The following is a 52,397-nucleotide window of genomic DNA, read 5'->3' as shown; positions in this document are numbered from 1 at the left end:
GTGGACCCGGGGGCGGTGGGGCCGTGGGGCGTGGTGGACGTCTCGGAAGTGAGGCCAGGAGCCGGGGTGGCTGGGCCGGTCGGGCCGGTCGGCGTGGACCCGGACCGGGACGGCTGCGCGGCCCGGCTCGGCGACGGCGAGTTCGCCGGGCCGGAGGCCGCCGCCCGGCGTTGGACGGGGGGCTGCGCACCGGCCGGGGCGGCGGGGCCGCCGGGGGCGGCGGAACGGCTCGGGCCGGTGGAGGGGCCGTTCGCCGCGGGCGAGGGCGTCGAGGGCGAGGGCGCGGCGGAGCGGGAGGCTCCCGTGTGACCGCCGTTGCCGACCGGTCGTGCGGCGGGGCGTGTCGGCTCGCCGCCGGGCGCGGAGGCCGGGGTGACGCGGGCCACGGCTCGCTGGACGGGCGGGGGCGGGGCGGTGCCCGCGTCGGGCTGCCCGGAGACGGGTGCCGAGCGGTCGGGCTGCGGTACCGCTCGCTGGACCGGCGGCACGGACGCGGGCGGGGTGGCGCCGGACGACGAGGCCGGGGCCGACGAGGACAGGGCCGACGAGGAGGGGGTCGACGAGGACGGGGTCGGAGACGGGGACGGCGTGGAGGACGCCGGGCGGTCGGTGGGCCGGGAGTCGGTGCCGGAGGCCGTCCTGGGCGTCGATCGCTGGACCGGCAGGTCGTTCGCGGCGCCGTCGGCCGGGTTGGGCGTGGGGGCCGACGGGGGCGTGGCGGCGCCGCCGGGGCGTGGCGCGGCGGAGGCAGTGCGCGGTGAACGGGAGGCGGCGGGTCCGGACTCGGTCCGCTGGACCGGCGGTTGGCCCGTCGTACCGCTCTGGGCGGGGCCGGGCTGCGGCACGGCTCGCTGCACGGGCGCGCCGGACGCGGGGCCGCCGCCGGACGCGGGCGCGGGCCGGTTGAGGGCGGGGCCGAGTCCCGGCTTGGGGCGCGCGGTCGCCGCCCGCTGGACCGGCAGACCGGAGGCGTCCGGCGGGGTGGCGGGGCGCGGGGCGGGCGTGGCGGAGGAGTCGCCCCGCGCGGGGGCCGGGCCGCTGCCGGAGTCGCCGGTGGCCGGCCGGGCGGGCGTACCGCCGTTCCGGGCGGGCGGGTTGGTGGTCCGTGCCGGGGTGCCGGGCGTGGCGGCGTCGGCCGGTGCGGGCGTCGCGCCGGTGCCGGAGTCGCGGGTGGCCCGCTGGACGGGAGCACCGGACGAGCCGGCGCCGTCCTGCGCGGGCACGTTGCTGCGCCGGGCCGGGGTGCCGGGTGCGGCGGTGCCGCCCGATGCGGGGGTGCCGGAGTCGCGCGGGGCCCGCTGGACGGGAGTACCGGACGAGGTGCCGCCGTCCCCTGCGGGCGCGGCGGCTCGCGGGGCCGGGCGGGACGGCGGTACGGCGGAGCGCTGCACCGGGGGCGTGGCCGCCTGGCCGTCGCCGCTCACACGCGGGGCGCGCTGTACCGGCGTACCGGACGGCGTACCGCGCGACCCGGCGTCCGGCGCCGCTCCGGGGCGGGTTGCGGCGCGCTGCACGGGCGGGCCGGCCGGGGAGCCGGTGGCGGCCGGGGGGCGCTGCTGCGGGCGCACGGCGCGCTGCGCCGGGGCGTCGGGCGCCGCCGCGGGCCGCGTCGAGGGGGCCGAGGGGGTGCTGCCGGAACGGCCGGCCGGGGAAGGGCTCTCGGCCGGTGCCGCGCCGGGGTCCGCTCGGTCGCCGTCCGCCGACGAGGACGCCGTACCGGACGAGGCGGTGCCGGACGAAGCGGTGCCGGACGAAGCCGTGCCGGACGTGTCCGGTGCGGGGTTGCCGGTCCGGCGGCTCGCGGGCAGGGCCCGGCGCTGGACGGCGGGCGTCCCGGACGGAGCCTTGGTCAGGGCCTGCCGCGGACTGGGCGCGGCGGGCGGCACGGGCGTCACCTGCACCCCGCGGGCGGCCCGGACCGGCGGGCTCGCCGGCGCCGAGGACGACGCCGACCCGGCGGAGCGCGCCCGCTGGACGGGCGCGGCCGGGGCCGCCGCCGACGCGGCGGCAGAAGACGGCGTGGGAGCAGAAGTCGGCGTGGCCGGCGCGGGAGCCGGTGCCGGAGCGCCGGACGCACCACCCCGCGCGCCGGCACCGCGAGAGGCACCGGCGGCACCGGAAGTGCGCGTGGCGGAAGGAGAGACGGAGGGGGTGGAGGGAGAGGCGGCGGAGGGCGAGGGCCGCGCCCCGGGGGCCGGCCCCGTGGGCGCGGTCGGTGCCGGGGCGTCCGCGGGTATCGCCCGCAGCGGCGCGACCGGCATCCGCTGCACCGGTGCCGTGCCCGCTCCGGGCGCGAGCGGCGTGGACGGGTTCCGGCGCGCCGCCGGGTCGAACGCGCCCGACAGCAGGCTGTCGCCCGCCGCCGGGTTCAGTACCGCGGGGGACGGTGCCCCCGTGAACGACGGGTTCTGCCACGTCGGAAGGCGGCCGCCGAAACCGGCGTCCGCCACTCCCGCACGGGCCCCGCCCGTCGCCCGCTGGATCGGCGGCAGACCCGTCCAGGCGGCGACGGCCACGGGCGCGGGCCCGGTCGAAGCCGCCGTACCCCCGCCCGTGTCCGGAGCCGCACCCGTTTCCGGGCCGGAGCCCGCGTCCGGGAGCGGACGCGCGGGAGCCGCGGACGCCGCGGCGGCCTCGCCCCCGCTCCCGTCCGCGCCGTCCCGCCGTCCCCGCAGCCGGTCCAGGAATCCCACCGATCAGCCCTCCGCCGTGCCTCGCGTCACGAGGGACGCGATCTGGTCCGTGTACCGGCGGCGGTCCTGATGCTCCAGGTCCAGGATCGCCTCCAGGTCCCAGTGGAAGTGGTAGGCCACGTACGCGATCTCCTCATGCAGCCGGTCGGTCGCGTACGTCACGATTCCCCCAGGCGGCTCCCGCCGAGTTCCACCTCGAAGGGCTCCGAGCAGTGCGGGCACTCGACGGCCGCGCGGGTGTGCCCCTCCGCGTTGATCTGGCGGTAGAAGTCCTGGAGGAACGCCAGGTCGGAGGCGAACATATTCTCCACGACGCCGTCGTGCACCATCGCCAGCGTGCCCAGCCGGGTGATGACCCGGCCGAGCAGTACCACCGACAGGTAGGCCGGGTTCTCCTGCACCCGCACGTCGCGCAGCGGGATCAGCTCGTCCCGTGCCGTCGACAGGCGCATCACACCGTCCCGGTGCACCGTGCCCGAGTCGTCGACGTACCCGCGCGGCAGCTCGAACGGGAACTCGGTCCGCAGCTGCTGCCGCGGAGCCGCGTCGACAGGGGGCCCGGCGGGAGGGCCGGCCGGAGAACCGGCCGGCGCCTCCGCCGGCGCGGCGGCGGGAGCAGAACGGGGGAAGTCCGCTCCCGCCGCCGCGGTCTGTGCCGCGGCGGGTGCCTTGGCAGGCGTACGCCGCATTACTCGATGACCAGTTCTTCGAACACGATGGTGACGGTCTCGGTCAGCGCGGAGGCCTCGCCCGCCTTCACCGTGCTCGTGTCGATCTTGCTGCACCAGGCGTTGCGCAGGTTGTACCGCTTCACCGGGTTGTCCTCGAAGTCCATCATGATGATCGAGGCGTTCTTGCGCGCGGTGGCCATGCGACCGTTGATCGAGTCGTTGATCCACTGGGTGAACGACGCCGACTGGGTCATACCGCGGATGACGGTGCACTGACCGTCCTTCTGGGTGCCCGGCAGCAGCGCGATCTCGTTCTTGCCCGTCGCGCCGTTGTTCTGCGGGTACTTGATGACGTCCTGCTCAAGGGTGAGGCCACTGACCTCGGCGAGGTACTCGACCATCACACCGTCGATCTGCAGACCGAAATTGTGTGAAGTAAGGGAGTCACCCGGGTTCAGACTCATGTGTTCGCTGTCCTTCTGGAGCTTTCGAAGCCTCTGCGGCTTCTTGACGAGGGTGTACGGGGGCGGCGCCAGAGGCGCCGCCCGAGGTCACGCAGGCGTACGGCGCCTACTCCTCCAGCTCGCCGCTGCCGCTGGAGAACTGGGCCAGCCGGAAGATCACGAACTCGGCGGGCTTGACCGGCGCGATGCCGATCTCGCACACGACCCGGCCGAGGTCGACCGACTCCGGCGGGTTGGTCTCCTCGTCGCACTTGACGTAGTACGCCTCGGTCGGGCTCTGGCCGAACAGGGCGCCGCTGCGCCACTCGTTGACCAGGAACGCCGAGACGTTGCGGCGGATGCGGGCCCAGAGGTTGTGGTCGTTCGGCTCGAAGACCACCCACTGGGTGCCGATCAGGATCGACTCCTCCAGGTAGTTGAAGTACCGGCGGATGTTCAGGTAGCGCCACGCCGGGTCGGAGGAGAGGGTGCGGGCGCCCCAGACGCGGATGCCGCGGCCCGGGAAGGAGCGGATGCAGTTGACGCCGATCGGGTTGAGCAGGTCCTGCTCACCGCGGGTGATCTGCAGCTCCAGGTCCACGGCGCCGCGGACGACCTCGTTGGCGGGGGCCTTGTGCACACCGCGCTCGGAGTCGTTGCGGGCCCAGATGCCGGCGACGTGGCCGCTCGGCGGGACCAGGCGCGACTGGCCGGTGGCCGGGTCGAAGGACTTGATCCAGGGGTAGTACAGGGCTGCGTACTTGGAGTCGTAGCCGGCCGTCTCCTGGCGCCAGACGCGGATCTGGCGGGCGTTCTGGCTGGGCGGCGGGTCGATGATGGCGACGCGGTCGCCCATCAGCTCGCAGTGGGCTATGAGACCGAGCTGGACGGCCTTGACGGCCTCCAGGTCGATCGCACCGCGCTGGTAGGCGGCCATCAGGTCCGGCACCGCGACCATGGAGATCTCGTCGATCGCCTCCAGGCCGCCGAAGCCGGTGCGGTCCGAGGAGTCGCCGAGGTACTGGGCCGGGCCGGGGTGCGCGACCTCGTCCTGCGCGGCCGGAACGGCGGGGGCGGCGGACGGCGGCGCGGGCAGCGTCACGCTCTGGTTCTCCGGCCGGACCAGCTGCGCGGACGGCGCGGCCTCGGTCACGGTGATGAGCTTGGAGCGCTCCTTGACCTGGGTGACCACGTAGGCGCGGTTGCCCTTCTTGGCGCTCACGTCGAAGGTCTCGACCGGCTTGTCGCCGTCCTTGACGATCAGCTTGAAGCGCTCGGCGGGGCCCTCGCCCTCGGGGTCCGCGACCTCGACGGTCAGCGGGCCGCTCTGGCCGGTGGTGTTGGCCGTCACGGCGAACGTGCCGAGCTGCTTGGGCTCGGCGGCGGTCAGCGCCTTCGCGCTGCTGCCGGTGACGGCGGCGGGCGAGGCGGTGCCGTCGACGGCACCGCCGGCGGCGTCCTCGGCGGAACCGCCGACCCGGACGACGTAGGCGGCCGAACCGCCGTTGTTGAAGAACCCGTAGACGGAGTGCGCGAGGTAGTACCCACCGGTGAAGTCACCGAAGGCCGCGACGTACTGCGTCCAGTTGGTCACCAGCGTGGGCTCGTTCAGCGGGCCGGTCGGAGCGAGTCCGACGAAGGCCGCCACCGAGGTGCCCACCCCCTCGATCGGGCGCGAGCCGCTGGCCACCTCCTCGACGTAGACGCCGGGCGACAGGTAGGACGGCATGCTCTGCTCTCCTCGGGGGTACGAGACAAGACGTTTCTCAGCGTCACGCGCGCGTTGCCGCCGCCGAAACGTCCGTGGGTGCCGGGCCGGGGGCACGGTCATTGCCCCTGCCAGTGCCCGTTGGGGCAGACTCCTGGAGATTCCCGCGCATTTCCCTCCCGGGACCCTGGCGGACACCCGGTGATTCTGATTCAACATCATCTGTCGACTGTCAGTTCGCCAGGATGTCATCTTGCGATCAAGCCCCGTTCCCGGGGCGCGCATCGCCCCGCCCGCACCGGGGCGCTGCCCCCGCGCGGGCGGGGACGGTGACGGGTGTCAGGAGGGTTTGTCCGTGTCGGACCGCTTGCAGGAAACGCAGAGACACCGCCCGGCCGGCGTGGCGCCCACCCGCCACCGCCCGCCGGGACACCAACCACCCCTGGCCGCCCTGCAGGCGAAGGCGGGGAACCGGGCCGTCGCCTCGGTGATCCAGCGCGCGACCGGCACGGGTCAGCTCCTCGCACCCCCGGACCCGCAGCAGAGCACCGCCCCGGTGGAGGACGACCTCGCGATCACGCCGGTGGTGGAGCCCGCACAGCAGGAGCGGTCGAAACAGCCGGCGACCGGCCCCAAGGGCAAGCAGCCGGCGACCGGCCCCAAGGGCAAGCAGCCGGCGGACGACGCGCAGGCCAAGCAGGACGCGCAGGCCAAGCAGCAGGCGGCCGAGGACGAGGCCCGGCAGCACAAGGAGCGGGCCGCGGAAGCGGCGGTGAACCGGGCGGGCGCCACGGAGAAGGCGTGGAACGCGTCCGGGCTGGCGCTCGGTGCGCGCGAGAAGGCGGACGCGGCCCGGGGCGACGTGCGCACGTTCACTCGGCAGGCCGAGGCCGCGGATCGGGCGCAGAACCAGTCGTTGGAGGACGAGCAGGGGCACTTGGCGGCCGCCGGGCGAGCGACACGGCAGAAGGAGCAGGCCGAGGAGACCGCGGCGACGCGGGAGGCGGACGAGGGAACGGCGCGCGAGAAGGCGACCGCCGCCGAGAACGCCGTGAAGGAGTTCACGCAGCAGGCCGAGAAGGCGGAGGCCGAGCAGAAGGCCGCCGAGGGCGACGTCGAGAAGTACACGGCGGACATCGCGGACGCCGAGGCCAAGCAGAAGGCCGCTCAGGAGGCGGCCGAGAAGTTCAAGGCCGAGGCCCGTGCGGCCGAGCAGCTGGTGAAGGAGGCCCAGGAGGCGGCGGAGCGGAAGGCGGCGGCCGAGGACGAGGCGCAGCAGCAGGCGGCGAAGGCCGAAGCCGAGGCGGCGGAGCGGGCCGAGACCGAGAAGAAGGTGCAGCAGTGGGCCAAGGAGGCGGCTGACGCGCTGAAACACGCGGCGGACGCCGAGGCCAAGGCGGGGGAGCACGGGGAGGCCGCCGGCGACGCGAAGAAGGCGCTGTCGGACGCCGAGCGCCAGGTCAAGGAGTGCGAGGACACCGCGAAGCAGGCACGGGCCGAGGCCGAGAGGTTCGAGGCGGAGCGGAAGCTGCGGTCGGACGAGGCCGACGCCGCGGCCGCGGACACCGCCGAGGCCAAGCGGGCGGCGTCACGCTACGCGGGTGAGGCATTGAAGGCGGCCGAGGACGCGGGCAAGGCACAGGACGAGGCGAAGAACCACCAGGCGGCCGCGGCGGATGCGCGGATGAGGGTGCAGACGGCCTCGGACACGCTGCGGAACCAGTCGGCGGCGGCAGGTCTGGCGCGGGACCGGGTGGCGAGCGCGGCGGGGGCGCGGGCGCAGGCGGGGACGACCGAGGCCGAGGCGAAGACGGCCTCGGCCCAGGCGAAGACGGCCGCGGACGAGGCCAGGAAGGCGGCGGAGGAATCCGCCTCCGGAGTGGAGAAGGCGGGCAAGTCGACGCGGGAGCGGCTCAAGAAGCCCTTCAGTGCGACGAGGGCCAAGCAGCGCATCGACGGGCCCGACACGGTGATCCTGCGCGGCAGCGCGCCCGTCGGAGGGCCCCTCCGCGGGGAGGCGGCGAAGCACGGGAACGACGAGCTGCTGCGCGACACCGCGCAACAGGGCCAGGTGGAGACCGGGGTCAACGTCGTCAACAGCGGCCTCGGAATCTTCAACGACGCACGTGACGTCAAGGCCGGCTTCGAGGGGCGCAAGGGTACGGGCATCAAGTCCCGCCAGGACCGGAAGAAGCTGAATTCGAAGTCCGCCGGCCTGACGCAGAACGCCCTGATGGGCGTCAACGACGGCACGAAGATCGGCGACAACCTGGTGCGGAACGTCGACAACGTGTCCGGAGTGGCCCCACTCGGGGCCACCGGCGGCATCCTCACCATGGCGTTCTCCGTGCTGATCGCCATCCGCGACGGCCTGGTCATCAAGGACACCTACGACAAGCGCAAGAAGCTCAAGGAGCATTTCGCGGGCGTCGCCGCGGCCCGGACCCGGAGGCTCCAGGAGGTCCTCGACGACCTGGGGACGGCGAACGACGAACTGACCCAGGAGTGCTCCCGGCTGTCGGGTCCGGCAGGCGACTGGGACGAGGACGCCCTGCAGGCCGTCCAGGGCAAGCGGGACCGCATCGAAAGCCTCCGGGGCGAGCTGCGGGCGCACCTGGCCGGCGTACGGGACTACGCGGTGGACAAGCAGGAGCGGAGGCTGGGCAAGCGTGCCGCCGACCTGACGGGCAACGCGGCGCGCACGGCGGCCGGGGCCGTGGCGATCGCGGCAGCCGCCGGCGCCGTCAGTGGCGGGGTCGGCACCGCTGTGGCGGGCGGTGTGTCGGCGCTCAGCCTGGGTGGTCTCGCCTCTTACAAGGGCGGCAAGAAGGCCAAGAAGCGCTACAACTCGGTGCGGTATCCCACCAGGCACACCCGCCCCACGGTGGCCCAGGAGGGGACCGAGGAGACCGAGCCGAAGCAGCAGAAGATGGCCGAGGACGGCGAGCACGGCCGGAGGCGCGACGCGACGGCGGAGGCGTTCAAGGTGACGAAGTCCATCGCGCAGGGCAAGCGGCAGTTCAACGCACAGGAGCTGTACGCGGGCGTGGCCGGTCCCGCCGTCCCGGTGGGAAGGAACGTACCCAACGACATCCGCGCGGAGATGCGGGAGTTCCTCAAGGATCTCAAGTGCGGCCCGGCCAAGTACGGCTGGACGGAGGCGGAGTGGGAGGCCTCGCTCAACGACCCGGACCAGCAGGCGGACTGGGAGGGCGAGATAGCCAAGCAGCTCGCCTCGGCCTGACCACGGCCCGCCGCGACCGGCAGGGCAACACCGGGGGCCGCTGCCCCCGGTGTTGCCCTCAGAGACCTGTCGGCCGGCGGGGATGTTCCAGTAGGGCTGGTAATCACACGTCCGGTGTCGAAGGGAACCACGGTGCGCGCTCACGAGGAAGCCGCTGACCAGCAGGGTGCGAAGGGCGGTCGGGTGCCGCACCGGGCCGTGAGCGGACCCGCCGCGGTGAACGGGGGCCGCGTCGGGGCGAGCGGGACCCCGATGACCCCCGCCGCGGTCCTGGCGCTGCAGGGTTCGGCGGGCAACAGCGCCGTCCAGCGTCTCGTGGCCCGGGACGCGCACCAGCACGGTCCCGGCTGCGGGCACACCGTCCAGCGTCGCGTCGACCCGGAGGCACACCAGCACGGCGCCGGCTGCGGGCACGACGGGATCGACGACCGGAGCCCGGAGGGACAGAGCCAGCTGCTGGCCGCCGCCAAGGAGACGCCGAGTTCGCCGCTGCCGGGGTCGTTCCTCAGCAAGGCGACGTCGTTCTACCAGAACCCGAACATCGCAGCGGGCCGCGTCCACACGGACGCCGTCGCCCAGCGTGCGACGGCGGCCATGGGCGCCGAGGCGATGACGGTCGGCATGGACGTGTTCCTCGGCCCGAAGGCCATCGGCAACGAGGAGATCCTCGCCCACGAGGCCAGCCACCTCGACAAGAACAGCAGGGGAATCCAGGAGACGGGCAGCAACGGCGGCGCCGGCGGCCCCGCCGTCACGGACCCGGGGCAGAACTCCGAGGTCGCGGCGGTGAACGACGGCGCGGCCTTCAAGTCCGGGGCCGACGTCGCCCCGTCCGTCGTCGCCCAGCGGTCCGCGACCGAGCACACGGACGAGATGGATTAGCGGTGTGTGCGAGGGCAACCGTCCGTGCCCTTGCGCCTCCTGACGCCGACACGTCCGTCGACTAGCGTCGCCGCGTGAGCCTTTGGACTTCCCTGGAGCCCGCGTCCGCCACCGTGGACCCAGGCAGCACCACGTGTGTGCGCCTGAGGGTGATCGAGCCGGGGCGGGCGGCGTTCGTCGAGACGACGTTGAAGCCGAAGCAGAAGATCTGGTTCGGGTCGAAGGAGGAGCGGCCGTACACGCTGGCGGTGCGCCGGTCCGGCGTCGATCCCACCGAGGTCGAAGGGACCTACGTTCAACGCGGCTTTCTGCCTCGCTGGTTGGCGACGTTCTTCGGTATCGCCCTGGCGTTGAGCCTGGCGTTCGTGATGATCTGGATCGCGTACAAGCCGCAGGTCGCCTCGAAGGCGACCGAGCAGACGGAAGAGGCCGGCGCGGCGCTCGCGCCCAGCCCCAACGCCACGCCTGAGACGTTGCCCAGTTCGCCCGAGTCGGAGCCTGCCGAGGATTCCCAGCCGGAGCCGTCGGCGTCGGACGCCGACGGCAACGGCGGTGGTGGTGGCGACGGTGGTGGCGGTGGCGGGGGCAAGCCGCAGGAGGAGTCGGTGCTGCCCGCCATGGACGTCATGCTCTTCAACACCACCAACAAGCAGTGCGCGGACATCCTCGGACAGGGCAAGGGCAAGATCAACGGCAAGGTCCAGCAGGAGAACTGCGTTCCGAAGGGCGACAACCAGCACTGGAACCTGGAAGTGAAGTACGAGAAGGGCGGCGGTCCCGACAGCGCTCCGCTCTTCCAGATCCGCAACACCACCGACAAGCTCTGCATGGACCTCGGTCAGTACGGTGCCCGTCCGGTCGGGACGCCCATCATCGAGTTCCACTGCGACGGGACCAAGGCGGACAACCAGCTGTGGTGGCTGGACAAGCAGGAGAGCGGCGACTACTGGATCCGCAACTACTCCAGCAACAACAAGTGCCTGAACGTGCAAACAGGCCTGCCCCGGCGTTCGCTGACGTGGCGCGGGATGACCTTTACCCTCACCGTGTGAGCCTTTGGACATCCCTGGAGCCCGCGTCCGCCACCGTAGACCCCGGCAGCACCACCCGTGTGCGCCTGAGGGTGCGCAATACCGGTGATGTGGTGGACGAGTACCGGTTCGAGCCGTTCGGGGATGTGGCGCCCTGGACGAGAATCGAGCCGCAGACGTTGCGGCTGTATCCGGGGGCGGTGGCCGGTCCGAACCCCTACGCGGTGCGGATCACGCCGACGGAGCATCCGGACGCGGTGACGGTGCCGGAGGACAACGGCGATCATCTGTCGTACGAGATCCGCCCGGCGAATGTGCAGATCGAGCCGGGGCGGGCGGCGTTCGTCGAGACGACGTTGAAGCCGAAGCAGAAGATCTGGTTCGGGTCGAAGGCGTACAAGCCGCAGGTCGCCTCGAAGGCGACCGAGCAGACGGAGGAGGCCGGCGCGGCGCTTCCGCCCAGCCCCAGCGCGACCCCGGAGACCCTCCCCAGCTCGCCCGAGTCGGCGCCCGCCGATGACCCCCAGCCCGAGCCCTCGGCATCGGATGCCGACGGCAACGGTGGCGGCGGTGGCGACGGCGACGGTGGTGGCGGTGGTGGGGACAAGCCCAAGAAGAAGTCGGTGCTGCCCGCCATCGACGTCATGCTCTTCAACCCCACCACCAAGATGTGCGCGGACATCCCGGGGCGGGAGAAGGGCAAGATCGGCGGGCCGGTCCAGCAGGCCAACTGCCATCCGACCGGTGACAACGAGCGGTGGAACCTGGAAGTGAAGTACGAGAAGGGCGGCGGCCCCGACAGCACTCCGCTCTTCCAGATCCGCAACACCACCGACAAGCTCTGCATGGACATGGAATTGCGCGGCGCCCGCCCGGTGGGGACGCCCATCATCGAGGCCACCTGCACCGGGACCAAGGCGGACAACCAGCTGTGGTGGCTGGACAAGCAGGAGAGCGGCGACTACTGGATCCGCAACTACTCCAGCAACAACAAGTGCCTGAACGTGTCCGGGAAGTCGTTCCATCAAGTACCTCGGGGCACGCAGTACTGCCCCGAGGTTCGCTGACGCCCCGTCGGATTCCCTCTAGCCTCGCCTCGTGAGCCTGTGGACTTCCCTGGAGCCCGCGTCCGCGACTGTGGACCCCGGCAGCAGTACGCGTGTGCGCCTGAGGGTGCGTAATACCGGTGATGTGGTGGTACGAGATCCGCCCGGCGAATGTGCAGATCGAGCCGGGGCGGGCGGCGTTCGTCGAGACGACGTTGAAGCCGAAGCAGAAGATCTGGTTCGGGTCGAAGGAGGAGCGCCCGTACACGCTGGCGGTCCGGCGGTCCGGTGTCGATCCCACCGAGGTCGAAGGGACCTACGTACAGCGCGGCTTCCTGCCCCGCTGGCTGGCGACCTTCTTCGGTATCGCCTTGGCGTTGAGTCTGGCGTTCGTGATGATCTGGATCGCGTACAAGCCGCAGGTCGCCTCGAAGGCGACCGAGCAGACGGCGGAGGCCGGTGCCGCGCTCGCGCCCAGCCCCAGCGCCGCCCCTGAGACGTTGCCCAGTTCGGCCGAGTCCGCTCCGGTCGAGGAACCGGCGCCTCAGCCCTCCACCGAGGAGACGGCCGACGACAAGGACGCCGGCGCCGGAGACGGCGGTGGCGGCGGTGGCGGTGGTGAGTCCGAGAAGCCCAAGCCGAAGTCCGTGGTGCCCGCCCAGAACGTCATGCTGTACAACACCACCACCAAGATGTGCGCCGAACTCGTCGGCCGGGAGAAGGGCAAGCCCGACGACCCCGTTCAGCAGTCCATGTGCATCGAGGGCGACGAGGACAACCAGATGTGGGATCTGGAAGTGAAGTACGAGAAGGGCGGCGGCCCCGACAGCCTCCCCCTCTTCCAGATCCGCAACGTCAAGGACCGGCTCTGCATGGACCTTCCCAACTACGGCGCGAAGCCGGTGGGGACGCCCGTCACGGAGTACCCCTGCGACGGGACCAAGGCGGACAACCAGCTCTGGTGGGCCGACAAGCAGGAGAGCGGCGACTACTGGATCCGCAACTACGCCAGCAACAACAAGTGCCTGAACGTCGAGGGCAACGGCACCGGCGGACTCGACGCCAAGCTGAACATCTCCGACTGCACCAACCTGGACGACCAGGAGTGGCGGATCGTCCACCCCAAGAAGGAATGAGCCCGGAGCGGAATTGATCTCGGAGGCGGCCGGGGGTCCCGGCTCACCAGCCGCCTTCGCCGGGCACCAGCCGCCCGGCCTTGCGGTACTCACGGCGGGCGCCCTCCAGGAGGTCGTCCGCCGTCACCGTGTCGTCGCGCCCGGCGGCGAGGTACGCGGCGGTGACCACCGCGCTCCGGATCGAACCGCCGGCCAGCTCGAACTCCCGGGCCAGCGGCTCCGGGTCGATGTCCTCGGCGGACGGCACCCGGGACAGGCAGTGCCGCCACAGCGCCAGGCGCTGGTCGGGGTCCGGGAACGGGAAGTCGACCACGAGGTCGAGACGCCGGGTGAACGCCTCGTCGATGTTGGCGCGCAGGTTGGTCGTGAGCAGGGCGATGCCGTCGAAGGACTCCAGCCGCTGCAGCAGGTAGGCGCTCTCCATGTTGGCGTACTTGTCGTGCGCGTCCTTGACCTCGGAGCGCTTGCCGAAGACGGCGTCGGCCTCGTCGAAGAGGAGTACGGCGTCGGTGCGGTCGGCCTCGGTGAAGATCCGCTCGAGGTTCTTCTCGGTCTCGCCGACGTACTTGTCGACGACCGACGACAGCTGGACCACGTAGAGGTCGAGGCCGAGGTCGGCCGCGACCACCTCCGCCGACAGGGTCTTGCCGGTGCCGGACTCGCCCGCGAACAGGCCGAGGACGCCCCGGCCCCGCCCGCCGCCCGCGCTCAGCCGCCAGTCGCCGAGGACCCGGTCCCGGTGGCGGGCCCGCAGGGCCAGCTCGCGGAGCTGGACCAGAGGCTTGTCGGGCAGCACCAGGTCCTGCCAGTCCACGTCGGGCCGGATCCGCCGGGCGTGGCTCTCCAGGCCGGAGGCCGACTGCCGGCGGGCGGCCAGCCGGACGTGCTCGGCGCTGAGCGCGGTGCCGTCGAAGGCGGCGAGGGCCAGGGCGGCGTGCGCGGCCCGCTGGATGCGGTCCCCGCCGAGCCGGTACGGCGCGACGGCCGAGGCCAGGTCGAACCCGTCGGCGTCCGGGCCCAGCGCGGCCCGCCAGGCGGCGGCGCCACCTGCCCGGCGGCCCGGCGCGTCCAGGACCAGCGGATCGTCGGGGGCCCAGTGCGGGTCGTACGGGCGGGGGTCGGTCAGCAGCACGGTCACGTCCGTCGCCGCGGTCAGCGCGCGCACCAGCGCCGCCGGCTTCTCGGGCAGGCCCGGCACCACGACCGCCCGGCCGCTGAGGCGGGCCTCGCGCAGCAGCTCGGGCACGTGGTCCTCGGCCCCGGCGCAGCGCAGCGCGTCGAGGCCCGCGGCGTCCAGGACGGAGGCCAGGGCGGCCAGGCCGTCCCCCTCGCGCGGTTCGCGCAGGTAGGCGGTGAGCGGCCCCTCCTTCAGCCGGGCCGCCAGCTGCCGTACGAAGTCGTCGGTGCCGGTCGCGGGCAGGGCTTCCGGCATCGGGCGCAGCAGCCCGAGGAGTGCCGCGTCCGGTGTGTCGTCGCCGAGCAGGTGGCCGATCAGCCGGTCCGGCACCCGCAGCGCACGGGTGAGGAAGGGCCGCTCGGGGTCCTCCAGCTCCAGCAGGCCGAGGGAGAGCAGCGGGGCCGAGGCGTGGAACCGGCCGCGGGCCGCCGCCAGGTGCGCGGGCACACCGCACAGTTCGAGGGCGAGGCTCACGCTGGCGCGCCGGCGGCTGACGTCGTTGTTGAGGTAGCCGTAGAGCGGTTCGAAGGTGCGGTCGACGTCCGGGGCGAGGGCGATCAGCAGGACGGCGGTGTCCAGCTCGGTCAGGTTCGTCCGGGCGGCCAGCCGTGCCAGCCGGTCGGCGGGGTCGGCCTGCGGGCCGTCGGGCACGGGCCCGGAGGGTGCGTGCCCCGGGGCCGCGTCTTCGGCGTCGGACGGCCAGGAGTCCAGCAGGTGCTGGACCGCCTCGTCGGACAGGTACAGGCCGCGCAGCGGGTCGTCGGCCGTGGGGTCCGTGCCGGCGCGCTGCTCGACCAGCGTGGCCACCGGCTCGTGCAGCGCGGCCAGGCGGGCGGAGAGCACGCGGGCGGGGTCGCCGTACGGGGCGGAGGACGGGGCGCGGGCCGGGCGGTGGGCCCGGTCGGAGGCGGGGCCGTCGGTCGTGGGGCCCGGTGGATCGGTGGGGAAGGCGTTCACAGCCGCCCCGTGCCGCGGTCCGCCTGGCCCCGGCGGGCGGCACGGGCCGCCTCCACCTGGTGCGGCCGGTGCGAGCGTCCCTCGGCCATCGGCGGGTCGCCGTCCATGCCGCCCACCCGGACCGTCGCGCCCTCGGTGACCGGGGGACCGGCGTCGTACTCCGGGAAGGCCGGGAAGGGCGCGGTCACCACCAGGTCGAGGGACGGCTTGAGTTCGCCGCCCAGGGCGGACCAGATCTCGGCCAGCGAGCGGGCCTCGGTCTGGATGCCGGCCACCGTCAGCGGAATGGACAGGCCGAGGGCGCCCAGCGAGCCGGGGAGTTCGGAGGGAGGCAGCAGCTCGCGCGGCAGCAGCGTCGCCATCACGGCGGACAGCAGCCGGTGTTCGTCCTGGGGGGTCTTCGTCCAGGCGGTCACGAGGTAGGAGAGCCGGAACCAGCGCGGCGGCTGGCGGCGCTTGACGATGATGGCGTCCTCGTCGCGCACGGCCATCTGGCCGCGCTGACGCCGGTTCACGTCCTCGCGGATGTCGTACAGGTAGGTGTTGACCACGGGGGCGTTGCGCCGGGCGGCCCAGTCCCGGGTGGGTGCCTCGAAGGCCACGTCGATGCCCGAGCCCGTCAACGCCCCTCCCTTGAGGAGGGCCTTGAGGACCTCGTCCACCTCGTGGATCACGCTCGCGCTCCCGCTCTGCCCGCACTTGAGTCCGGCCGGCCCGCCCGTGGCCGCCGCCTGTCACCGATCGTGCCCCGGGTGCCGCCCGGCCCGCAGGCGCGTCGGGGACGGCGGTCGGGCAGGAGGACCTGCCCTTGCGGCCCCGGGGGTCCGCTCTCGATTGCCCGTTCGGTCAGATGTAGCCTTCCCGGAGGGCATAGGCCACTGCGTGCGCGCGATTGCGCAGATGGAGTCGAGTGGTGAGTCCGTGCATGACGTTCTTGACGGTGCGTTCGGAGTAGGACAACTTGCCAGCGATCTCCCCGGTGTCGAGGCCCTCGGCCACCAGGCGGAGGACGTCCACCTCCCGGGGCGCGAGGCCCAGCGAGGGGGCGCCCGGACGGCCTGCCGCGCCGCGGTGCAGCGTGCCCACCTGGCTGATGAGCCGGCCGAGCAGGTCCGCGGGCAGGTCGCCGTCGCCCCGGGAGGCGGCCAGCACCGCCTGCACCAGCCGGTGCGCGGTGGCCTCGTGCCGCCAGACGATGGCACCGACGCCGCACTCGACCACGTCGAGCAGTTCGCTCTCGCGGATCGCGCCGGTCACGAGCACGGCGCGGGCACCCTCGCTGCGCACGATCCGGCGCAGCCGGGTCAGGGCCGCGTCGTCGAGCGCGTCCTCGATGAGCAGGGCCACCGTGCCGGGCCCGGTCTCCTCGCGGAGGTCGATCTCCGGATGTCTGCGCAACTGGCTGATCGCGCCCTCGCGGCTGATCGGGTCCGGTGCGGTGACCGCCACCGGAACGCGCCGGTCGGTGATGCCGGAGATCCGGTCGGTGACGCCGGAGGTCCGGCCGGAGTCGCGGACGGACGTACCGATGGGCGTACCGGATTCACGGACGGACGATGTGGTGGTCCGGGGTGAGTTGAGCAACCGTTTCCCCCCTGTTCACGAGCCCGTTGCCTGGCACAGGCCAGTAGCGGATGTGCGTGTTCCACACTTCTGTGACTGCTGGGACTTCGCAATCGTGGACCACCACGAGGCACACCACGAGACCGGCGCGACGGCCGCAACGAGCGGCTGGCCGGTCGGTGTTCCGGCAGGTCGGGAGGGTGCCTGCCAGGAGTCACGGACCCGCGGGGACGGCCGCGCACCACCGTGAGCCCCGCCACAGCCGCCGTCCGCCACCGGAAGGATTTTCCCAAAGCCGGGCCCTTTCATGCAGCCCATCCGCGCCATTACGCATCTCACACACCGGGGAGCACCATCCCGGGGGAGCACCATCCACCACAGGAGGCACCGATGACCGGACCGCTCCGGGAACGCGACGATGCCGATGTGCTGTTGGCGGCCGAGACGGAGCGGGCCCTGGCCGGCACCGGCCGCCTGGTCCTGCTGCGCGGCGCCAGCGGCACCGGCCGTACCGCCGTGCTGGACTCGGCCGCCCGGGGTGCCGCGGACCGCGGGCTGCGGGTGCTGCGGGCGCGCTGCTCCCCCGACGACACCGCCGTCCCCTTCGCCACGGTGGTCCAGTTGCTCGGCCCGGTGCCGGAGTTCACGGAGGTCGCCTCCGCGGACGACGAACGGGGCAGCGCCGCCCTGCTGTGGCGGCTGCTGCGCGCCTACGCGGACGAGGGCCCGGTGCTGCTGGCCGTGGACGACGTCCACCTCGCCGACGATCCCTCCCGGCGCTGGCTGGCGGACGCGGCCCGGCGCATCGACCGATTACCGGTACTCCTGGTCGCCACCGAGCGCAGCCAGTACGACGTCGACCCGAGGCCCGCCGGACTCACCCAGGCGCTGTCCCCGTCCCTCGTGCGCACCCACACCCTCGCCCCGCTGAGCGACCGGGCGGCGGCCGGGCTGGTCCGCGCCGCCTTCCCCGAGGCGTGCGCGACGTGGGCCGCCGAGTGCGTACGGGCCGGCGCGGGCAGCCCGCTGCTCCTGCACGCCCTGCTGGACGACCTCGGCGGCACCCCGCACCCCGACGGCCTGCCGCCGGTGCCGGACACCGCGGCGTCGCTGTACCCCGGGTCCTATCCGGCCGCCGTCTCCTGGTGGCTGAAGAGCGCGGGCCCCGTCACGGCCGAGGTGGCGCGCAGCCTCGCCGCCCTGGAGCAGGCCTGGCCCGCGGCTGCGCCGGCCCGCCGGGGCGAGCACCGGCATGCCCTCCCGCACCCGGAGGCGCGTGCGCGCGGTGGCGGGGACACCGCCCCGGGCTGCCGGGACGTCTGGAGCGCGGAGCACGAGGGGGACGGGGACGGGGGCGGCTTCGCGGGACGCGGGGGCGCCGTTCCCGGCACGCCGGACGCGTTCCCGCCGGCCCCGGGCGCGACGGAGCCGGGGAGTGCGGCGTACGGGGCGCAGCGCCCGCCGTACGGGACGGCGGCCCCGGACCGCGGAGGCCCGGACCCGTGCGCGGAGCCCCCGGGCCCGCATCCGCACCCGGCGGACCATCCCGCCGGGTCCGGACCCGGACCCGGACCCGGACCCGGACCCGCGGACGTGGACGTGGACGCGGGGCGGGGCTCGGCGAGTTGGTCGTCCCCGTGGTATCCGTTCCCCGTCCCGTACGGCGGCCGGCCCGGCCCGGCGCGCGGCGCGGCCGCCCCCGGACGTCCGGGGACGCCCTCGTACGCGTCGCCGGACCGGTCGGCGCGGTGGGGCGCCCCCGCGACCCCCTCCCCGGCGGCGGGCGAGGGGGCCGGGGACCCGGTGGACGTGCTGGCCGAGGCGGTCGGGGCCGACCCCGCGCGGATCGCCGGCTGGCTGGCCGCCATGACGCGGCTCGGCCTGCTGCGCCCCGACGCGGGCGGCCGGCCGCGCTACGCCCACCCGCTGCTGCGCGACGCCGTGCTCACCGGCTGGCCCCGGCCGCGCCGGGAGGCCGTGCACCGGGCGGCGGCCCAGGCGATGCTGCGGCGCGGCGACCGGGTCGAGGCGGTCGCCCGGCACCTGCTGCACACCCCGGCCGTCCGCCTGCCCTGGGCCCTGCGCGTCCTGCGGGACGCGGTGACGGTCGCCGTGCACGACGCCCGGCCCGCGGACGCCGTCGCCTATCTGCGCCGGGCCCTGGACGAGCCGCTCTCCGACGTCCTGCGCCAGCGGCTGCTGACCGAACTGGGCTCCCTGGAGTACGCGTCGGCGGACACGCCCGCCGCCATCGCCCGCCTCGCCGAGGCCCAGCACCTGCCGGCCGACCCCCGCAACCGGGTGCGCACGGCCGTCGCCCTCGGCACCGCCCTGGCCGGCCGCGGCGAGATCCGCACGGCGATGGAGGTGCTGCGCCGCACGGAGGGCCGGCTGGCCGACCACCCGGAACTGGCCCGTACGGTGCAGACCGCCGGCGCGCTGCTCTCCGACGAGGACCTCGCCACCCGGCAGGAGGTGTACCGGGGGCTGTCCGAGACCGGCCGGCACTCCCCGGAGTTGGTCGGCACCGCCGGGCAGGCGCTGCTGGTGCGGTACGCGGCCTCGGCCGCGCTGATCTCCGCCGACGAGGCGATGGCGCGGATACGGGACCTGCTCGCGCAGCCCGGCGACCCGCTGGCCGAGCCCTTCCTGCTGGGCACGGCCGCCGCCGTCGCCCAGTGGGCCGACGAACTCGACGAGGCCGACCGGCTCGTGGAACGCGGCCTGGCCGGGCAGCACCCCGCCCTGCTGCACCCGATGCAGCACGCGCTGCTCAACACCCGCGCGGACATCGCCGCCGCCCGCGGCGACCACGCCCGCCTGCTCGCCCCCGTCGGCCGCGGACCCGGCACCGGTCCCACCAACCAGGACGCCCACGCCCTGATGGCCCTGGTCCACACGGGCCGCACCCATGAGGCGCTGCGCTTCGCCGACCGGTTCGACCTGCGGGAGATGCCGGAGAACTGGGAACGGAACCGCTACCTGTACGCGCGGGGCGTCCTGCGCGCCGCCACCGGCGACCCGGCGGGGGCCCTGCACGACTTCCTGGAGTGCGGGCGGCGCCAGGGGGCCCGCGAGGTCGTCAGCCCGGTCGTCACCCCGTGGCGGACGGCGGTCGCCGAGTGCCGGCTGGCGCTGGGCGGCGGCCCGGAGGCGCTGGCCCTGGCGACCGAGGAACTGCGGCTGGCCAGGGTGTGGAACACCCCGCGCACCGTCGGCCGCGCCCTGCGCGTACTCGGCAGCGCGACCGGCGGGCGCCGCGGCCTGGAGCTGACCGAGGAGGCCGTAAGGACCCTGCGCGACGCGCCCGCCGACACCGACATGGAGCTGATCCCCGCGCTGCTCGCCCAGGGGCGCCTGCTCCTCGACACGGGCGAACGCGGGCGCGCCCGGGCCCGGTTGCGCGAGGCGGCGGAACTCGCCGAACGCAAGGGCGCCCTGCGCTGGCTCACCCTGGCCGACCAGGCGCTGCGCGTGGGCGGTGCCCGGCGTTCCGTGGCCGCCCGCACGGGCGCCGGAGCGCTGACCGGCAGCGAGCGCCGGATCGCCGAACTCGCCGCCGACGGACGCACCAACACCGAGATAGCCGACCTGCTGCACCTGGCCCGCCGCACCGTGGAGACCCACCTGACCAGCACCTACCGCAAGCTGCGGATACGCCGCAGAACGGAACTGCCGGGAGCGCTGCGGCACGGCGCCCACCCCAACCCGCAGAGCTGAGGCGGCTCAGCCGCCGAGCAGCAGCCGCCCGATCTCCAGCTGCTCCACCTCCAGCGGGTCGCCGTCCTCGACGTTCCACAGGCAGTTCTGCAGGACCCGCCCGAGGGACCAGGCGCGGGCGCGCTCCCGGTCGAGTCCGAGCACGTCGGTCATGGCGTCGAAGCGCCACCGCGTCTCGCCCGGGTCGTACCGGTTGTCCAGCGCGGGCAGCAGGTCGAAGCCGGGGTCGCCGGCCAGCGGCTTGGGATCGATGGCGAGCCAGGGCGCCCGCCCGGAGGCGAGGACGTTCTCGAAGTGCAGGTCCCAGTGGAGCAGCCGGTCGCCGGGCTCGGCGGCGACCTCGCGCACGGCGGCGGCGCAGTCGGCGACCAGCCGCCGGTCCGCCGGGTCCGCGATCCGCTCCAGCGTCCGGGGCGTGCGCTCCAGCATCCCCCGCGCGATGTCCCCGAGGCGGCGCATGCCGGGCGGTGCCGGGGCCGCGGTGAGGTGGGCGAGCAGCCGGGCGATGACGAGCACGGCCTCGCGGGAGTCCTCGACATGCCCGAGCATGCGGCCCTGGTCCAGCCGTTCGAGGAGCATGGTGCCGGAGGCCTCGTCGTGGTCGAGCAGCCGCACCGCCCCGTCCCCGTCCCACACCCGCAGGGCGAGCGGCTCGCCCTCGCTCTCCTCGTCGCGGATCTGGAGCTTCAGCGCGGCCGGAACGCCGTCGCGGCACACGACCGGCAGCACCAGCGCCGCCCACCCGTGCATCGACGGCCCGTCGAGCCGCAGCCCCCACCGGTCCAGGAACCCGGCCGCCAGCTCCGGCAGCCCGTCGACGAACGCCCGCCCCGCGGCGCCGTTGTACTTCACCTGCGCGGCCACGAGCCCGTCCGGAACCTCGATCATGCGGACCGACGGTACCGGGGCGGGGGGACGGGGGCACCCGGATATCCCGCGCGGCGCGACGCGTCGCAACCACCCCGCCGCGTGGCCGCTGTGCCGCGTGGCGGCCGTGCTGCGTCAGGACTCCGGCCGGGACCGCTGGGCGTCCTCGAAGTGCGCCCGGAAGCCGCGCGGCGGCCGGCCGGTGACGCGCCGGACGGTGTCGGTGACGCGGTCCTCCGACCCCGCGGCGATGGCCCGGTCCAGTCCGGCCAGCAGCGCGGCGAACCGGGCCGGGACCTCCGTCGTGAGGTGCTCGGCCAACTGCTCCTGGGACAGCCTGCGGTGGACCACCGGCCGGCCGGTGACCTCGGTGGCGATCGCGGCGACGTCGTCGTGGCTGAGCGCCTCGGGCCCGGTGAGGACGAGGTCGGTGCCGGGGGCCCGGGCGTCGGTCAGGGCGCGCACGGCGACGGCGGCGATGTCCTCCGCGTCGACGAAGGCGACCCGGCCGTCCTCGGCGGCGGTGCGGATGACGCCCTCGTCGCGGATGCCGCGGGCGTGCGCGTGCGTGCCGGTGAAGTTCTGCATGAACCACGAGGGCCGCAGGACCGCCCACTCGTCGAACAGGCCGGGCAGGGCCTCGTGCACCGCGCCCACCGCCGGGCCGCCCGCCGGGACGGCCGAGGAACTCAGCAGCACCGCGCGGCGCACGCCCGCGGCGCGGGCCCGCCGCAGGAACGGCAGCATGACGGCCGCGGGGTCGGTGTCGCCCACGGGCGGCACGAGGTAGACGCGGCCGACGCCGTCGAGGGCGGCCCCGTGGGTGGCCGGGTCGTACCAGTCGAAGGCGACCGGTTCGGCTCCGGCGACCGGCTTCGCCCGGCGGCCGGCGGCCCTGACCCGGTGCCCGGCGGCCGTCAGCCCCGCGGCGGTGCGGCTTCCGGTGGTGCCGGTGGCGCCGACGACCAGGGTGGTGCCGGGGATCGATGCGGTGCCGGCGGGGGTCACCGGGCGCTCCCGGTGAAGTCGGCGCCGGGCTCCTGGACGCCGAGCGGGTTCCAGTAGTCGCGGCAGGAGGCGATGCGCCCGTCCCGGACGGTCAGGACCTGGACGTACGTCATGGCGAAGGGAGCGCCGGTCGCCACCAGGCGGCCCTCGCCGCGCAGTTCGGCCACGACGGTCTGCGGATCGGTCGTCTCGTGGATCCGCACGTCGGTGAAGTCGTGCAGGTCGATGTGGTCGGGGTAGTGGCGCAGGTACGCCGCGACGGCCTCCCTGCCCTCCAGGCGCCGGGGCCAGCCGTCGGGGGCGAAGGGGAACTCCATGACCCCGTCCTCGGCCCACAGCCCGGCGAACGCGGACATGTCCTTGTCGAGCAGCAGGCGCAGGCCGTGGCGGAACAGCTCCGCCGGGGCGGCCGGCGCGTTCGGTGCGGGTGCGGACACGGGTATCCTCCAGTCGTAGAATACGGACCTCGGGTCCGTTTCGATAGACGATACGGACTGCGGGTCCGTTTTGCAAAGGGAGGAAGGAGAGCAGCATGCCGGAGCACAGGTCCCGCAAGGACGCCGCGCGCAACCGGGAGGCCGTCCTCGCCGCCGCCGACGCCCTCTTCGCCCGGCGCGAGAGCGCCGAGGACGTCACCATGGCCGACGTCGCGGCGGAGGCCGGGGTCGGCAAGGGCACGCTCTTCCGGGCCTTCGGCGACCGCGTCGGGCTGCTCCGGGCGCTGTACGAGGCACGGCTCGGACCGGTCAGGGACGCCGTCGAGTCGGGGCCGCCGCCCCTGGGGCCCGCGACGCCGCCGCGGGAGCGCGTCCCCGCCCTGCTCGACGCCGTCCTGTGCTTCAAGCTCGACAACCGGCGCCTCGTGGTGGCCCTGGAGGAGAGCGGGGGCGGGAGCAGCCCGTACCAGGCGTCGCACTACGAGTGGCTGCACCGGCTGCTCCGGGACGTGCTGGAGGAGATTCCCGGCGCGCCCGGCAGCGACTTCACCGCCCACGCCCTGCTCGCCGCCACGCGGGCCGACCTGGTCGAGCACCTGGCGGGCAGGGAGGGCGTGCCGCGGGAGGCCCTGCGGGCGCAGCTGGCCGACTTCACCGCCGGGCTCCTGGACTGACCGTGCCGCGGTGCCCTCAGGCCACCGGTTCCGGCACCGGGCGGTCGGCCGGGGTGCCGTGCTTGGGAGCCTTGGCCGTCACCATCAGGCCCGCGACCAGGCCCGCGAGGAGCATGACGCCCGCGGCCACCCAGATGGCGACCGTGTAGCCGTGGACGATGCCCTCCCGCACGACCAGCTCGCGCTGGGAGGGGTCGGTGAGATGGGCGGTGATCCAGGACGCGCTGGTGCTGGTCGCGATGGTGTTGAGCAGCGCCGTACCGATGGAGCCGCCCACCTGCTGCGAGGTGTTGACGGTCGCGGAGGTCACCCCGGAGTCCCGCGGGGCGACCCCGGCGGTGGCCGTGGAGAAGACCGGCATGAAGGTCAGGCCCATGCCGAGCCCCATCAGCAGCAGCGCGGGCAGGATCTCCGAGACGTACTCCGAGCGCACGGTCATCTGCGTGAGGATCACCATGCCGCCGGAGGCCAGCAGCATCCCCGGCACCATCAGCGTCCGCGGGCTCACGTGCGGCAGCAGCCGGGCCGCGATCTGGGTGGAGCCGACGACGATCGCGACGGTCATCGGCAGGAACGCCAGCCCGGTGCGCACCGGCGAGTAGCCGAGGATGACCTGGAGGTAGTACGTCATGAAGAGGAACAGCCCGAACATGCCGATGACCGCCAGCATCATCGTCAGGAAGCAGCCGGCGCGGTCGCGGTCGCGGATGATGTGCAGCGGCAGCAGCGGCATCGGTGCGCGGGTCTGCCACCACACGAAGGCGGCCAGCAGGACCAGGGCCAGCGCGAACAGCGCGAGGACCAGCGCGTCGGTCCAGCCGCGGGGCTGCGCCTCGCTGAAGCCGTAGACGAGCGCGACCAGGCCGCCGCAGCCCAGGACCACACCGGGCACGTCGAGGCGGGCGTCGGCGTGGCCCGGCCGGTCGTGCAGCAGCACGAGGGCGCCGATCACGGCGACGACGGCGACGGGGACGTTGACGTACAGGCACCAGCGCCAGTTCAGGTACTCGGTGAGCACGCCGCCGACGATGAAGCCGATCGCGGAGCCGCTGCCGGCCAGCGCGCCGTAGATGCCGAACGCCTTCCCGCGCTCCCTCGGGTCGGTGAAGGTGGTCGTCAGCAGGGACAGCGCGGACGGCGCGAGCACGGCGGCGAACACGCCCTGGAGGGCGCGGGCGCCGAAGAGCATCATCGAGTTGGCCGCGGCACCGCCGATCGCGGACGCGGCGGCGAAGCCGACCAGCCCGATGACGAACGTGCGTTTGCGCCCCACGAGGTCCGAGACCCGGCCGCCGAGCAGCAGGAGCCCGCCGAACGCGAGGGTGTAAGCGGTGATCACCCACTGGCGGTTGCCGTCGGACATGTCCAGGTCGCGCTGCGCGGAGGGCAGCGCGATGTTCACGATCGTCGCGTCGAGGACGACCATCAGCTGGGCCAGGGCGATCACCACCAGCCCCCACCAGCGGCGGGGATCGGCTTCGCCGGGCGCGGCCGGGTCACCTGTCCGGGTGGAACTCACCCCGCCAGAAGACCACGAATCAGGACGTATCGCATCCCGCCGCCGTCCTCCGCCCGACGTCCTCCATCCGCCGTCCTCCGCCCTACGTCCCCGCCCGACGTCCTCCATCCGCCGTCCTCCGCCCGACGTCCCCACCCGACGTCCTCAGGCGTGCCTGAGGTCGAGTTCCCTGCGGCCGAGGGCGAGGGAGACCGCCGTCAGGGCGCTGTTGAAGGAGACCTCGGAGAGGAGTCCCGGGGCGGCCACCTGGTCACCGGCCAGGTAGACCCCGTCGCCCCGGTCGACGGCCGGCCGGTCGCGCCAGGTGGTGCCGGGCGGGTCGACGGCGCCGGTACGGCCGTTCGCCACCGCCTCGCGCCGCCAGGTCAGCCGCCCCCGCCAGCCGGGGAACCCGAGGTCGAGCAGGTCCTCGGCGCGGGCGACGCCGTCGGCCTTCGACTCGTGGGGCGCGATCGGCACCTGCCCCTGGATCAGCTGCTCGCCCGCCGGCGCCAGCGTCCGGTCCTGCGCCGAGAACCTCTCGATCCAGCCGGGCGCGTCCAGGTCGGAGACCGCGAAGGCGTCCCCGCGCCGGGTCCGTACGGCCAGGTCGACCAGGGCGGTACGGCCGCTCGGCCAGGTCAGCGCGGGGTCGTTCAGCAGGCGGCGGGCCGCGTCGAGGGAGGTGGCGACGACGACGGGGGTGTCGGTGGCCAGCGTGTCGACGCGGGACAGGGTCTCGACCCGTACCCCGAGGTTCCAGGCCCTGGCGGCCATCCGGTCCACGACCCCCTGCCAGCCGCCGCGCGGGTAGCGCGCCTCGGGCGGCAGCTTGGCGGCCCGGCGCAGCCGCTCCTGCACGAACGCGGCGGACAGCGAACCGGGATCGTGGTGGAACAGGGCGACGGCGCAGTAGTGGGCGGCGGCCCGGGCGCCCTCCTCGCCCGCGACCCTCCTCGCCCAGGTCAGGAAGTCGGCGTCGACCGGCGCCGGTCCGACGCCCCGGCGCAGCAGCCTGAGCATGGCCGGGGGCGGGGTGCGGCGCAGCACGCCCCGGTACCGCAGCCGCAGCCGCGAGGCCTCCCGTACCGGAAGGGGCGCGAGCGGCCCGATCAGGTCGCGCTGCGCGAGCCACGACCAGTGCGGGCCGCCCCGGTAGAGGGCGTGCGGGCCGTCGTTGGTCCGGTAGGGGCCTTCGGACGTCCGGGCCCGGCCGCCGAGTGTGTGGTGGGCCTCGTACACGGTGACCTTGGCGCCCGCCTCGGCGGCGGTGACGGCGGCGGTCATTCCGGCGAAGCCGCCGCCGACGACGGTGATGCGATGCATGGCTCGGGGTCTCCCTCGGGTCGGGGTCGCCTGTCGCCAGTACGACGTCCGAGGGCGTGCGAAATGTGACACGGTGCCGGTGACCGGGCGTTCGCGCAGGTCGGCCGGGTTGTCAGTGGCGGGGTGCAGCATGGGGGCATGGCGAGGAGAGCGGTGGCCGGCGGCGGTACCGGCAGAAGCAGGGGCACGGGAGCGGCGAAGGTGCGGGCGGCACGGCGCCCGGAGCTGCGGCTGCCCCCGCTCACGCCGTACGAGGACGGTGGACTCGAACCGGACGGGGACTACGACGCGCTGGAGTTCCGGGAGACGGACCTGTCCGGCCAGGACGCCGCGGGGGCCCGCTTCATGGACTGCGCGCTGACGGGCTGCGCGCTGGACGGGGCGTCGCTGCCCCGGGCCCGGCTGCTCGACTCGGTCCTCACCGGCGTCCGGGGCGTGGGCACCGACCTGGCGGAGGCGACCCTGCGCGACGTCGAGCTGCACGACGCCCGCCTGGGCGGCACCCAGCTGCACGGCGCCGTACTGGAACGGGTCCTGGTCCGCGGCGGCAAGATCGACTACCTGAACCTGCGCCGGTCCCGCCTCAAGGACGTCGTCTTCGAGGGCTGCGTCCTGGTCGAGCCGGACTTCGGGGGCGCCCGCCTGGAGCGGGTCGCGTTCGTCGACTGCGCCCTGCGGCAGGCGGACCTCAGCGCGGCCGTCCTCACCGACGTCGACCTGCGCGGCGCGGCCCCGCTCGAACTCTCCCGCGGCGTCGACCGCCTCTCGGGCGCGGTGATCAGCCCGCCCCAACTCCTCGACCTCGCCCCGGTGCTGGCGGCGGAGCTGGGGCTGCGGGTGGTGGGGGAGGAGGAGTAGTAGGTCTCCCGAGCCGTCGACGAATCCCGTTGCGCTCAGCCGGCCTGTTCGGGCATGGCATGCAAGGAGGTCGGAACAAGTGGTCCTACTGGCTTGGTTCTCGTCGCCGCGACCAGGAGGCTCGCGAATTCGGCCGGTCGGCTCAGCCAGGGCGAGTGCCCTACGTCGATCTCCAGCGGGACCACCCCGAGGCGCCTCGCCTGCAGACGCGCCAGCTCGGGAAAGCAGATCGTGTCCCGCGAGCCCATGATGAAACTGCGCGAGAGGTCGTGCTGCGCCCAGAAGTTCGGGACCGATATGGGGACCGCCAGAGGCGCCAACGGCTCCGGAACGAGCTTCGGGAAAATCCAGTCGACGAGGTCTTCGGAGCAGTCGTTGTAGAACGCCGAAACCGCGCCGGAGCGTTCGAAGTAGAACGCCTCATTGTCTTCGGTCATCCGCATGTAGGTCTCCAGCGCCGCACCGTTTCCGCTGTGCGGGTCTTCACCGGCTCCGGGGTTCGCCGACTCCCGCTCGAAGGAAAGCGGCATTCCCTCGACGGGAAGAATGCCGGCCACCAGGCAGAGATGTGAAACCAGATCCGGCCGCTCGTTCGCGGCAAGGATGGCGACCACAGATCCGGAGGAATGTCCGACGAGTACGTCGCCGGGTTCCATTAGTTCGACGACAGCCTCGCGATAGCCGTCGAGTGTGGCTGTTTCGCTGAGTCTGCTGCCATGACCGGGAAGTTCCACCGAAACCAGCTCGTGGCCCAGCTTGACCATTTCGGGCTTCACGAAATCCCAGGCCCATGCTCCGTGGCAGCCGCCGTGGACGGCCAAAAACCTCATCAGGCACCTTCCGGTGTTTCATGCCACGCGTGGCGGCGTGTGTGGGGAGAGGACGTCATACCTGGGCCATGCCGCCGTCGATGCAGAGCTCCGCGCCCGTCATGAAGCTGCTCTCGTCCGAGGCGAGGAACAGCGCTCCATGGGCGATCTCCTCGGGGAGCCCGAGGCGCCCCATCGGGACGAGGGTGCTCATGCGGGCCCGGACGGTCGCGGGGTCCTGCCCGAAGTACTCGGCCTGTCCGTCGATGATGAGCGTGTCGATCGGCCCGGGACTCAGCACGTTGACCCGGAGCCCCCGGTCGGCGAATTCCGCCGCCCAGGTGCGCGCATAAGAGCGCACGGCGGCTTTCGCCGCACTGTAGGTACCCGCCCCCGGGTCCCCCTTGAACGCCGTGATCGAACCCAGCAGAACGATCGAGGCGCCCGCTCGTAGAAGCGGCAGTGCCTTCTGGACCGTGAACAGCGTGCCGCGGGCGTTGAGATCGAAGGTGCGGTCGAAGTGTTCCTCGGTCACCTCGCCGAAGTTCATCCGCTCGATGCTGCCCGCATTCGCGACGAGTACGTCGAGGTGCCCGCTCTCCCGGCGGATGGCCTCGACCAGATCGTCGAGATCACCCGAGTCGGTGGCGTCCGCGGCGACCGCGGTGACACGTCCCTCGATGGAGGCCTTCGCTGCGTCGAGCGCCTCTTTCCGCCGTCCCGTGATGTAGACGTGGGCGCCCTCCGCGGCGAATCTCCGAGCGATCGCCAGCCCGAGTCCCGCGCTTCCGCCCGTGACGAGGGCTACCTTGTTCGTGAGACGCACAGCTTTCTCCTTCGGTCGAGGCAGTCGGCACCGGACGCGGGACTCTGCCGAATCCTCTTCGCGCGACCGGCACCGCGGGACTTGCCGATCAGCGGAGAAAGACCGCTGCTCCGCGGTCTTCCTGTCCCGGCGGCTGCCCTGGGTACGGACCACGGTATGACCGATCGGCCATAGAGAAAAATAGCCTCACTGCATGACCTGTATTGGTATTCTCTATGTCTGCCTCGGTGAAGAGGGCTCTTGGCCACCCGCTCCCCGGACCGTCTTCCGCCAGGTTCCGGGCGAGACGCCTTCCCGCTTCGAGAAAGCCCGGCCCAGGGCGGTGCCGGTGTCGTAGCCGACCCTGACGGCGATCTCCTGAACGCTCAGCGGGGTCTCGCGAAGCAGGACTTTCACCCGGTACATGCGCCATGCCGTGAGGTAGCTCAGCGGGGTGTCGCCCGTCCGTTCCCTGAACAGTGTGGCGAACGCCGAGCGGGACATCCCCGCGGTTCGGGCCAGCTCGCCGACCGTCCACGAACGGCTCAGATCGGCGTGCAACTCCTGCATGGCGAGGGCCAGTCGGGGATCCCGGAGGGCGGCGACCCAGCCGACGCTGCCGCTCCCGACGTCCGCGCAGCAGGTGCGCAGGGCCTGGACGAAGAGCGCGTCGGACAGACGGCCCATGACGAATCCGGCGCCGAGCCGACGGGCCGAGCTCTCGTGCTCGATGAGCTCGAACGTGGCACGCAGCAGCTCGCCGGAGGCGTCGTCCGGGGGCAGCCGGAACAAGGGCGGCAGGAGCGCGAAGAGCGGTTCGGCGGCGACGGCGTCGAAAGTGAAGCGAGTGGAGAGGATCCGGGTCGGCTCGCCGTCCCCTCCGACTCGTACCTGGTGACCGGATGCCCGAGCCGCCAGGTCGTCGCAGTCGAGGATCTCGCTGTCGTCCGCGTCCCGCAGGGTGAAGCCCACGCCCGCGCGGACCAGGAAGCAGTCGTTCGGCTCCAGGCGCTGCGGCCGGTCCAGGACGTCCGAGTCGAGCCGGCACGAGCCGTCTGAGACGAGGATCAGCCGGGCCAGGTGCCGTGGGGGGAACGAGACGCCCCACGGCGCGTTCGCTTCCACTCGGACATATCGCGCGTCCTCGATCCTCATCGTGGCGAGGAGGTCGTCGACCGGATCCACGGAACCTCCTGGACGCTCTGCATCAAATTCTGGACGGAAAGATGCCGATCGTCCAGAACCGTCAGCCTACCGTGGCGGGAGTTCACGAAAGAGAGGCCGCGCATGCGTGCATTCACGGTGCGGGCGGGTGGTGGCCTGGCGCTCACCACCGACCGCCCGGTACCCGATCCGTCGGCGGGTGAGGTGCTGGTGAAGGTCAGGGCCACCTCGCTCAACGCCCGCGATCGGCTCATCGTCTCCGACAGCTACTCCGTCGACGTACGGGGACGCGTCCCGCTCTCCGACGGCGCGGGCGTCGTCGAGGCCGTCGGGGACGGGGTCTCGCGGTTCCGGGTCGGCGACCGGGTCGCGGGCACCTTCCATCCCACCTGGGTGTACGGCCCGTTCCCCGGATGGGGGGCGCTGCGTGGCACGCAGCGCGACGGGTGGCTCAGCGATCACGTCGTCCTCGACCAGCAGAGCCTGGTCCGCATCCCCGACCGGCTCTCCTTCGAGGAGGCGGCCACGCTGCCGTGCGCCGCGCTCACCGCGTGGTCGGCGGTGGCCGGGGTCGGGCCGGGCGACACCCTGCTCGTCCAGGGCTCGGGCGGTGTGTCGGTCTTCGCGTTGCAGTTCGCCCGCCTGGCCGGCGCACGTGTGGTGGCCACGACGTCCGACGACGACAAGGCCGAGCGCCTCCGCGCGCTCGGTGCGGCCGACGTCGTCAACTACCGGGAGACACCGCGATGGGGCGCGCGGGTGCGGGAGCTCACCGGCGGCGGCGTGGAACGCGTCCTGGAGATCGGCGGCGCCGGTACCCTCCCGCAGTCCGTCGAGGCCGTCGCCCACGGCGGCCAGATCGCCCTGGTCGGCAACCTCGCGTCGGGCAACGACATGGACGTGACCCACTTCTTCCGCCGGGCCGCGACCCTCAGGTCGATCAGCGTGGGCAGCCGCAGCGACTTCGAGCGGATGAACGGGGCCCTCGGCCGAAGCACGCTCCGGCCCGTCATCGACCGTGTCTTCCCCTTCGACCAGGCATCCGAGGCGTTCGCCCACTTCGAGCGGGGACCGCGCTTCGGGAAGGTCGTCATCGGCCACTGAGCCGGGCCGCTCGTCCGCCCACCCGGGCGGCATCACCGCCCGCGGATTCCGTTCGCGCGCAGGTGACCCGCGGAGGTGCCGCCTAGACGCGCGAGTTGCGCAGCGACTGCCACGCGGCGCCGGCCAGTGCGCGGGTCGCCCGCGGGACCGACAGGTGCTCGTGCTCGCGGTACAGGGCCCAGTTGTACTGCACCAGCGAGAGCTTGTTGGAGGACAGCGACCCCGCCTGGTTCGCCCTGTACACCGCGAGCGGCTCGGCCAGCCCGCGGGCGTCGGCGCCGTCCCGCATGATCGACAGCCACAGGGCGTAGTCCTGGCGCTTGCGCATCTCCGGCATCAGCCTCGTGCCCAGGGCCTTGTGGTCGTACATGGCGGTGAGAGCACCGATGTGGTCCTGGACCAGCATGGCGCGGTAGTCCACGTGCTCCCGCGCACGGATCACCCGGCCGTTCGGGACCCAGTCGGTGCTCTCGCCGTCGTAGTCGGCGTCCATCTTGAAGTACGAGGTGAACGTCAGCGGCGCACGGCCTTCCGCGGCGAAGGCGAGCTGCTTCTCGGTCTTCTCCGGCAGCCACATGTCGTCCGAGTCCAGGAAGGCGATGTAGTCCCCGCGGGCCCGCTCGATGGCGAGGTTGCGGGCCCGGCCCGCACCGCCCCGCTCGGGTGCGGACTCCGGCAGGACCCGCTCGTCCCGGGCGGCGAACTCGCGCAGCAGGTCCATGGAGCCGTCGGAGGACTGATCGTCGGTGACCAGTAGCTCCAGGTCGCCGTGGGTCTGCGTGAGTACCGACCGGACGGCCGCGCCGAGGGTGGCGGCCGAGTTGTACACGGGCATCACGACAGACACCAGGGGCACGGCACATCTCCTTGCTGGATCAGGAACAACGGTCCAATTCAAGCATCGCTGCCGAGCGGGGCCGACACGCAGGCGGCAGTCGCCGGCCGGGGCCGGACCGGGGCCGTCACGCGATCCGCGGAAAGCGGGCCTGCAGGGTCCAGACCGCCGGGTTGTCGGACAGGTCCTCGTGGAGGTCCGTGAGGTCGGCGAGCAGGTCCTGGAGGAAGTCGCGGGCCTCGCGGCGGAGTTCGGCGTGGGAGAAGGAGAGCGGGGGCTCGGAGGCCGGCAGCCACTCCGCCTCGATGTCGACCCAGCCGAAGCGGCGCTCGAAGAGCAGGCGGTCGGCGGACTCGGTGAAGTCCAGTTCCGCCCGCTGCGGCCGGGCCGCCCGGGAGCCCGCCGGGTCCCGGTCGACGCGCTCCGCGATGTCGCACAGCGCCCACGCGAAGTCGAGCACCGGCACCCATCCCCAGGCTGTGGACAGTTCCCGGTCCGCCTCGGTGTCGGCGAGGTACACGTCCCCGCAGAACAGGTCGTGCCGCAGGGCACGGACGTCCGCGCGGCGGTAGTCCGTCTGGGGCGGGTCGGGGAAGCGGGTGGAGAGGGCGTAGCCGATGTCGAGCACGCGGCGATGGTGTCACGGACGCGGGGCCGGACGCGGACGCGGAGGGTGCCGCGGACGCCGGGGCGCACCCGGGGCGGATGCGGGAGGGCGTTCACCGCATCCGTGGCCGGGAGTGGACGAACGCCCCAACCGCCCCGGGCGTACCGGGTTTTCCACAGGCACCTCCTGTCCCTATCCTCGTGCGTAATCCCGGTGCGCACGGTGTCGCCGGGGGAGAGGGAGCAAGCATGGACGGGTTGATACCGGGCGATCCCGAACGGATCGGCAGGTACCGGCTGCTCGGCAGACTCGGCGAAGGCGGCATGGGCCGGGTGTACCTGGCGCGCTCCGACCGGGGCCGGACGGTGGCCGTCAAGACCGTCCGGGAGGAGCTGGCCCGCATGCCGGACTTCCGGCGGCGCTTCTCCCAGGAGGTGAAGGCCGCGCAGCGCGTCGGCGGCGAGTGGACCGCGCCCGTGCTGGACGCCGACACCGAGGCGTCGACCCCGTGGGTCGCCACCGGGTACGTCGCCGGGCCCTCGCTCGCCGAGGTCGTCGACCGGCAGTACGGGCCGCTGCCGCCCTCCACCCTGCGGGTGCTGGCCGCCGGGCTGGTGCGGGCGCTGCAGGCCATCCACGCCGCCGGTCTCGTGCACCGCGACCTCAAGCCCTCCAACGTCCTGGTCACGATCGACGGACCCCGCGTCATCGACTTCGGCATCGCCCGCGCGCTGGACGTGTCCACGCAGTCCGCCGAGGGACTCACCGCGGCCGGTGCCGTCGTGGGGTCGCCCGGCTTCATGTCGCCCGAGCAGGTGCGCGGGGAGAAGGTGTCCTACGCGAGTGACGTCTTCTGCCTCGGCGCGGTGCTGGCCTACGCCGCGACCGGCCGGATGCCCTTCGGCACCGACGAGAGCGGGATGCACGCGCTGCTCTTCCGCATCGCGACCGAAGAGGCGAACCTGACCGGGATCTCCGAGCCCTGGCAGGGCCTGATCGCGGGCTGCCTGGTCAAGGACCCCGAGAAGCGCACCACGCTGGACGACCTGCTGACGTCGATCGAGGACCTGGAGGGCGCGGACGCCGCACCGGGCCGCGCCTGGCTGCCCGGCGAGGTGCTGGCCGAGCTGGGCCGGCACGCCGTCCAGCTCCTGGACAGCGAGGACCCGGAGGACCGGGTCCCGGTCGGGGCGCCCGCCGGGGGCTTCGGCCCGCCGCCCTCGCCGTACAGCCCGTCGACGCCGCCGCCGTGGCAGGGCCCCTCGCCGTACGCGGCGGGCCCGGGGTTCGCCCAGCCGTCGCCTTACTCCACCCCGCCTCCCGGACCCGGGCCCGCCACTCCCTCGCCGTACGGCCCGTCGGCCGCGCGCTCGGCGAAGCCGCTCGGCACGGCGCTGCAGGTGCTGTTCATCCTGTTCACCGGGCTGTCCCTGGCCCGGTTCAACCTCCTCACGGAGACCTACACCCGGCTCGGCGGGCTGTCCGAAGGGGCGACCACCAGATCCGTCGGCAACTTCACGTCGCTGCGGGCCCTGAATCTGGCGGCCGACATCGCGCTCGGGGCGCTGCAGCTCGCGCTGGTGATCGTGTGGGTGCTCTGGTTCCGCCGCGTGCGGCAGAACGCCGAGTCCTTCGCGCCGGGCCGCATCCGCTACCGGCTCGGTCTGGCGGTGGGCTCCTGGTTCATCCCCGTCGTCAACGTCTTCATGCCCAAGCAGATCGCCAACGACATCTGGACGGCGACGACGGGCAGTCCGCGGGGTGCCGGGCGGTGGCTGCTGCACACCTGGTGGTGGCTCTGGCTCTTCGAGCTCGGGATGTCGCTGAACGACTACAGCAGCTGGGACGAGGCGGAGTTCGCCGGGGACGCCATGGTGAGCGCCTTCAACGGCCAGGCCAGCAGCTTCCTCGGTGTCGTGAGCGCCGTGTTCGCCCTGCTCTTCGTCACCCGGCTCACCTCGCTCCAGCGCAAGCGCGTCGCCGGGACCGCCTGAGCGCCGCGGGCCGCGCCGGACGCGGTCAGCCCGGCGTCGCGGCCGCCGTGGCGCGGCGGACCGTGTCGCGCAGCAGGGCGCGACGGCGTTCGTGCTCTTCCGCGGGCTCCCCGGCGGTCGCCGCGTAGACGTTGCTGACCGGTGACCAGGCCATGGACATGGCGATGACGAGCGCCAGCACGTCGAACGGGTCCCCCCGGCGCACCCGCCCCGCCGCCTGGGCCTCGGCGATGGCCCGCAGTTTGGCGTCGTCGCGGCGGTCGGCGCCGTCGACCAGGTGCCCCGTCGGACGCCGCTCCAGCCGCGCCCAGGTGGCCAGCCGGATGAGATCGGGGCGGCGCAGGTACTCGTCGTAGAGGCGCACGGCCCAGTCCGCCAGGTCGTCGGCGTCGATCGGCACGACGTTCACGATCCGGTCCAGTGACGCGAAGAAGATCGCGTCGAAGAGCCCGTCCTTGCTGCCGAAGTAGGCGTACAGCTGCGCCTTGTTGGTGTGCGCGGCGGCGACGATCCGCTCGATCCGCGCCCCGGCGATCCCGTGCTCGGCGAACTCCCGCGTCGCGACGTCCAGGATGCGCCGGTGGGTGGCGGCTCCGCGCGAGGTCAGGGGCCGGTCGGGCAGGTCGGGCATGCCCGCAGGGTACCGCACCGCGAAACAGAACAGTTGGTTTGCCTTGCTCGCGGGATGCGTCTACCGTCAAACAGACAGAACAGTCTGTTTGCAGAGCGGGAGCGATGTCATGAGGACCACTGCGGGCTGGCAGGCGAAGAGCACGGACGGTACGGCGACGGTGTTGCGGCGGGCGCCGCTGGAGCGGCGCGACCTGCGCCCCGACGACCTCGCCGTCCGGGTGGACTACTGCGGCGTCTGCCACACGGACCTGCACGCCGTCCGGGGACGCGACACCGACGGCGGCCAGGGCGGCCCCCTCGTCCCCGGCCACGAGTTCACCGGCGTGGTGACCGCCACGGGACCCGGGGTCACCGCCTTCCGCACGGGCGATCCGGTCGCGGTCGGCAACATCGTCGACTCCTGCGGCGCGTGCGCGATGTGCCGGGCCGGCCAGGAGAACTTCTGCCACGACTTCCCGACCCTGACCTACGGCGGCACCGACCGCGTCGACGGCTCCACCACCCTCGGCGGCTACTCCCGGGAGTACGTCGTCCGCGAGCGGTTCGCGTACGCCCTCCCCGCCGGCCTCGACCCTGCCGGCGCCGCACCCCTGCTGTGCGCCGGCATCACCGTCTGGGAGCCCCTGCGGGCCCTCGGCGCCGGACCCGGCACCCGCGTCGCGGTGGCGGGGCTCGGCGGACTCGGCCACCTCGCGGTCAAGTTCGCCGTCGCCCTCGGCGCCGACACCACCGTGATCACCCGCTCACCGGAAAAGGCCGGCGACGCGCGTGCCCTCGGCGCCCACGGAGTCGTCGTCTCCACCGACCCGGAGCAGACGGCCGCCGCCCGCGACCGGTTCGACATCCTCGTCGACACCGTCCCCGCTCCGCACGACCTCGGCCCCTACCTGCGCATGGTCGCCCTGGACGGCACCCTCAGCAGCGTCGGACACCTCGGGCCGGTCACCGTCGAGACCTTCGACCTGCTGGCGGGCCGCAAGAAGCTCAGCTCCGCGGGCAGCGGCGGCAGCGGGTCGACCGCCGCCATGCTCGCCTTCTGCGCCGCGCACGGCATCACGGCCGACATCGAACTCCTCCCCTCGGCCCGGGTGAACGAGGCCCTCGACCGCCTGAGCCGCGGCGACGTACGCCACCGCTTCGTCCTCGACCTGTCCGACCTGGACTGACCTGCCCGGCCTCGTGCGGCGGGCGCTCTCACGACCGCCGCGGACGGCCCTCGCCGTGCAGCCAGGTCCGCCAGATCTCCGTGAAGTCCTCGTCCGGGGCCGACTTCTCGACGTACGCCGTGAAGTCGGCCGTGTCCGCGTTGCCGTGGCGGTGGGCCGCGGCCCAGCCCCGCAGGAGGGCGCGGAAGGCGTCGTCGCCGACGGCCCGGCGGATCTGGTGGAGGACCATCGCGCCGCGCTGGTAGACGGGGCTCGCGGAGATGTGCGCGGCGTCCGGCGGGTCCGCGGGCGGGAAGGACCAGACCGCGTCGTTCGCGGCCTCGTCCGGGTAGTACGTCCCGTCGTAAAGCGCGTCGAACGTCTGCTGCGCGCTGTCGCCGCCGTGGTCCTCCTGCCACAGCCACTCCGCGTAGGTGGCGAAGCCCTCGTTGAGCCACATGTCCCGCCAGGTCTTCGGGCTGACGGAGTTCCCGAACCACTGGTGGGTCAGTTCGTGGACGAGCAGGACCGTGTCCGGGGCGCCGGGGAAGTAGGGGCGGTTCTGGGTCTCCAGGGCGTACCCGGCGTCCCCGGCGCGGTCGACGATCGCGCCGGTGGAGGAGAAGGGGTAGGGGCCGAAGTTCTTCCGCGCCCAGTCCATGATCTCGGGGATCCGGGCCAGGACCTCGCGGCTCGCGTCGGCCTGCTGCGGGTCGACGGCCGTGTACACCGGCAGGCCGTCGCCGGTGCGGGAGCGGTCGGTCTCCCACCGGCCGACGGCGACCGTGACCACGTGGCTCGACACCGGCTCGGCGGCGTGCCAGGTGAACGTCGTACGGCCGGCGCGGGCCCGTTCGCCGCGCAACTCGCCGACGGAGACCGCGCCGAGGCCCTCCGGCACGGTCACCGCGAGGTCGTAGGCCGCCTTGTCGGAGGGGTGGTGGCTGCCGGGGAACCAGGCCATCGAGCCCGTCGGCTGCCCCAGCCCGACCGCGCCGTCGGCGGTGCGCAGCCAGCCCTCCTCGGAGGCGTCGGGGTCGGTGACCGTCACCGGCCGGCCCGAGTAGCGGACGGTCACCCGGAACGTCTCCCCGGCGTCCAGCGCGTCGGCCGGCCGCACGGTCAGCTCCTGCCCGGCCCGGTGGGAGCGGGCCTCCCGCCCGCCGACCGCGACCTTCTCGACGTCGAGGCCCTTGAGGTCCAGGTTGAAGGCCGACAGGCCGCGGGTCGCACGGGCGGTGATCGTCGCGAGGCCGGCGAGACGCCCCGTGCCCGGGTCGTAGTCCAGCTTCAGGTCGTAGTGGGCGACGTCGTAACCGCCGTTGCCCGCCTCGGGGAAGTACGGGTCGCCCGCACCCGGGCCACCGGGGCGGCCCCCGACGGCGCCGTCGCCACCGCACGCCGCGAGGGCGGTGAGGGCGGTGGCGGACGCGAGCAGGCGGGGGGTGCGCACCTCGTGATCCTATGGGGCGTTTCACGTGAAACGCCTGTTGGGGCGGGTGCCGGCGCCCGCTTCCCGGCGGCGGCCGAGCAGGCCCGTGTCGCTGGTGGCCGAGCACGCCGAAGGCCCCCCGGCCGGACGTCCGGGAGGCCTTCGAACGGAGTGGAACCGCGGGGCGGACGTCAGACGTTCACGCCGAAGTCCTGGGCGATGCCGACCAGGCCCGAGGCGTAGCCCTGGCCGACGGCGCGGAACTTCCACTCGGCGCCGTTGCGGTACAGCTCACCGAAGACCATGGCGGTCTCGGTGGCGGCGTCCTCCGACAGGTCGTAGCGCGCGATCTCGGCGCCGCCGGCCTGGTTGAGGATGCGGATGTAGGCGTTGCGCACCTGGCCGAAGTTCTGCGAGCGGTTCTCCGCGTCGTAGATCGAGACCGGGAAGACGATCTTCTCGATGTCGGCGGGCAGGCCGGCGAGGTTGACGTTGATCGCCTCGTCGTCGCCGTCGCCCTCGCCGGTGCGGTTGTCACCGGTGTGGACGATGGTGTTGTCCGGCGTCTGCTTGTTGTTGAAGAAGATGAAGTGGGCGTCGGAGTAGACCTTGCCCTCGGTGTTGACCGCGATCGCCGAGGCGTCGAGGTCGAAGTCGGTGCCGGTGGTGGTGCGGACGTCCCAGCCGAGCCCCACGGTGACTTCGGTCAGGCCCGGAGCCTCCTTGGTGAGCGAGACGTTGCCACCCTTGGACAGGCTTACAGCCATTGTTGGGAGTCCCTTCCCTCGTTTACGTACGGCAAGAAGCTACAGCTACCACCATGAACGCGAGAGGGGTCCGCAAGGTTCCACCCCTCTTTACTTTCTTTACCCAAGGCCGAGGGGCGAGGGGCCGGGGAGCGGCGGGCGGGGACGGCGGGGATATTCGGGTGACGTGGGACGCCCGGGAGCGGGAACATGGACGGCATGTCCGGTCCCCATGTCATCCGCGGCTCCGTCCTCCTGCCGGAGGCCGAGCTGGTCTGGCGTTTCTCGCGCTCCTCGGGGCCCGGCGGACAGCACGTCAACACCACGGACACCGCGGTGGAGCTGCGCTTCGACCTCGCGCGCACCGGGGCCCTGCCCGAGGTGTGGAAGCGGCGGGCGCTGGAGCGGCTGGCCGGCCGCCTGACGGACGGGATCGTCACCGTCCGCGCCTCCGAGCACCGCTCCCAGTGGCGCAACCGCGAGGCCGCCGCCGTACGCCTCGCCGCCCTCCTCGCCGAGGCCACCGCCCCTCCGCCCAGGCCGCGCAGGCCCACCCGCATACCGCGCGGCATCAACGAGCGCCGCCTCAGGGAGAAGAAGCAGCGCTCCCAGACCAAGCGGGGCCGCTCCCCGAAGGACTGGGACTAGGGGGCGCGGGGACCACTCGGGCTAGTCGCAGACTTCGACCGTCTTCACGAAGTCGAGCTTCTTCCGCAGTACGTAGCCGTTCGGGCTGCCCGAGAGCACCGCGTCGACCGTGCCGTAGAAGCGGTCGTCGACCGGCTCGGGATAACTCGCCACCTCCTGCCGGAAGAACAGGGTGCCGGAGGCCACGTCGCCGACGCGGTTGCCCTCGGCGTCCCAGATCTGCCCCTTCGCGGTGACCCGGTACTCCCGCTGCGTCCGGCAGTTCCGCGTCGGTGACGGCACGGGTGCGGCCGGCGGCCGGGAGGAGGCGGACGGGCCGGGCGCCGGGGCCGACGTCGAGGGTGCGGGCTCCACCGGCCGGGGCGCGGGCGGAGCGGCCGGGTGGCCGGTCGGGGACGCCTCCGTCGGACCGGGGCGCGGGTGGCGCGAGGGCGTGGGGCTCTTCGAGGGGCCGGGAACGACGGGCCCCGGAGCGGCGGACGCGGTGGTGCCGGGGGTCGGCGACGACTCCACGGCCGTGTCGTTGCCGCCGACGCACAGCACGGGGAGGGCCACCAGGACGGCGGTCCTCGCCAGCTTCCTCGCCCAGCCCCCGGCCTTCGGCGCGAAGGTGTTGTTCTGGGTGCTGCCGTCCCCGGCCGTGACGACCGACCGGTAGGCGAGGATCCAGTACCGCTTGTGCGGGGGCCCGGAGTCGGGACGGTGCTCGGCCACGGTCAGTTGAAGGTGTTGTGCTGCACCGCGTGGTCGCCGACCAGCACGCCCCTCGCGCCGGTCGCGACGACGTGGTACGTGGCGGCCGGTCCGGACCCGGCGGTCGCGGCACGCCCGCCCTCCGGCGCCTGCCCGCCGCGCTCGCCCTCGTCTGCGCCCGCGCCCGTGCCCTCGTCTGCGCCCGCGCCATCGTCCGCGCCCGCGCCATCGTCCGCGTCCGACGGTGCGTCGTCCGCCGCCGGCCGGCGGCGGCCCGGCAGGGTCAGCAGCCGGGCCGACACGTCCCGCACGACTCGCCGGACGGTCTCCGTCAGCCCCGCCGCCGCTCCGGCCGCCAGCGCCTCGGCCACCCGCTCCACCTCGGACAACTCTCCCCCTCACCGGGGCGCCGGCCGCACGACCGGCACCGCCCTGTCACGGCCCACTATCAAAGAGACGCCGCCCCGGCCCCTCCCACGGCGGCCGGGGCGAGGGTGCTGACCAGCGGGTACGCCGGAACGCTTTCGTCAGGACGAGTGACGCGGTGACGAGTAACACGGTGACGAGTGACGCGGTGGTGGACGCGGGTATCGGCGCGGAGCCTCACGCCGGTCGACGGCGCGCTCCTGGTCCGGACGGACCCGGATGCCGGGGGCGGGGGCCGAGGTTCGCGGAAGTGATCGCTTCCGGGCGCGCGAGGCCCGGGGACCCGCGCTCAGCCCAACTGCCGGTAGCGCCCCCGGAAGTACGTCAGCGGGCCCCCGTCCGCGCTCGGCAGGGCGGCGGTCAGGACGCGGCCGATGACGAGGGTGTGGTCCCCGGCGGGTACGCGCTGCTCGGTGCGGCACTCCAGGGTCGCGAGGGCGCCGCCCGCCAGGGGCGCCCCGGACGCCTCGCCCCGGGTGTAGGGGAGGTCCGCGAACAGGAGGCGGTCGCTGACCCGGCCCTTCATCGCGAACCGGCCGGCGATGTGGCGCTGGCTCTCGGAGAGCACGGAGACCGCCCACAGGGGCTGCTCGTCCAGCAGGTCGTCCATCCGGGAGCCCTCGCGCAGGCTGACCAGGACCAGCGGCGGGTCCAGGGAGACCGACAGGAAGGCGGTGGCCGTCATCCCGACGTCCTCGCCGCCCGGCGCCAGCGGGTCGTCGGGGTCCAGCGGCGGCTCCTGCGCGGTCACCAGGACCACGCCCGAGGCCAGCCGGGACATGGCGGCACGGAACTCCTCGTTGCTCACCCCCTCAGCATGCCCGGGGGCGGGCGGGGGGAACGGGGGCGGGTGGGACGCGGGTGACGGGAGAGGGGGAGTGTTCGGCACTCCGTCACGCTAATCTCCGTGGCACCGGCCCGGCATCGGGCTCCGGTCCGAACCGGGACCTAGGACCATGGAACGAGAGGTGCGCACACGCACAGAGTTTGCGTTCAGGAAACGCATAGGAAGAGCGCGGAAACAACACTCAATTGTTCATCTTTACCTGTGACTTGAGTCACAGGGAGCGATTATTGTTGACCCTGTGTACCGAGTGGGCAGCGCGCTGTGATTCAGTGGCGGGGAACCTGCAAGGCACCAGTCAGTACCGCAAGGGCACCATCAGCAACGGCGCCGAAGACAACCCTTGATTCGCTGCGAGGTCTCGGGGGGAGGGCGAGCATGGAGACCGAGTCGGAGCCCTATGTCCGCCTTGCGTCCCTGCGGCAACTGCACCAGGCCATGGCCGACATGAACAAGGCCCGCAGCCTGGCCGACACCCTGCAGGCCGTCGCCGACGGCGTCGTCCAGGCCCTCGGGTACGAGCTGGCCTGCGTCAACCTGGTCCGCCCCGACGGCGACCTCGTCGTCGCCGCCTTCGCCGGCAACCAGGCCGCCGAGGCCCTCATCACCGGCCGGGCGGGCTCCCGCGAGTCCTGGGACCGGCGCCTGGGCATGGGGCAGCAGTGGGGCGACCTGATCTTCATACCCCACAGCGAGGGCTGGGTCCTCGACGACGACGACGTCCCGCAGTGGTACACCGACGGACCCGCGCCCCGCTTCGAGGACGAGTGGCACCCCTCGGACCGGCTCTTCGCCCCGATGTACGCGCCCGGCCCACAGGGCGGCAGCAGCGGCGAGCTGATCGGCGTCCTCTCCGTGGACCGGCCGCGCAACGGCCGCCATCCCGGCGCCTGGGGCCGCGAGGCGCTGCAGATGTACGCCTTCCAGGCCGCCATCGCCGTCAGCAACGCCCGGCTGCGCTCCAACATGCAGCGCGCCCTGGTCCGCCTGGAGCGCGACCAGCAGGCCCTCAGGGCCAGCGAGGAAAGCTTCCGGCAGGCCTTCGAGTACGCCCCCTCCGGCATGGCCATCGCCGAGATGGGCGGCGACCAGCACGGCCGCATCCTGCGCACCAACGACGCCCTGTGCCGCCTCCTCGGCCGCCCCGCCTCCGCGATGCGCCGCTACGCCTTCTCCGACCTCGTGCACCCCGAGGACATCGGCACCCTGCTGCGCACCTCCGCCGAGGGCGGCCGGGCCGAGCTTCGCCTGGGCCGCCGCGACGGCAGCTACGTCTGGGTCTCGCTGCGCAACAGCGTCGTCGCCGACGCCGCCGACGGGCCCCGCTTCCTGCTCACCCACGTCGAGGACATCGAGGACCGCAAGCGCCACGAGCTCCAGCTCGCCCACCGCGCCTCCCACGACTCCCTCACCGGCCTGCCCAACAGCGCCGAGCTGCGGTCCCGCCTCGCCGCCCGGCTGTGCCAGCGGCCCCAGTCCCCGCACGCGGCCGTGGCCGACGCGATGGACGCCGCCTACGGGGGCTCCGCCGTGTTCGACTCCGGCGGCCACACCTTCGACTTCGGCGCCGCCGCCGAGCCCTACGGCGGCTTCGACCACCACGTGCACGCCGTCGCCCCCGAGGACGGCCGCGACGACGGCACCAAGGGGCTCGCGGTCCTCTTCTGCGACCTGGACGGCTTCAAGTCGATCAACGACCGCTTCGGGCACAACGCCGGCGACGCCGTGCTCATCGAGGTCGCCCGGCGGCTCAGCGGCGGCGTGCGCGACGGCGACACCGTGGCCCGGCTCGGCGGCGACGAGTTCGTGATCCTCGCCAACGGACTCGGCCTGGCCGACGCCCAGGACCTCGCCGCGCGGCTGCGGGGCGAGATCATCCAGCCGATCCGGGCCGAGGGCCGGGCCGTGCGCGTCGGCGCCAGCTTCGGCATCGGCTGGGCCCACTGCGGCATGACGGCGGACGAAGTCCTGAAGTCGGCCGACGAACGGATGTACGTCGAGAAACGATCTCGTCCCAAACAGCACCGCCGCGCCGGATGAACAGCAGGCCAGTGCCCTGATGCGGCCCGAGTCACCCGTTTGGGTCAGTGGGACCGGGTAGGCTCGCTCTCTCATACACCGGTACCGCACCACGCACCGCATCTGGTTAGGAGACCAAGGGATGACGCCCGGCAACAACGGCGCGAGCACGCCCGAGGACGACGACCCCTTCGGCTACCTCTACGCCGACGGGCAGGCCAACGGGGCCCAGCCGCCGTCCGGTGGCTACGGCTACCCGAACTCCGTCAACCGGGTGCGTCCCGTCGGCGCACGGCAGTACGGGGCACCGCAGGGCCAGACCGCGGCGACGGCGGCCTACGGCCAGGCCGCTCCGCCCCAGCAGGGCGCCTACGGCCAGCCGCAGGGGGCGTACGGGCAGCCGAACGCGCACTACGCCGCGCCGGAGACCTTCCCCGGCGGTGGCGGCCCCGGGGCCCCGCAGCAGCCGTCGGGCCGCGGCGGGGGCGGCGGGCGCCGCGGCCCCAACACCAAGGGCCTGCTGATCGGCGCGGTCGCGGTCGTCGCGGCCGTGGTCATCGGCATCGCCGTGGCCATGACGAGCAGCGGCTCCGAGGACGAGGGCGGCGACGAGGCGGGCGGCGACACCGCCCCCACCCAGTCCCAGAGCACCGACCCGAGCCCGTCGGCGAGCGACGGCGGCGACGAGGAGAGCGCCGAGCTGCCCTCCGTCGACGCGAAGGCGATGCGCCTGGGCGGCTCGGCCACGCTCGCGTCGGACATCGACGGCGCGGAGTCGGAGGGCGGCGTCTACGTCTCGGGCTTCAACCAGGTCGGCGCGAAGGTCACCTGGACCGTCAACGGCATCGAGAAGGCCGGCAGCTACCGGCTGAACGTGCGCTACGGCACCCCGGGCACCGACGCCGACGCGACCCTGGTGATCAACGGCAAGGCCTCGTCGCGCCCGATGAACATGAAGAACTTCGGCGGCACCCCCGAGGGCGACTGGGAAAAGGGCTGGAAGACCACCTGGTCCAACGTCAACCTCACCGAGGGCACCAACACGATCGAGCTGGCGTGCAACGAGGGCAACAAGTGCGACCTGGTCCTCGACCAGCTCTCCCTCTCCACCGAGTGACCGAGTGACCCGGCCGTGACCGGGCCCTGACCGGGGCCCGCGCTCACGCCGCGCCGGCCTCCGCCGTCACCTCGACGCCGCGGCCGAGCAGCTCCTCGTACGCCGTCCGGTCGAACTCGCCCGCCACCGGGGCCAGCACCGTCGCCGCCGACAGGGCCACCGCGCGGGCCAGCCGCTCGGGCCAGGGCAGGTGCTCGACCAGGCCGGAGAGCAGGCCCGCGACCGCCGAGTCGCCCGCGCCGGTCGGGTTGCCGTGCACATGGGCGGGGGGCGCCGCACGCCAGCGGCCCTCGGGCGTCACCGCGAGCAGGCCCTCGGGGCCCAGTGAGGCGATCACGGAGCGGGCGCCGCGCCGCCGGGCGGCCTGCGCGGCCCGCAGCGGCTCGTGGGAGCCGGTCAGCTCGGCCAGTTCGTCGGCGTTCGGCTTGATCAGGTCCGGGCGGCCGGCGAGCCCCCGCCGCAGCGGTTCCCCGCTGGTGTCGAGGAGCACCGGCACCTGGGCGGTCCGCGCGGCGCGCACCAGCCCGGCGTACGCGCCCACCGGCACGCCCGGCGGCAGGCTGCCGCACAGGGCCACGGCGGCGGCGCCGGACAGCAGGTCCTCGAACGCCTCCTGGAAGGCGCTCCACTCGGCGGCGGTCACGGTCGGTCCCGGCTCGTTGAGCTGAGTGGTGTCGCCGGTCAGCTCGTCGACGACGGCGATGGTGCGCCGGGTCGCCCCGGCCACCGGCATCAGCGCGTCGCTCACGCCGGGCACGCCGGTCAGCCCCTCGCGCACGACGTCCCCGGTGGTGCCGCCCGCGAAGCCGGTGACGGTCACCTCGTGCCCCAGGGCGGCCAGGACGCGGGCCACGTTCAGGCCCTTGCCGCCGGGCCGCTCGGTCACCTCGGTGATCCGGTGCGAGGCGTGCGGCCGCAGGCCCCGGACGCGATAGGTGATGTCGAGCGCGGTGTTCAGTGTGACGGTGACGATCACCTGGGCCGACCTCCCCCGCTCGCCCGCGGCTGTGGTGCATGCGTGTACGTGTGCGGAAAGGCGTGTTCCGCGGACACGATCATGCCAAATGGACGGCGACGAGCCCAGTCCCAGGTCGGCCACTGTGGTCCGAGCGGGGATCACAGCGTCCCCCGTGCCGGTCCGGGGCGGCGTCCGGCACGGGGACGACCGGTCAGCCCCGGCGCGGATCGACCACCCAGGCGCCCCGGCGCATCACGCCCACCAGGTCGAAGGCGTCGTCCAGGACGACCAGGTCGGCGTCCTTGCCGGGCTCCAGGGAGCCGGTCCGGTCGGCCAGGCCGAGCAGCCGGGCCGGGTTGGCGGAGATCGCCGCGACGACGTCCTCGACGGGCAGCCCGTCCACCGTCACCGCCCGCTTGAAGGCGCGGTCCAGGGTGAGCGTGGAGCCCGCGATCGAGTCGCCCTCCACCAGCCGGGCGACGCCGTCCGCGACCTCGACCTCCAGCGGGCCGAGCCGGTAGCGACCGTCGCCGAAACCGGCCGCGTCCATCGCGTCGGTGATGAAGGCGACCCGGGCGGCACCCGCGTGGTGGAAGGCCAGCTGGAGCGCCGCCGGGTGCAGGTGCGTGCCGTCGTTGATCAGCTCGACGGTGACCCGCTCGTCCTCCAGCAGCGCCGTGACGGGGCCGGGGGAGCGGTGGCCGATCGGCGGCATCGCGTTGAACAGGTGCGTGGCGACGGACGCGCCCGCGTCGACGGCCCGGAGCGTCTGCTCGTACGTCGCGTCGGTGTGCCCGACGGCCGCGATCACGCCGTGCTCGACGAGCAGCCGTACGGAGTCCAGGCCGCCCGGCAGCTCGGTCGCCAGCGTCATCATCTTCGCGTGGCCGTGCGCCGCGTCGACCAGCTTGCGGACCTCGGCCGGGTCCGGGTCGCGCAGCAGCTGGGCGTCGTGCGCGCCCTTGCGGCACGGGGAGATGAACGGCCCCTCGAAGTGGATTCCGGCGATGTCGCCCTGCTGGGCCAGCTCGGCGAGCATCCCGGCGTGCCGGGCGAGGAAGTCCAGGTCGCCGGTGACGGCGGAGGCGACGGTCGTGGTGGTGCCGTGCCGGCGGTGGGTCTCGACGCCCTTCAGGACCTCCTCGGCGGTGCCGCCGGCGAAGGACGCGCCGCCGCCGCCGTGGTTGTGGACGTCGACGAAGCCGGGGACCACCCAGTGGCCCGACACGTCGACGACCTCGGCCTGCGGGGGCGCCGTGTCCGCGATCCGCGTGCCGTCGACGATCACGCGGCCGTCGTCCACGGTCCCGGTGGGCAGTACCACCCGGGCACCGGCCAGAACCTTGCTTGGGGCCATCAGGTGGTTACCTCCGGGTCAGTCACGGTCGTGGGAGCGGTGCGGTGCGGGCCGGCGCCGTCCGGTTCGGTCCGCTGCGGTCCGGGGCCCTGCGGTCCGGGGCCCTGCGGTCCGGCGCCGAGCAGGTCCCAGGCCATCAGCCCGGCCCCCAGGCAGCCGGCGGTGTCGCCCAGCGCCGCCGGGACGATGCCCGGCAGCTCCTGGAAGGTGACGCGGCGCCGGACGGCGTCCCGCAGCGGTGTGAACAAGGTTTCCCCCGCCTCGGCGAGGCCGCCACCGACGATCAGGACGCGCGGGTCCAGCAGAGTGAGCGCGGTGACCAGCCCGTCGGCGAGCGCGTCCACGGCGTCCTGCCAGACGGCGAGCGCGCGGGGGTCGCCCGACGCGACGGCCTTGGCGCAGTCGGCGGCGTCCGCGTCCGGGGCGCCGCAGGCCCCGGCCCACGCCTGGCCGACCGCCGACGCGGACGCGTACCGCTCCAGACAGCCGCGCTGCCCGCACGGGCACGGGATGCCGCCGGGGCGCACGACGACGTGGCCGATCTCCCCCGCGAAGCCGTGGGCGCCCGACTCCACCCGGCCGTCGATGCCGATGGCGCCCGCGATGCCCGTGCCCAGCGGCACGAACAGGAACCGGTCGGCGCCCCGGCCGGCCCCGATCCGCCCCTCGGCGAGCCCGCCGGTGCGCACGTCGTGCCCGAGGGCGACCGGCACCGAGCCGAGCCGGTCGCCGAGCAGCGCGCGCAGCGGCACGTCGCGCCAGCCGAGGTTGGCCGCGTACACGGCGACGCCCTGCTCGGCGTCGACGATGCCGGGGACGGCCACACCCGCGGCGACGGCGGGCTCGCCGAACCGGTCGGCGCCGTAGGCGCGCAGCTCGGCGGCGAAGTCGAGGATGCCCGCGACCACCGCCTCGGGCCCGCGCTCCCGGCCGGTGGCCCGGCGGGCCTGGTGCAGCAGCTCGCCGTCCGGTCCCGCCAGGGCGGCCTTCATCCCGGTGCCGCCCACGTCGAGGGCGATGACATGTCTCACGGGGGACAGTGTGGCCCGTGGACCCGCGAGAGGTCTAGTCCACTGCTGTGGTGTAGACCTTAATCCGTTAAACGGACAAGTGCATGAGTAAATGCAGGGTTGGGGAACAAGCGTGCAGCGGCGTAGGACTGGAACGATCGCGGTGGTGTCCGCGCTGGGCATGACGGCGGCCCTCGGCGGCTGCGGCCTGACCGGCGGCTCGGACGAGGTGACCCTGAAGCTCGTGGCCGCCGACTACGGCGACAGCAAGGACAACAGCTCCCAGAAGTACTGGGACGAGCTGGCCAAGTCCTACGAGGCCAACCACCCCGGCGTGCACGTGGACGTCACCGTCCACTCCTGGAACGACGTCGACCGCGAGGTCCGCGACATGGTCGAGGCCGGCGACGCACCCGACATGGCGCAGATCGGCGCCTACTCCGACTACGCGGACAAGGGCCTGCTCTACCGCGCCGACGACGTGCTCTCGATCCCGGTCCAGGCGAACTTCGTCTCGCAGCTCGCCGGCGCCGGACAGGTCAACGGGACCCAGTACGGGCTGCCCTTCGCCGCCTCCACCCGCGTGCTCTTCTACAACAAGACCCTCTTCGACAAGGCCGGCGTCACGCCGCCCACGTCCTGGGACGACCTCGCGAAGGCCGCCGAGGCACTCGACGACGAGGGCGTGAAGTACCCGTACGCCCTGCCGCTGGGACCCGAGGAGGCGCAGGCCGAGACGATGCAGTGGATGCTCAGCGGCGGGGGCGGCTACACCGACGACCTCGGCACCTACTCCGTCGACTCGCCGCAGAACGCCACCACCTTCACCTGGCTGCGGGACGAACTGGTCGGCAAGGGCCTCACCGGCCCCGTGGCGCCCGGCGAACTCGACCGCGCCGACGCCTTCGCCGCCTTCGCCAACGGCGACGTCGGCATGCTCAACGGCCACCCCTCGCTGATGAAGATGGCCGGCGACAAGGGCGTGAAGTACGGCATGGTCACGACCCCCGGCGCCGACGGGGAGAGCAAGAGCACCCTCGGTGTCTCCGACTGGATGACGGCCTTCAAGAGCAACGGCCACCAGGAGGAGATCGGCGACTTCCTCGACTACGTCTACAGCGACGAGAACGTCCTCGACTTCTCCCGCGAGTACAACCTGCTGCCGGTGACCACCTCGGCCTCCCAGGCCATGAGCGGCTCCGAGGAGGACAAGAAGCTCAAGCCGTTCCTCGACGAGCTGCTGCTCTCCGAGCTGTACCCGGTCGACAAGACCTCCTGGGCCTCGGTCAGCGCCGCCGTCAAGAAGCAGATCGGCCAGGCGGTCGCCCCCGGCGGCAACCCCGAGGACGTGCTCGCCCGGATCCAGACCACCGCGTCGCAGGCGGGCAGCGCCGAGTAGCGGGCCGGGGGCACCGGGGAGACGGGCCGGTGTCGGTGGCGGGCGCTACGGTGCCGTACATGGACCCGGGACAGCTGGCCGTCAGGGAGCGGAACATCCTCGCGCTGGAGCGCCGGGGCTTTCCCGGCCCCGGCGCGAAGGAGCGCGCGATCCGCGAGGAGCTGGGCCTGGCCCCCGTGCGCTACTACCAGCTCCTCAACGCCCTCCTCGACGACCCCCGCGCCCTGGCCGCCGACCCGGTGACGGTCAACCGCCTGCGCCGGATACGGGAGTCCCGCCGCGCGGAGCGGTGACCGGCGAGCGGGGCGGGCCACGCGTGGGACGGGTCGGGGCGGGATAGGTTCGCGGTATGGGCAGCCACCAGGACTCCACCCGAGACGACTCCCCACACACCCTGCCGACGCCCGCGACGGCGGCCGGACGCGAGGGGCTCGACGCCCTCCTCGCCGGCCCCGGCCGCGCGGTCGTCGCGCTGGACTTCGACGGCACCCTCGCCCCGATCGTGCCCGACCCCGACCGCGCCCGCGCCCACCCCGGCGCCGTACCGGCCCTCGCCGCCCTCGCCCCGAAGGTCGCCTCGATCGCCGTGATCACCGGGCGTCCCGCCGAAGTGGCCGTCCACCACGGAGGCTTCGCGGACGCCCCCGGCCTCGACCACCTCGTCGTCCTCGGCCACTACGGCGCCGAGCGCTGGGACGCCGCCACCCGCACCCTCACCACGCCCGAACCGCACCCCGGCGTCGCCGCCGTCCGCGCCGAGCTGCCGGGGCTCCTGGACCTCTCCGGGGCCGGGCCGGGCACGTGGACCGAGGACAAGGGCCACGCGGTCGCCGTCCACACCCGCCGCGCCCCCGCACCGCAGGCCGCCCTCGACGCCCTGCGCGCCCCGCTCACCGACCTGGCCGCCCGCCACGGACTGATCGTCGAACCGGGCCGCCTGGTCCTCGAACTGCGCCCGCCCGGCATGGACAAGGGCGCCGCCCTGCGCTCCCACGTCCACGCCCTGGGCGCCGGGTCCGTCCTCTTCGCCGGCGACGACCTCGGCGACCTCCCGGCCTTCGCGGCGGTCGACGCCCTCCGCGCCGAGGGCACCCCCGGCCTCCTGGTCTGCAGCGGCAGCGACGAGGTGACGGAGCTGAGGAAGCGCGCGGACGTGGAGGTGGCCGGTCCGGCCGGAGTGGTGGGCCTGCTGGCCGCCCTCGCGCACCGGCTGCCCTGAGACGGCGGCACGGGCGGTTCCCCCGCGCGTCCCAGGCGTGTCCTGACCGGCACCCGCCCGGAGCCGCAGTCGGGCGCCACGCCACCCGGCACCCCGAAGGAGGACGGGGCGAAGTACACGGACCAGGTCGACTACGCGGGCGACCCGAGGCCGAACGCCGGGATCAACTCGGTCGGCGAGGAGAGCGGCTACTGCCCGCCGGTCCAGGGCGAGTAGACGCAGACCGTCCCCGCCCCGTCCCCGCTCCTCGGCCCCAGCCGCCCCTCAGCCGCGCAGGGCCTCCAGCTGGTCCAGGAACCACCGTGCCGGGGGCAGCGCGGTGCCGGCGGCCGCCAGCCGCTTCGACCGCTCGGCCCGTTCCCCGGCCGGCAGGCCGAGCGCCTCGTGCAGCGCCTCCGCCGTGCCCGTCACGTCGTAGGGGTTGACGACCACCGCGTCCTCGCCCAGTTCCTCGTACGCCCCCGCCTCCCGCGACAGCACCAGCGCGCACCCCGCGTCGGAGACGACCGGCACCTCCTTGGCGACCAGGTTCATCCCGTCCCGGACCGGGTTGACGAGCGCCACGTCCGCCAGCCGGTAGGCCGCCAGCGACCGCGCGAAGTCGTCCTCCAGGTTCAGCACGACCGGCGTCCAGTCCGCCGTGCCGAACTCCTCGTTGACCGCCTCGGCGACCCGCCGCACCTCGGCCGTGTAGTCCCGGTACACGGCGAGGTCCTGGCGCGAGGGGTAGGCGAAGGCGACGTGCACCACCCGCTCCCGCCACTCGGGCCGCCGCGTGAGCAGCTCCCGGTAGGCCAGCAGGCCCCGGACGATGTTCTTGGACAGCTCGGTCCGGTCCACCCGCACGATCGTGCGGCGCGCCCCGCCCTCCGGCATGGTGCCGATCTCGTCCCGGAGGGCGGCCATCCGCTCGTCGACGTCGGCCTCGTGCGACCGCTTCCGCAGGAAGTCCGCGTCGCCGCCCAGCCCGTGCACGCCGATCTCCGTGGAGCCGAGCCCGCCGGCGAGCGCGTCGCAGCAGGCGGTGAACGCGTCGGCCCAGCGCCGGGTCAGGAAACCGAGCCGGTCCGCGCCGAGCATGCCGCGCAGCACCTGCCCGGCGATGTCGTCCGGCAGCAGCCGGAAGTAGTCGACCGGCGCCCACGGGGTGTGCGAGAAGTGGCTGATCCTGAGGTCCGGCCGCAGCTCGCGCAGCATCCCCGGCACCAGCGTCAGGTGGTAGTCCTGCACCATCGCGGCCGCGCCCTCGGCCGCCTCCTCGGCCAGCGCCTCGGCGAAGGCACGGTTGTACGCCTCGTAGGAGGCCCACTGCCGCCGGAACTCCGCGTCGAAGACCGGCTCCAGGGGCGTCTGGTACAGCATGTGGTGCACGAACCACAGCACCGAGTTCGCGATGCCGTTGTACGCGTCCGCGTGCACGTCGGCCGGTACGTCCAGCATCCGCACGCCGTCCTCGCCGACCCCGCGCCGCACCGCCTCGCGGTCGCCGTCGCCCAGCGCCGAGCAGACCCACAGCGCCCCGGCGTCCGGGCCGATGGCCGACAGCCCCGAGACCAGGCCGCCACCACCCCGTTTGGCGTGCAGCGAACCGTCCTCGCGCACCTCGTACGAGACCGGCCCCCGATTGGAGGCGACCAGCACCTGAGCAGCACCGAAGCTTGAAGCCATAGCCCTCAACCTAGCCCGGCCCCCGAAGCCTCAAACGTGGGCACGCGCCACTCCGGCTGCGATTCGGTCACGCATCTTGTGTGAAACATGTGAAGAACATGAAACTGTGTGGTGAGCATTTCAACGTTTCGGGGGGTGGGCGCCATGCCCAGACGCATACGCACGCACGGGGGCACGGGCGGAGGCCGGGGCGGCGGCACGGGCGGGCGCGGGCCCGGCGGCGCGGTGGCGCTGCTCGCGGTCTGCGTACTGGCCCTGGCCGGCTGCGGGGGCGGGGACGGCGGCGACCCGCCCAACGACGCGGGGCCCCTGACGGCCCCGGCCACCGCCACGGCCACTCCCACCGCCACCCCCACCCCGAGTGACAGCCCCACGCCCGAGGCGTCCCCCAGCACCGAGCCCCCGGCCCCCGCCACGCTCCCGGACCTCACCGGCCGCAGCGTCGGAGCGGCCGTCCTCGCCGCCGAGAAGGCAGACGTCGACTACACCGTGCGCCTCCAGGGCACCGGTCGGCAGGCATCCTCCTGGGGCAGCGGCGAGAAGGTCTGCGAGCAGAGCGGCGGCCCCGGCACCGCGACCTTCACCGTCCCCCGCGACGGCCGCGACTGCGACGGACGCCTGCTGCACACCCCGAAACCGACCCCGAAGCCGTCGAAGACGCGGGAGAGCGGCACGGGCGGAACAAGCGGTGGGACCAGCGGCGGGACCAGCGGCGGCACGACCGGCAGCGGCGCCTGCGAGCTGATGAGCCCCGCCGGCAACTGCTACGCCGACGGACAGTTCTGCGCCAAGAAGCACCGCGGCCTGAGCACCCACGGCCGCGGCG

At 73.7% G+C, this 52,397-nt stretch carries 44 protein-coding genes and 3 pseudogenes (1 of these 47 only partly in view); 20 read left to right on the top strand and 27 right to left on the bottom strand.

The genetic code is table 11. The features are described from left to right. Together IG94_RS0119765 and IG94_RS38735 are read left to right on the top strand one after the other, a co-directional pair. A pseudogene (locus tag IG94_RS0119765) lies at positions 1-309 on the top strand (hypothetical protein); the annotation flags it as partial. A 63-nt stretch (positions 310-372) separates the two neighbouring features. Further along, the gene (locus IG94_RS38735) at positions 373-2,763 is read left to right on the top strand and encodes a hypothetical protein (RefSeq protein WP_157852279.1); all 2,391 of its coding nucleotides are present in this window, start codon (positions 373-375) and stop codon (positions 2,761-2,763) included. Here the strand turns inward: IG94_RS38735 and IG94_RS42910 are convergent. The 4 genes from IG94_RS42910 to IG94_RS0119735 all read right to left on the bottom strand — a co-directional run bounded on the left by IG94_RS42910 (position 2,697) and on the right by IG94_RS0119735 (position 5,536). Next, the gene (locus IG94_RS42910; protein WP_164711394.1) at positions 2,697-2,855 is read right to left on the bottom strand and encodes a DUF6760 family protein; all 159 of its coding nucleotides are present in this window, start codon (positions 2,853-2,855) and stop codon (positions 2,697-2,699) included. The two genes, IG94_RS38735 and IG94_RS42910, sit on opposite strands and share 67 nt — an antisense overlap. Continuing rightward, complete coding sequence (locus IG94_RS0119745; protein ID WP_031038305.1) at positions 2,852-3,382, bottom strand: hypothetical protein; 531 nt, start codon at positions 3,380-3,382, stop codon at positions 2,852-2,854. The genes IG94_RS42910 and IG94_RS0119745 overlap by 4 nt, the downstream gene beginning before the upstream one ends. Further along, a complete protein-coding gene (locus tag IG94_RS0119740) occupies positions 3,382-3,828 on the bottom strand; it encodes a phage tail protein (protein ID WP_031038304.1) in 447 nt (148 codons plus the stop codon). Before IG94_RS0119740 ends, IG94_RS0119745 begins: the two co-directional genes overlap by 1 nt. 106 nt (positions 3,829-3,934) lie before the next feature. Continuing rightward, positions 3,935-5,536, bottom strand: a complete 1,602-nt coding sequence (locus IG94_RS0119735; RefSeq protein ID WP_031038301.1) for a phage tail sheath subtilisin-like domain-containing protein — start codon at positions 5,534-5,536, stop codon at positions 3,935-3,937. Between the two features lie 334 nt (positions 5,537-5,870). Between IG94_RS0119735 and IG94_RS0119730 the strand changes: the two genes are divergently transcribed. The 5 genes and pseudogenes from IG94_RS0119730 (at position 5,871) to IG94_RS0119710 (ending at position 12,854) form a co-directional block, all read left to right on the top strand. After that, positions 5,871-8,759 carry a hypothetical protein gene (locus tag IG94_RS0119730; protein WP_043484069.1) on the top strand — a complete coding sequence of 963 codons (2,889 nt, stop codon included), beginning with the start codon at positions 5,871-5,873 and terminating at the stop codon, positions 8,757-8,759. A gap of 252 nt (positions 8,760-9,011) precedes the next feature. After that, complete coding sequence (locus tag IG94_RS0119725; RefSeq protein ID WP_224221584.1) at positions 9,012-9,641, top strand: eCIS core domain-containing protein; 630 nt, start codon at positions 9,012-9,014, stop codon at positions 9,639-9,641. Positions 9,642-9,793: 152 nt separating this feature from the next. Next, a pseudogene (locus IG94_RS0119720) lies at positions 9,794-10,693 on the top strand (RICIN domain-containing protein); the annotation flags it as partial. Further along, a complete protein-coding gene (locus IG94_RS0119715) occupies positions 10,690-11,739 on the top strand; it encodes an RICIN domain-containing protein (RefSeq protein ID WP_078892356.1) in 1,050 nt (349 codons plus the stop codon). The pseudogene IG94_RS0119720 and the gene IG94_RS0119715, both read left to right, overlap by 4 nt. A 31-nt stretch (positions 11,740-11,770) precedes the next feature. Continuing rightward, positions 11,771-12,854, top strand: a pseudogene (locus tag IG94_RS0119710) (RICIN domain-containing protein). Positions 12,855-12,897: 43 nt separating this feature from the next. Here IG94_RS0119710 and IG94_RS0119705 read toward each other — a convergent pair. The 3 genes from IG94_RS0119705 to IG94_RS0119695 form a co-directional block, all read right to left on the bottom strand. Further along, positions 12,898-14,988 carry an ATP-binding protein gene (locus IG94_RS0119705; protein ID WP_078892355.1) on the bottom strand — a complete coding sequence of 697 codons (2,091 nt, stop codon included), beginning with the start codon at positions 14,986-14,988 and terminating at the stop codon, positions 12,898-12,900. Continuing rightward, positions 14,985-15,662 (bottom strand): Pvc16 family protein, encoded by a 678-nt coding sequence (locus IG94_RS0119700; protein ID WP_031038279.1) that lies wholly within the window; start codon positions 15,660-15,662, stop codon positions 14,985-14,987. Before IG94_RS0119700 ends, IG94_RS0119705 begins: the two co-directional genes overlap by 4 nt. Before the next feature lie 172 nt (positions 15,663-15,834). Then, entirely contained in the window at positions 15,835-16,467 is a 633-nt protein-coding gene (locus IG94_RS0119695; protein ID WP_031038277.1) for a helix-turn-helix transcriptional regulator, read from the bottom strand. Between the two features lie 474 nt (positions 16,468-16,941). Between IG94_RS0119695 and IG94_RS38730 the strand changes: the two genes are divergently transcribed. Beyond that, on the top strand, positions 16,942-20,271 hold the full coding sequence (locus IG94_RS38730; protein WP_043484066.1) for a helix-turn-helix transcriptional regulator: 3,330 nt from the start codon (positions 16,942-16,944) through the stop codon (positions 20,269-20,271). Positions 20,272-20,277: 6 nt separating this feature from the next. On the opposite strand, the gene IG94_RS0119685 is transcribed toward IG94_RS38730, so the two are convergent. The 3 genes from IG94_RS0119685 to IG94_RS0119675 all read right to left on the bottom strand — a co-directional run bounded on the left by IG94_RS0119685 (position 20,278) and on the right by IG94_RS0119675 (position 22,583). Next, complete coding sequence (locus tag IG94_RS0119685; protein WP_031038272.1) at positions 20,278-21,159, bottom strand: aminoglycoside phosphotransferase family protein; 882 nt, start codon at positions 21,157-21,159, stop codon at positions 20,278-20,280. 114 nt (positions 21,160-21,273) lie between these two features. Next, on the bottom strand, positions 21,274-22,146 hold the full coding sequence (locus tag IG94_RS0119680; protein ID WP_224221580.1) for an NmrA family NAD(P)-binding protein: 873 nt from the start codon (positions 22,144-22,146) through the stop codon (positions 21,274-21,276). After that, entirely contained in the window at positions 22,143-22,583 is a 441-nt protein-coding gene (locus IG94_RS0119675) for a nuclear transport factor 2 family protein (protein WP_031038266.1), read from the bottom strand. The genes IG94_RS0119680 and IG94_RS0119675 overlap by 4 nt, the downstream gene beginning before the upstream one ends. Positions 22,584-22,678: 95 nt before the next feature. Between IG94_RS0119675 and IG94_RS0119670 the strand changes: the two genes are divergently transcribed. Continuing rightward, on the top strand, positions 22,679-23,257 hold the full coding sequence (locus IG94_RS0119670; protein ID WP_031038263.1) for a TetR/AcrR family transcriptional regulator: 579 nt from the start codon (positions 22,679-22,681) through the stop codon (positions 23,255-23,257). A gap of 16 nt (positions 23,258-23,273) precedes the next feature. On the opposite strand, the gene IG94_RS0119665 is transcribed toward IG94_RS0119670, so the two are convergent. Continuing rightward, positions 23,274-24,776 (bottom strand): MFS transporter, encoded by a 1,503-nt coding sequence (locus IG94_RS0119665; protein WP_031038260.1) that lies wholly within the window; start codon positions 24,774-24,776, stop codon positions 23,274-23,276. Positions 24,777-24,920: 144 nt separating this feature from the next. After that, positions 24,921-26,081 carry an FAD-dependent oxidoreductase gene (locus tag IG94_RS0119660; protein ID WP_031038256.1) on the bottom strand — a complete coding sequence of 387 codons (1,161 nt, stop codon included), beginning with the start codon at positions 26,079-26,081 and terminating at the stop codon, positions 24,921-24,923. Positions 26,082-26,219: 138 nt separating this feature from the next. Here IG94_RS0119660 and IG94_RS0119655 point away from each other — a divergent pair, with 138 nt between their 5' ends. After that, entirely contained in the window at positions 26,220-26,939 is a 720-nt protein-coding gene (locus IG94_RS0119655; RefSeq protein WP_078892353.1) for a pentapeptide repeat-containing protein, read from the top strand. Positions 26,940-26,974: 35 nt separating this feature from the next. On the opposite strand, the gene IG94_RS0119650 is transcribed toward IG94_RS0119655, so the two are convergent. The 3 genes from IG94_RS0119650 to IG94_RS0119640 all read right to left on the bottom strand — a co-directional run bounded on the left by IG94_RS0119650 (position 26,975) and on the right by IG94_RS0119640 (position 29,738). Then, on the bottom strand, positions 26,975-27,769 hold the full coding sequence (locus IG94_RS0119650) for an alpha/beta fold hydrolase (protein WP_052410763.1): 795 nt from the start codon (positions 27,767-27,769) through the stop codon (positions 26,975-26,977). Between the two features lie 55 nt (positions 27,770-27,824). Further along, on the bottom strand, positions 27,825-28,574 hold the full coding sequence (locus IG94_RS0119645) for an SDR family NAD(P)-dependent oxidoreductase (protein ID WP_031038248.1): 750 nt from the start codon (positions 28,572-28,574) through the stop codon (positions 27,825-27,827). Positions 28,575-28,787: 213 nt separating this feature from the next. Next, positions 28,788-29,738, bottom strand: a complete 951-nt coding sequence (locus tag IG94_RS0119640) for an AraC family transcriptional regulator (RefSeq protein WP_052410762.1) — start codon at positions 29,736-29,738, stop codon at positions 28,788-28,790. Positions 29,739-29,840: 102 nt separating this feature from the next. Here IG94_RS0119640 and IG94_RS0119635 point away from each other — a divergent pair, with 102 nt between their 5' ends. Next, positions 29,841-30,821, top strand: a complete 981-nt coding sequence (locus IG94_RS0119635; protein WP_031038241.1) for a zinc-dependent alcohol dehydrogenase family protein — start codon at positions 29,841-29,843, stop codon at positions 30,819-30,821. Positions 30,822-30,903: 82 nt separating this feature from the next. Here IG94_RS0119635 and IG94_RS0119630 read toward each other — a convergent pair whose 3' ends face one another. Both IG94_RS0119630 and IG94_RS0119625 read right to left on the bottom strand, forming a co-directional pair. Further along, positions 30,904-31,677 (bottom strand): glycosyltransferase family 2 protein, encoded by a 774-nt coding sequence (locus IG94_RS0119630; RefSeq protein ID WP_031038240.1) that lies wholly within the window; start codon positions 31,675-31,677, stop codon positions 30,904-30,906. Between the two features lie 106 nt (positions 31,678-31,783). Beyond that, on the bottom strand, positions 31,784-32,284 hold the full coding sequence (locus IG94_RS0119625) for a hypothetical protein (protein ID WP_031038238.1): 501 nt from the start codon (positions 32,282-32,284) through the stop codon (positions 31,784-31,786). 227 nt (positions 32,285-32,511) lie between these two features. Between IG94_RS0119625 and IG94_RS0119620 the strand changes: the two genes are divergently transcribed. Beyond that, positions 32,512-34,257 (top strand): protein kinase domain-containing protein, encoded by a 1,746-nt coding sequence (locus tag IG94_RS0119620; protein WP_043484060.1) that lies wholly within the window; start codon positions 32,512-32,514, stop codon positions 34,255-34,257. 25 nt (positions 34,258-34,282) lie between these two features. On the opposite strand, the gene IG94_RS0119615 is transcribed toward IG94_RS0119620, so the two are convergent. Next, entirely contained in the window at positions 34,283-34,888 is a 606-nt protein-coding gene (locus IG94_RS0119615) for a TetR/AcrR family transcriptional regulator (RefSeq protein WP_043484058.1), read from the bottom strand. 109 nt (positions 34,889-34,997) lie between these two features. Here IG94_RS0119615 and IG94_RS0119610 point away from each other — a divergent pair, with 109 nt between their 5' ends. Then, the gene (locus tag IG94_RS0119610; RefSeq protein ID WP_031038233.1) at positions 34,998-36,056 is read left to right on the top strand and encodes an NAD(P)-dependent alcohol dehydrogenase; all 1,059 of its coding nucleotides are present in this window, start codon (positions 34,998-35,000) and stop codon (positions 36,054-36,056) included. A 28-nt stretch (positions 36,057-36,084) separates the two neighbouring features. Here the strand turns inward: IG94_RS0119610 and IG94_RS0119605 are convergent, their stop codons facing one another. Then, complete coding sequence (locus IG94_RS0119605; protein WP_031038231.1) at positions 36,085-37,488, bottom strand: M1 family metallopeptidase; 1,404 nt, start codon at positions 37,486-37,488, stop codon at positions 36,085-36,087. A 170-nt stretch (positions 37,489-37,658) separates the two neighbouring features. Then, complete coding sequence (locus IG94_RS0119600; protein WP_031038228.1) at positions 37,659-38,234, bottom strand: TerD family protein; 576 nt, start codon at positions 38,232-38,234, stop codon at positions 37,659-37,661. Between the two features lie 189 nt (positions 38,235-38,423). Here IG94_RS0119600 and arfB point away from each other — a divergent pair, with 189 nt between their 5' ends. Next, positions 38,424-38,861 carry an alternative ribosome rescue aminoacyl-tRNA hydrolase ArfB gene (arfB, locus tag IG94_RS0119595; RefSeq protein WP_031038223.1) on the top strand — a complete coding sequence of 146 codons (438 nt, stop codon included), beginning with the start codon at positions 38,424-38,426 and terminating at the stop codon, positions 38,859-38,861. A 21-nt stretch (positions 38,862-38,882) separates the two neighbouring features. Here arfB and IG94_RS0119590 read toward each other — a convergent pair whose 3' ends face one another. The 3 genes from IG94_RS0119590 to IG94_RS0119580 all read right to left on the bottom strand — a co-directional run bounded on the left by IG94_RS0119590 (position 38,883) and on the right by IG94_RS0119580 (position 40,869). Continuing rightward, a complete protein-coding gene (locus tag IG94_RS0119590; protein WP_031038219.1) occupies positions 38,883-39,575 on the bottom strand; it encodes a hypothetical protein in 693 nt (230 codons plus the stop codon). Between the two features lie 2 nt (positions 39,576-39,577). Continuing rightward, the gene (locus tag IG94_RS0119585; protein WP_031038217.1) at positions 39,578-39,943 is read right to left on the bottom strand and encodes a hypothetical protein; all 366 of its coding nucleotides are present in this window, start codon (positions 39,941-39,943) and stop codon (positions 39,578-39,580) included. 326 nt (positions 39,944-40,269) lie between these two features. Continuing rightward, positions 40,270-40,869, bottom strand: a complete 600-nt coding sequence (locus IG94_RS0119580) for a flavin reductase family protein (protein WP_078892352.1) — start codon at positions 40,867-40,869, stop codon at positions 40,270-40,272. A gap of 333 nt (positions 40,870-41,202) precedes the next feature. On the opposite strand from IG94_RS0119580, the gene cdgB reads away from it, so the two are divergent. Continuing rightward, positions 41,203-42,864, top strand: a complete 1,662-nt coding sequence (gene cdgB / locus IG94_RS0119575) for a diguanylate cyclase CdgB (RefSeq protein ID WP_031038214.1) — start codon at positions 41,203-41,205, stop codon at positions 42,862-42,864. Positions 42,865-42,985: 121 nt separating this feature from the next. Beyond that, a complete protein-coding gene (locus IG94_RS0119570) occupies positions 42,986-43,960 on the top strand; it encodes a CBM35 domain-containing protein (protein WP_031038213.1) in 975 nt (324 codons plus the stop codon). Positions 43,961-44,003: 43 nt separating this feature from the next. Here IG94_RS0119570 and IG94_RS0119565 read toward each other — a convergent pair whose 3' ends face one another. From IG94_RS0119565 to IG94_RS0119555, 3 genes are all read right to left on the bottom strand, one after another. Then, entirely contained in the window at positions 44,004-44,936 is a 933-nt protein-coding gene (locus IG94_RS0119565) for a 1-phosphofructokinase family hexose kinase (RefSeq protein ID WP_031038212.1), read from the bottom strand. A 193-nt stretch (positions 44,937-45,129) separates the two neighbouring features. Next, complete coding sequence (nagA, locus tag IG94_RS0119560; protein WP_031038211.1) at positions 45,130-46,275, bottom strand: N-acetylglucosamine-6-phosphate deacetylase; 1,146 nt, start codon at positions 46,273-46,275, stop codon at positions 45,130-45,132. After that, positions 46,275-47,306 carry an ROK family protein gene (locus IG94_RS0119555; protein WP_224326467.1) on the bottom strand — a complete coding sequence of 344 codons (1,032 nt, stop codon included), beginning with the start codon at positions 47,304-47,306 and terminating at the stop codon, positions 46,275-46,277. The genes nagA and IG94_RS0119555 overlap by 1 nt, the downstream gene beginning before the upstream one ends. A gap of 112 nt (positions 47,307-47,418) precedes the next feature. Between IG94_RS0119555 and IG94_RS0119550 the strand changes: the two genes are divergently transcribed. Genes IG94_RS0119550 through otsB form a run of 3 tightly spaced genes read left to right on the top strand, consistent with a single transcriptional unit; the run spans position 47,419 to position 49,903 of the window. Next, entirely contained in the window at positions 47,419-48,684 is a 1,266-nt protein-coding gene (locus IG94_RS0119550) for an extracellular solute-binding protein (protein ID WP_031038204.1), read from the top strand. 59 nt (positions 48,685-48,743) lie between these two features. Continuing rightward, positions 48,744-48,977 carry a DUF3263 domain-containing protein gene (locus IG94_RS0119545; RefSeq protein WP_031038199.1) on the top strand — a complete coding sequence of 78 codons (234 nt, stop codon included), beginning with the start codon at positions 48,744-48,746 and terminating at the stop codon, positions 48,975-48,977. Between the two features lie 56 nt (positions 48,978-49,033). Continuing rightward, positions 49,034-49,903 carry a trehalose-phosphatase gene (otsB, locus tag IG94_RS0119540; protein ID WP_031038195.1) on the top strand — a complete coding sequence of 290 codons (870 nt, stop codon included), beginning with the start codon at positions 49,034-49,036 and terminating at the stop codon, positions 49,901-49,903. Positions 49,904-50,167: 264 nt separating this feature from the next. Here the strand turns inward: otsB and IG94_RS0119535 are convergent, their stop codons facing one another. Next, positions 50,168-51,571 carry an alpha,alpha-trehalose-phosphate synthase (UDP-forming) gene (locus tag IG94_RS0119535; protein ID WP_031038192.1) on the bottom strand — a complete coding sequence of 468 codons (1,404 nt, stop codon included), beginning with the start codon at positions 51,569-51,571 and terminating at the stop codon, positions 50,168-50,170. Between the two features lie 144 nt (positions 51,572-51,715). On the opposite strand from IG94_RS0119535, the gene IG94_RS0119530 reads away from it, so the two are divergent. Next, positions 51,716-52,397, top strand: the 5' portion of a protein-coding gene (locus tag IG94_RS0119530; RefSeq protein WP_224221567.1) for a PASTA domain-containing protein. It continues 68 nt past the right edge of the window; only the first 682 of its 750 coding nucleotides appear in the window; its start codon is at positions 51,716-51,718; the stop codon falls past the right edge of the window.

The organism is Streptomyces olivaceus, from assembly GCF_000721235.1.
GTDB classification, from domain to species: Bacteria; Actinomycetota; Actinomycetes; order Streptomycetales; family Streptomycetaceae; genus Streptomyces; species Streptomyces olivaceus.
Note: the sequence above shows the minus strand (reverse complement) of the source record. Positions and strands in the feature narration are given on the sequence as shown.

Coding starts and splice junctions, on each gene's coding strand:
- IG94_RS0119745 (WP_031038305.1), bottom strand. CDS start 3,382: ATGCGGCGTACGCCTGCCAAGGCACCCGCCGCGGCACAGACCGCGGCG.
- IG94_RS0119740 (WP_031038304.1), bottom strand. CDS start 3,828: ATGAGTCTGAACCCGGGTGACTCCCTTACTTCACACAATTTCGGTCTG.
- IG94_RS0119735 (WP_031038301.1), bottom strand. CDS start 5,536: ATGCCGTCCTACCTGTCGCCCGGCGTCTACGTCGAGGAGGTGGCCAGC.
- IG94_RS0119725 (WP_224221584.1), top strand. CDS start 9,012: ATGACCCCCGCCGCGGTCCTGGCGCTGCAGGGTTCGGCGGGCAACAGC.
- IG94_RS38730 (WP_043484066.1), top strand. CDS start 16,942: ATGACCGGACCGCTCCGGGAACGCGACGATGCCGATGTGCTGTTGGCG.
- IG94_RS0119685 (WP_031038272.1), bottom strand. CDS start 21,159: ATGATCGAGGTTCCGGACGGGCTCGTGGCCGCGCAGGTGAAGTACAAC.
- IG94_RS0119670 (WP_031038263.1), top strand. CDS start 22,679: ATGCCGGAGCACAGGTCCCGCAAGGACGCCGCGCGCAACCGGGAGGCC.
- IG94_RS0119660 (WP_031038256.1), bottom strand. CDS start 26,081: ATGCATCGCATCACCGTCGTCGGCGGCGGCTTCGCCGGAATGACCGCC.
- IG94_RS0119655 (WP_078892353.1), top strand. CDS start 26,220: ATGGCGAGGAGAGCGGTGGCCGGCGGCGGTACCGGCAGAAGCAGGGGC.
- IG94_RS0119650 (WP_052410763.1), bottom strand. CDS start 27,769: ATGAGGTTTTTGGCCGTCCACGGCGGCTGCCACGGAGCATGGGCCTGG.
- IG94_RS0119635 (WP_031038241.1), top strand. CDS start 29,841: ATGCGTGCATTCACGGTGCGGGCGGGTGGTGGCCTGGCGCTCACCACC.
- IG94_RS0119620 (WP_043484060.1), top strand. CDS start 32,512: ATGGACGGGTTGATACCGGGCGATCCCGAACGGATCGGCAGGTACCGG.
- IG94_RS0119615 (WP_043484058.1), bottom strand. CDS start 34,888: ATGCCCGACCTGCCCGACCGGCCCCTGACCTCGCGCGGAGCCGCCACC.
- IG94_RS0119610 (WP_031038233.1), top strand. CDS start 34,998: ATGAGGACCACTGCGGGCTGGCAGGCGAAGAGCACGGACGGTACGGCG.
- IG94_RS0119600 (WP_031038228.1), bottom strand. CDS start 38,234: ATGGCTGTAAGCCTGTCCAAGGGTGGCAACGTCTCGCTCACCAAGGAG.
- arfB (WP_031038223.1), top strand. CDS start 38,424: ATGGACGGCATGTCCGGTCCCCATGTCATCCGCGGCTCCGTCCTCCTG.
- cdgB (WP_031038214.1), top strand. CDS start 41,203: ATGGAGACCGAGTCGGAGCCCTATGTCCGCCTTGCGTCCCTGCGGCAA.
- IG94_RS0119570 (WP_031038213.1), top strand. CDS start 42,986: ATGACGCCCGGCAACAACGGCGCGAGCACGCCCGAGGACGACGACCCC.
- nagA (WP_031038211.1), bottom strand. CDS start 46,275: ATGGCCCCAAGCAAGGTTCTGGCCGGTGCCCGGGTGGTACTGCCCACC.
- IG94_RS0119545 (WP_031038199.1), top strand. CDS start 48,744: ATGGACCCGGGACAGCTGGCCGTCAGGGAGCGGAACATCCTCGCGCTG.
- otsB (WP_031038195.1), top strand. CDS start 49,034: ATGGGCAGCCACCAGGACTCCACCCGAGACGACTCCCCACACACCCTG.
- IG94_RS0119535 (WP_031038192.1), bottom strand. CDS start 51,571: ATGGCTTCAAGCTTCGGTGCTGCTCAGGTGCTGGTCGCCTCCAATCGG.